39 protein-coding genes (1 of these 39 running past the window's edge) are annotated in these 57,671 nt (G+C 66.8%); 18 read left to right on the forward strand and 21 right to left on the reverse strand.

Annotated elements, in window-relative coordinates; translation table 11 throughout:
- Nucleotides 1–858: 858 nt before the first annotated feature.
- Nucleotides 859–1,383, forward strand: a complete 525-nt coding sequence (locus RYL44_RS01905) for an NADPH-dependent FMN reductase (RefSeq protein ID WP_314974901.1) — start codon at nucleotides 859–861, stop codon at nucleotides 1,381–1,383.
- A gap of 177 nt (nucleotides 1,384–1,560) precedes the next feature.
- On the opposite strand, the gene RYL44_RS01910 is transcribed toward RYL44_RS01905, so the two are convergent.
- The gene (locus tag RYL44_RS01910) at nucleotides 1,561–3,384 is read right to left on the reverse strand and encodes a dolichyl-phosphate-mannose--protein mannosyltransferase (protein ID WP_314974935.1); all 1,824 of its coding nucleotides are present in this window, start codon (nucleotides 3,382–3,384) and stop codon (nucleotides 1,561–1,563) included.
- 154 nt (nucleotides 3,385–3,538) lie between these two features.
- Here RYL44_RS01910 and RYL44_RS01915 point away from each other — a divergent pair, with 154 nt between their 5' ends.
- From RYL44_RS01915 to RYL44_RS01945, 7 genes are all read left to right on the forward strand, one after another.
- Nucleotides 3,539–4,678 carry a metal ABC transporter substrate-binding protein gene (locus RYL44_RS01915; protein WP_314974902.1) on the forward strand — a complete coding sequence of 380 codons (1,140 nt, stop codon included), beginning with the start codon at nucleotides 3,539–3,541 and terminating at the stop codon, nucleotides 4,676–4,678.
- On the forward strand, nucleotides 4,678–5,394 hold the full coding sequence (locus RYL44_RS01920; protein ID WP_314974903.1) for a metal ABC transporter ATP-binding protein: 717 nt from the start codon (nucleotides 4,678–4,680) through the stop codon (nucleotides 5,392–5,394). The genes RYL44_RS01915 and RYL44_RS01920 overlap by 1 nt, the downstream gene beginning before the upstream one ends.
- Complete coding sequence (locus RYL44_RS01925; RefSeq protein ID WP_314974904.1) at nucleotides 5,391–6,398, forward strand: metal ABC transporter permease; 1,008 nt, start codon at nucleotides 5,391–5,393, stop codon at nucleotides 6,396–6,398. The genes RYL44_RS01920 and RYL44_RS01925 overlap by 4 nt, the downstream gene beginning before the upstream one ends.
- The gene (locus RYL44_RS01930) at nucleotides 6,395–7,258 is read left to right on the forward strand and encodes a metal ABC transporter permease (protein ID WP_314974905.1); all 864 of its coding nucleotides are present in this window, start codon (nucleotides 6,395–6,397) and stop codon (nucleotides 7,256–7,258) included. Before RYL44_RS01925 ends, RYL44_RS01930 begins: the two co-directional genes overlap by 4 nt.
- A 329-nt stretch (nucleotides 7,259–7,587) precedes the next feature.
- A complete protein-coding gene (locus RYL44_RS01935) occupies nucleotides 7,588–8,223 on the forward strand; it encodes a response regulator transcription factor (RefSeq protein ID WP_276738988.1) in 636 nt (211 codons plus the stop codon).
- A complete protein-coding gene (locus tag RYL44_RS01940) occupies nucleotides 8,223–10,610 on the forward strand; it encodes a sensor histidine kinase (RefSeq protein ID WP_314974936.1) in 2,388 nt (795 codons plus the stop codon). The genes RYL44_RS01935 and RYL44_RS01940 overlap by 1 nt, the downstream gene beginning before the upstream one ends.
- A 160-nt stretch (nucleotides 10,611–10,770) precedes the next feature.
- A complete protein-coding gene (locus RYL44_RS01945; protein WP_314974906.1) occupies nucleotides 10,771–11,052 on the forward strand; it encodes a hypothetical protein in 282 nt (93 codons plus the stop codon).
- A gap of 131 nt (nucleotides 11,053–11,183) precedes the next feature.
- Here the strand turns inward: RYL44_RS01945 and RYL44_RS01950 are convergent, their stop codons facing one another.
- The 16 genes from RYL44_RS01950 to RYL44_RS02025 all read right to left on the reverse strand — a co-directional run bounded on the left by RYL44_RS01950 (nucleotide 11,184) and on the right by RYL44_RS02025 (nucleotide 37,978).
- A complete protein-coding gene (locus RYL44_RS01950; protein ID WP_314974907.1) occupies nucleotides 11,184–12,032 on the reverse strand; it encodes a variant leucine-rich repeat-containing protein in 849 nt (282 codons plus the stop codon).
- Nucleotides 12,029–12,556 carry a hypothetical protein gene (locus RYL44_RS01955; RefSeq protein ID WP_314974908.1) on the reverse strand — a complete coding sequence of 176 codons (528 nt, stop codon included), beginning with the start codon at nucleotides 12,554–12,556 and terminating at the stop codon, nucleotides 12,029–12,031. Before RYL44_RS01955 ends, RYL44_RS01950 begins: the two co-directional genes overlap by 4 nt.
- A 154-nt stretch (nucleotides 12,557–12,710) precedes the next feature.
- Nucleotides 12,711–13,451 (reverse strand): hypothetical protein, encoded by a 741-nt coding sequence (locus RYL44_RS01960; RefSeq protein WP_073982858.1) that lies wholly within the window; start codon nucleotides 13,449–13,451, stop codon nucleotides 12,711–12,713.
- Between the two features lie 27 nt (nucleotides 13,452–13,478).
- Nucleotides 13,479–15,269: a Tle-like phospholipase domain-containing protein gene (locus tag RYL44_RS01965; RefSeq protein ID WP_314974909.1), complete on the reverse strand. Its 1,791-nt coding sequence runs from the start codon at nucleotides 15,267–15,269 to the stop codon at nucleotides 13,479–13,481.
- Nucleotides 15,269–15,556 carry a hypothetical protein gene (locus RYL44_RS01970; RefSeq protein WP_051267742.1) on the reverse strand — a complete coding sequence of 96 codons (288 nt, stop codon included), beginning with the start codon at nucleotides 15,554–15,556 and terminating at the stop codon, nucleotides 15,269–15,271. Before RYL44_RS01970 ends, RYL44_RS01965 begins: the two co-directional genes overlap by 1 nt.
- Before the next feature lie 66 nt (nucleotides 15,557–15,622).
- A complete protein-coding gene (locus RYL44_RS01975; RefSeq protein WP_009055458.1) occupies nucleotides 15,623–15,919 on the reverse strand; it encodes a WXG100 family type VII secretion target in 297 nt (98 codons plus the stop codon).
- Between the two features lie 158 nt (nucleotides 15,920–16,077).
- A complete protein-coding gene (locus RYL44_RS01980; RefSeq protein WP_314974910.1) occupies nucleotides 16,078–20,535 on the reverse strand; it encodes an FtsK/SpoIIIE domain-containing protein in 4,458 nt (1,485 codons plus the stop codon).
- Nucleotides 20,532–21,302 carry an FHA domain-containing protein gene (locus tag RYL44_RS01985; RefSeq protein WP_314974911.1) on the reverse strand — a complete coding sequence of 257 codons (771 nt, stop codon included), beginning with the start codon at nucleotides 21,300–21,302 and terminating at the stop codon, nucleotides 20,532–20,534. Before RYL44_RS01985 ends, RYL44_RS01980 begins: the two co-directional genes overlap by 4 nt.
- The gene (locus RYL44_RS01990; protein ID WP_314974912.1) at nucleotides 21,299–22,873 is read right to left on the reverse strand and encodes a serine/threonine-protein kinase; all 1,575 of its coding nucleotides are present in this window, start codon (nucleotides 22,871–22,873) and stop codon (nucleotides 21,299–21,301) included. Before RYL44_RS01990 ends, RYL44_RS01985 begins: the two co-directional genes overlap by 4 nt.
- Complete coding sequence (locus RYL44_RS01995; protein WP_314974913.1) at nucleotides 22,873–24,918, reverse strand: FHA domain-containing protein; 2,046 nt, start codon at nucleotides 24,916–24,918, stop codon at nucleotides 22,873–22,875. The genes RYL44_RS01990 and RYL44_RS01995 overlap by 1 nt, the downstream gene beginning before the upstream one ends.
- Nucleotides 24,911–25,819 carry a PP2C family protein-serine/threonine phosphatase gene (locus tag RYL44_RS02000; RefSeq protein WP_314974914.1) on the reverse strand — a complete coding sequence of 303 codons (909 nt, stop codon included), beginning with the start codon at nucleotides 25,817–25,819 and terminating at the stop codon, nucleotides 24,911–24,913. The genes RYL44_RS01995 and RYL44_RS02000 overlap by 8 nt, the downstream gene beginning before the upstream one ends.
- Nucleotides 25,812–27,146, reverse strand: coding sequence for an FHA domain-containing protein (locus tag RYL44_RS02005; protein ID WP_314974915.1), 1,335 nt, complete (start codon nucleotides 27,144–27,146; stop codon nucleotides 25,812–25,814). The genes RYL44_RS02000 and RYL44_RS02005 overlap by 8 nt, the downstream gene beginning before the upstream one ends.
- Complete coding sequence (locus tag RYL44_RS02010) at nucleotides 27,139–29,577, reverse strand: transglutaminase TgpA family protein (RefSeq protein ID WP_314974916.1); 2,439 nt, start codon at nucleotides 29,575–29,577, stop codon at nucleotides 27,139–27,141. Before RYL44_RS02010 ends, RYL44_RS02005 begins: the two co-directional genes overlap by 8 nt.
- Nucleotides 29,574–30,887 (reverse strand): DUF58 domain-containing protein, encoded by a 1,314-nt coding sequence (locus tag RYL44_RS02015; protein WP_314974917.1) that lies wholly within the window; start codon nucleotides 30,885–30,887, stop codon nucleotides 29,574–29,576. The genes RYL44_RS02010 and RYL44_RS02015 overlap by 4 nt, the downstream gene beginning before the upstream one ends.
- A 5-nt stretch (nucleotides 30,888–30,892) precedes the next feature.
- Nucleotides 30,893–31,858: an AAA family ATPase gene (locus RYL44_RS02020; RefSeq protein WP_314974918.1), complete on the reverse strand. Its 966-nt coding sequence runs from the start codon at nucleotides 31,856–31,858 to the stop codon at nucleotides 30,893–30,895.
- Nucleotides 31,859–31,912: 54 nt separating this feature from the next.
- Nucleotides 31,913–37,978 (reverse strand): Ig-like domain-containing protein, encoded by a 6,066-nt coding sequence (locus RYL44_RS02025; protein ID WP_314974919.1) that lies wholly within the window; start codon nucleotides 37,976–37,978, stop codon nucleotides 31,913–31,915.
- A 159-nt stretch (nucleotides 37,979–38,137) separates the two neighbouring features.
- Between RYL44_RS02025 and rsmI the strand changes: the two genes are divergently transcribed.
- Nucleotides 38,138–39,055 (forward strand): 16S rRNA (cytidine(1402)-2'-O)-methyltransferase, encoded by a 918-nt coding sequence (gene rsmI / locus RYL44_RS02030; RefSeq protein ID WP_314974920.1) that lies wholly within the window; start codon nucleotides 38,138–38,140, stop codon nucleotides 39,053–39,055.
- 46 nt (nucleotides 39,056–39,101) lie between these two features.
- On the opposite strand, the gene RYL44_RS02035 is transcribed toward rsmI, so the two are convergent.
- A complete protein-coding gene (locus RYL44_RS02035) occupies nucleotides 39,102–39,659 on the reverse strand; it encodes an isochorismatase family protein (protein ID WP_314974921.1) in 558 nt (185 codons plus the stop codon).
- Nucleotides 39,660–39,783: 124 nt separating this feature from the next.
- Here RYL44_RS02035 and metG point away from each other — a divergent pair, with 124 nt between their 5' ends.
- The 3 genes from metG to RYL44_RS02050 all read left to right on the forward strand — a co-directional run bounded on the left by metG (nucleotide 39,784) and on the right by RYL44_RS02050 (nucleotide 45,461).
- The gene (gene metG / locus RYL44_RS02040; RefSeq protein WP_314974922.1) at nucleotides 39,784–41,625 is read left to right on the forward strand and encodes a methionine--tRNA ligase; all 1,842 of its coding nucleotides are present in this window, start codon (nucleotides 39,784–39,786) and stop codon (nucleotides 41,623–41,625) included.
- Nucleotides 41,626–41,747: 122 nt separating this feature from the next.
- Nucleotides 41,748–43,214 carry a glycoside hydrolase family 32 protein gene (locus RYL44_RS02045; RefSeq protein WP_314974923.1) on the forward strand — a complete coding sequence of 489 codons (1,467 nt, stop codon included), beginning with the start codon at nucleotides 41,748–41,750 and terminating at the stop codon, nucleotides 43,212–43,214.
- Between the two features lie 210 nt (nucleotides 43,215–43,424).
- Complete coding sequence (locus RYL44_RS02050; protein ID WP_314974924.1) at nucleotides 43,425–45,461, forward strand: sucrose-specific PTS transporter subunit IIBC; 2,037 nt, start codon at nucleotides 43,425–43,427, stop codon at nucleotides 45,459–45,461.
- 530 nt (nucleotides 45,462–45,991) lie between these two features.
- Here the strand turns inward: RYL44_RS02050 and RYL44_RS02055 are convergent.
- Nucleotides 45,992–47,014, reverse strand: a complete 1,023-nt coding sequence (locus RYL44_RS02055; RefSeq protein ID WP_314974925.1) for a LacI family DNA-binding transcriptional regulator — start codon at nucleotides 47,012–47,014, stop codon at nucleotides 45,992–45,994.
- 302 nt (nucleotides 47,015–47,316) lie between these two features.
- On the opposite strand from RYL44_RS02055, the gene RYL44_RS02060 reads away from it, so the two are divergent.
- Together RYL44_RS02060 and ptsP are read left to right on the forward strand one after the other, a co-directional pair.
- Nucleotides 47,317–47,583 carry an HPr family phosphocarrier protein gene (locus tag RYL44_RS02060; RefSeq protein WP_073982843.1) on the forward strand — a complete coding sequence of 89 codons (267 nt, stop codon included), beginning with the start codon at nucleotides 47,317–47,319 and terminating at the stop codon, nucleotides 47,581–47,583.
- Nucleotides 47,584–47,587: 4 nt separating this feature from the next.
- Nucleotides 47,588–49,270, forward strand: a complete 1,683-nt coding sequence (gene ptsP, locus RYL44_RS02065) for a phosphoenolpyruvate--protein phosphotransferase (RefSeq protein WP_314770446.1) — start codon at nucleotides 47,588–47,590, stop codon at nucleotides 49,268–49,270.
- An 85-nt stretch (nucleotides 49,271–49,355) separates the two neighbouring features.
- On the opposite strand, the gene RYL44_RS02070 is transcribed toward ptsP, so the two are convergent.
- Nucleotides 49,356–49,988: a hypothetical protein gene (locus tag RYL44_RS02070; protein ID WP_314974926.1), complete on the reverse strand. Its 633-nt coding sequence runs from the start codon at nucleotides 49,986–49,988 to the stop codon at nucleotides 49,356–49,358.
- 15 nt (nucleotides 49,989–50,003) lie between these two features.
- Nucleotides 50,004–51,677, reverse strand: a complete 1,674-nt coding sequence (locus RYL44_RS02075) for a PspC domain-containing protein (RefSeq protein ID WP_314974927.1) — start codon at nucleotides 51,675–51,677, stop codon at nucleotides 50,004–50,006.
- A 258-nt stretch (nucleotides 51,678–51,935) separates the two neighbouring features.
- Here RYL44_RS02075 and RYL44_RS02080 point away from each other — a divergent pair, with 258 nt between their 5' ends.
- From RYL44_RS02080 to RYL44_RS02095, 4 genes are all read left to right on the forward strand, one after another.
- Nucleotides 51,936–53,126 (forward strand): ATP-binding protein, encoded by a 1,191-nt coding sequence (locus RYL44_RS02080; RefSeq protein ID WP_276739900.1) that lies wholly within the window; start codon nucleotides 51,936–51,938, stop codon nucleotides 53,124–53,126.
- Nucleotides 53,123–53,773 carry a LuxR C-terminal-related transcriptional regulator gene (locus tag RYL44_RS02085; RefSeq protein ID WP_073982840.1) on the forward strand — a complete coding sequence of 217 codons (651 nt, stop codon included), beginning with the start codon at nucleotides 53,123–53,125 and terminating at the stop codon, nucleotides 53,771–53,773. Before RYL44_RS02080 ends, RYL44_RS02085 begins: the two co-directional genes overlap by 4 nt.
- Before the next feature lie 131 nt (nucleotides 53,774–53,904).
- Nucleotides 53,905–55,395 carry a DUF1846 domain-containing protein gene (locus RYL44_RS02090; protein ID WP_314974928.1) on the forward strand — a complete coding sequence of 497 codons (1,491 nt, stop codon included), beginning with the start codon at nucleotides 53,905–53,907 and terminating at the stop codon, nucleotides 55,393–55,395.
- Nucleotides 55,396–55,483: 88 nt separating this feature from the next.
- Nucleotides 55,484–57,671, forward strand: the 5' portion of a protein-coding gene (locus tag RYL44_RS02095; RefSeq protein ID WP_314974929.1) for a UvrD-helicase domain-containing protein. It continues 692 nt past the right edge of the window; the window shows 2,188 of its 2,880 coding nt (coding positions 1–2,188); it begins with the start codon at nucleotides 55,484–55,486; its stop codon lies beyond the right edge, outside the window.

Genomic DNA, 57,671 nt, shown 5'->3' on the forward strand with positions numbered 1-57,671 from the left:
GAACCTGGCACGAAACCTACTAAACCGAAACCAACACGTTTTGGCCTATAAGCCTCGATCTACTTGCATGCGAAACTGCTCCGAGCGAGCGCACCCGCCCGCATGTGGGCCCGCTCAATTGCATGTCGGCGTGCTCTTGTGAGCCTGGGCAGCCCAGCCCACCCACGCGTGTGAGGGTTGGCGCGCCTGTCTGAGGGTTCACGTGCGCATCTCAGAGGCTCACGCGCGAGCGTGCCGTCGAGCTGTCCCGGGCGCTCGGCCTTCAGGCCCGAGGCGCGCCTCCTGCGCTTGGTATGGGGTAGACGCAGGGGTCGTGCGTCTCTTCGGCGCTGGGTGGCTAGGAACTGGCGGGGCCAACACGTTTCGTCCTCTCGCGCCTCTACTCAGTAATCTCGCACGTAATTCCCCTGAAGCTCCTTCAAACATTGAATTTACATCGTTGGAATTGCAACGTTTTCTCGCGGTCTCGAAAAATTACCGTCTTAAATTACGTGCGAAATTTGTCTGGGCCGGGCCTGCCATCGCCCCCGTCGTGGTGGCCAGGCCTGCCGCCGCCCTCGTCGTCGCGGCCAGGCCTGCCATCGCCCTCGTCGTCGCGGCCAGGCCTGCCGCCGCCCGCCGTCGTCGCGGCCAGGCGCTGCCACAACACCTGTGGCCTACCTCAGCAACACGAAATGTCCTATAACCCTCAACGTGCGCGCATAGACAACCCCTCGTTGGGCAAGAATCGGGGACGGCAGCGAGCCCTTTCAACAATTTGTGGGACCTGTGTCCTATTTGATAGCGGCTGGGGTTGTCCTGCAATGATGCAGGCTGTACAGTACTTGATGTTTCAATAAACCTGTGAAAGGAAATGTCATGGCCTCCTTTGCCGTTGTACTCGGTTCAATCCGCCCTGGTCGTGCCGGCGAACAGGTTGTCCGTTGGATCGAGGAGCAGTCGCTCCAGGTTGAGGGCGTCAACCTTGTCTTCATTGATCTCCGTGACTATAATCTTCCCCTCTTTGCGGAACAGGTGCCGCCGTCGATGCAGGCCCCGACCCTGCCCGAGGCCGTGCGCCTTCGCACCAGCATCGAGGCTGTCGACGCCGTTGTCTTCGTGACCCCCGAGTACAACCACTCGGTGCCTGCTGTGCTGAAGAACGCGATTGACTACCTGCCCCCGGCTACCTTGAAGGACAAGGCTACGGCCCTGGTTGGTTACTCCTACTACGGCGGCGTTACTCCGCGCGCCCACCTGCGTGAGGTCCTCTCCACCTTCGGCGCTGACGTCCGCGATCAGGAGATTGGTATTAACCTCGGTTCCGACTTCGCCGATGGAGCTTTCGTGCCGTCCGACGAACTCAATGCCCAGCTCCGCGAGCTTCTCGCCTCTCTGGCCTGAGAGGGGTAGTTCGAGGGAGGTGCGGCTTGCGCGCGGCATGTGCGAACCTTGAGAGACCTTCGATGATAGGCGGGTGGCCCGGCAGTAACTGCCGGGCCACCTGTTTGGCGTCCTCGTGCCTCGTCGGTTCGTGGGGTTACATCCACGGTTGGTGGTCGCGTGTGGGCGCGGGTTTGGCTAGATCCAGGATGACAGCCACATGTGGGCGCGCCAATAGGTGTAGTCGATGACGTCCGCGCGCCACAGTGGCATGAATGAGATCGCGCATCCCAGGATGGCGATGATCAGCGCGGCGGCCATGACTCGTCCCATGATCACTGTCGTTCGTGGAACGGGCGCGGCGAGTGCAGCGGGTGTGTCCGGCGGGGTGCCGTCGGGAGTTACGATTCCGGCGAGGAGGCTTACCATCCATGCGACCGCCAGGGCGACGAACGGTGCGAAAGCTACCGTGTAGAAGGTGAAGATCGTGCGGTGCGCGTATGCGAGCCATGGGACGTATAGGGCGAGGTATCCGGTGAGGATGACTCCCGCACGCCAGTTTCGTACGTAGAGCGTGCCGCAGATGACGATTAGGAGGGCGCCTATGCCCAGCCACCAGAGAATCGGGTTTCCTAGGGCGACGACGTCGGTGGCGCAGTTGCCGGAGGGGCAGCCGGTGATCGAGTCGTCGTTCTTCCAGTAGAAGGAGGTGGGGCGGACTTGGATGAGCCATGTGAGGGGGTTGGATTGGTACCGGTGGGGGGTTTCGAGTCCGTTGTGGAAGGTCCACATGCCCTTGTGATAGATCCATAGGTCGACCAGGGCTCCGCCGAATCCGGATATGCCTGAGCGTCCGTGACCGTATGCCTGTGGGTGCGTGAACCAGCTGAACCAGGAGGCGATGTAGGTCAGGATCGCGGTGGGTACCATGAGGATGAATGCCCACCACACGTCTGCGAGGAGGGCGCCGATGATGGGTGAGGGGTGTCCGGCGCGCCAGCGGCAGGTGATTTCGCGGAGGGCGACGAATAGTCCGAGGCATGCCAGGACGTAGATGCCGGACCACTTGACTGAGCATGCGAGGCCGGAGAGGATGCCGGCGGCCAGCAGCCAGGGGCGGTTACCTGCGTTTGGGCCAATGGCGATGCCTCGCCAGTCGCGTAGGGTCAGGTATCTGCCGAAGGCGCGCCAGCCTGCCCGTGGTGCGCCGATGCGTTCCCAGGAGCGGAGCTTGCGTTCCAGGGTGGGCTGTGACATCTGTTGGTCTTTGACGAAGCAGAGGAAGGCGGCCAGGGAGAACATGGTGAGGAAGCCGTCGAGGATGGACGTGCGGCTCATGACGATCGCCATGCCGTCTGTGGCGAGGAATAGTCCGGCGATGAGTGTGAGGGCTGGGGATTGGAAGAGGTTGTGGGCGAGCCTGCATAGGAGGAGGACGGTGATGATGCCGCAGATGGCGGTCGTGATGCGCCAGCCGACTGGGTTTGCTTGTCCGAATATCTGCATGCCGAGGGCGATGAGCCACTTGCCGGTGGGTGGGTGGACAGCGTACGAGGCTGTTGTGGATAGTCCGGAGAGTTGTCCTGCTGCGAAGGACGGGTCGTAGTTTTGGGGCCACGTGCCTTCGTAGCCGAGGGTGAGGAGGGACCACGCGTCCTTGACGTAGTAGGTCTCGTCGAAGATGAGCGTGCGGACGTTGTCCAGGCCGGGCAGTCGGATGAGGGCTGCGATCAGTGTAGCGATTGCGGTGGCCGCCCATCCGGCCGCGGGGGTGCTCAGGAGGGTGTCCCATTGGCGGGGTTTACTCGGGGACGAGGCCGGGGTGGCCGACTCGGGTTCCGTGGCCGCGGGTGGCGGGTCCTGGGCGTCTCGTGACGGGGGCGTTGTTGCCTCGCAGTAGGCGGGCGCCGAAGCGCTGGCGGGCGCCGAGGTGTCGACGTGTTCCTCGGGGGAGACCATGTCGTCGTGCGTCTGCGTCTGGGCGCCTCGAGGGGTGTTGTGGTTCGTGTTCGTCGTGTCCATCACCTAGCGAGTGTAGCGGGCGGCGTCGCGTGGGCAAATAGAGGCTGCACATCTGGCGAGGTGCGGTGGGAAGATGTGCACTCCGATGGAGTTGAGAAGCGTTCTCGAATTACCCTATAATTTTCGGGTACCCGAAAAGTTTGTAGGAGCGAAGATGATCCACTCACCAACACGCCGCGCGAGCCTCGCCCTCCTCGGCCTCGCCCTCGCGCCGCTGGCGGCGTGCGCCCCCGCCTCCTCGGCCCACGGCCTGACGATCGTCGCCACGACCACGCAGATCTGCGACTACGTCACGCAGATCGCGGCGGCCTCCAGCGACCTCTCCCTCGACAAGACCGACGCCTCCGGCACACAGACCCACGTCGGGGCCACCCCCGAGGGCGCCGCGCTCACAATGAGCCTGACGTGCCTCCTCGCCCCCAACGCATCGGCCCACGAGCATGAGATGACCCCCTCCCAGACCGCCGCCCTGGCCGACGCCGACGTCATGGCCGTCTCCGGCGTCGACCTCGAGCACTTCCTCGACGACGCGGTCGCCTCCTCCGGATTCCACGGGCGCATGGTCGTCACCTCCGGCGTCCTGACGGCATCGGACGTCGACAACCCCGGCGCGCCCGACCCGCAGACCCCCTACGCGATCGACCGCGGGACCGAGCGCGTCGAGGTCTCCCCCTGGCCCTTCCCGCCCGAAAATGCGGGCGAGGCACCCGAGTTCCGCTTCGATCCGCACGTGTGGACCTCGCCCAAGCGGGCCCGCATCCAGGTCGCCAACCTGGGGGCCGGACTGGCCGCCGCCGCGCCCGACGCCGCCTCCTCGATTAACGCGGCCACGGCCTCGTACCTGGAGGACCTGGACGCCCTCGACGCCTGGGCGGGGGAGGCGATCGAAACCGTCCCCGAGACCCAGCGCGTCCTGTTCACCTCCCACGACGCGTTCGGCTACTTCTCGGCCGACTACGGGATTCGCTTCATCGGCGCCGCCCTGTCTGACTTCAACGACCAGCAGGACGCGACCGCGGACCACATCGCCTCGGCCGTGCAGGCCGTGAAGGACTCAGGAGCCGTCGCCATCTTCGCCGAAAACTCCAACAACTCCAAGTCCATCGAGGCGATCGCGCGAGGCGCGGGCGTCACCCCCATCGTCGGGGACGATGCCCTCTACGGCGACTCGCTCGGCCCGGATGGCTCAGAGGGGGCGACCTACGTCGGTTCGATTATCCACAACACGCGCGCGGTGACCCAGGCCTGGGGCGGCACTGTCCCGGCCCTGCCCGAGCGACTGGCGGCCCGCTGATGGCGACTCTCGTGTCCTTCCGGGACGCGACACTGGGGTATGGGGGCACCCCGGCGCTGTCCGGCCTGACTCTCGACGTCGTCGGGGGAGGGGCCCTCGCCCTCGTCGGCCCCAACGGCGGCGGAAAGACCACGCTCATGCGCGCCGTCGTCGGCACCTGCTCGATCCTGTCTGGGCGCGTGGAGGTGAACGCCGCGCGTATTGGCCTGGTGCCCCAAAGCGCCGACCTCGACCTTACCTTCCCCGTCAGCGCCGCCGAGGTCGTCACCATGGGGCTCATCGGCGAGGCCGGCTGGGGCAGGCGCATCACCGCGGACATGCGGCGCCGGGTGAGCGCCGCCCTCGAGCGCGTCAACCTCGCCGACCGGGCGACCCGTCGCTTCGGCACGCTCAGCGGCGGCCAGCGCCAGCGCGTCCTTGTCGCGCGCGCACTTGTCGCCCGCCCCGAGCTGGTCATGATGGACGAACCCTTCAACGGCCTGGACGCCCCCAGCCGCGACATCATCACGCGCCTCATCGCCTCTCTCACCGAGGACGGGGTGGGCGTCGTCGTCTCCACACACGACCTCTCCCTCGCGCGCGACGTGTGCTCGCGTGCGTGCGTGCTCGCCTCGCGCCTCGTCGCCCTCGGGCCCACGAACGAGGCCCTGGCCCCCGAAATCCTCGCGCGCGCCTACGGGTCGAGCGCGGATGAAGCGATCGCGTCCCTGTCATGATCGCCCCCTATCTGCTGCGCCCGATCATCGTCTTGGGCCTGCTCGCGCTCGCGGCGGGCCCGGCCTCGACGCTCGTTAACCTGCGCCGAGCAGAGTTCGGCGCCGAGACCATGGTGCACGGCGTCTTCCCCGGCATCGTCGTGGGCATGGCCGTCGGCGGGCGGGGTGCCATCATTCCCGGCGGTGCCGTGTGCGCGGCCCTCATTGCGGCCGCCCTGACGGCCGCGTCGCGGCGCCCGCGCTCCAGTGAGGCGACGACCGCGGTCCTGCTCACCGCCTTCTTCTCCCTCGGCATCGTCATCTCGCTGCGCATCGGCGACATGTCCGGACAGCTCGAATCCCTCATGTTCGGCCGACTCCTGGACATCACGCCCTCCCGAATGTGGACGAGCGGAGCGGTTCTCGTGGCGGCCTTCCTGCTCCTGCTGGCGACCTGGCGCGCCCAGGTCGCCGTCGCCTTCGACCGAGAATCCGCCGCCGTGTCGGGGATTCCCCTCACCTGGATCGACGTCGCCTTCAACGCGGCCCTCGGCGCGATCGTCGTCGCCGCCTCGACGGCCGTGGGCGTGCTCCTCGTCGTCGGCTACCTCGTCGTGCCCGGGGCCTGCGGGCGCCTCCTCGCCGCCGGCACGCGCTCGATGGCGGTGTGGGCGGGTACCTGCGCGCTCGCGGGCGGCTGGCTCGGATTCGGGGCCGCCCTGGCGCGCACCTCCCGTCCCCTGTCCCCGCAGGCGTGCGTCGCCCTCGGCGTGCTCGCGTGCTTCGTGCTCGCGTGCGCGGCGCGGGCCCTGCGCGAGCGGCGCGCGGGGCACGACGAGGCCTCGGGCGGCCCTCGGGGCACCGTGGACCCGCGTGAAACAACGCGTGAAACAGGTGCTGTCGTGGGACCAGATCTGAACTCCGCGCGTGAAACGGCGCGTGAAACGGGGGAGAGTGCGGGCCGTGAGCGTGAAACAGCGCGTGAAACGCGGGCGGCGACGCTTGCGGCGGGGGAGGCATCGTGATCCTGAGCCTCCTCATCGTCCCCGCCCTGCACGTCACGCTCATCGGAGCGCTCGGCGGCCTCGTCGGCGCGTTCGCATACCTGGACCGGCGCATCTTCTTCGCCGAATCCGTCACCCACGGCACCTTCCCCGGCGCGGTCCTCGGCGTCGTCGTCGCCTCCGCCCTCGGCCTGGGACACTCGGGCATGTCGGCCGCTCTCTACGTCGGCGCCTTCCTCGGAACAATCCCACTGGTCGCACTCATGCGTCGCCTCGCCTCCATCCCCGGGATCTCCAGCCAGGGGGCCGCGGGCATCGTCCTCACCGCCGGCTTTGCCGCCGGCTACTTCCTGGCGACCTGGTTCAAGCCCCTTCCCCTCGCGGTCAGCTCCTTCCTGACCGGATCCGTCATGACCGTCTCCCCGGCCGACGTCGCGTGGGCGGGTGCAGTCCTGATCCTCGCCGTCGTCGTTGTCGCCGCTGGGCACCGCCAGCTCCTGGCCCACTGCTTCGATCCCGCCGACCCCGCGGCGGCGCGCGGCGCCTCGCGCGACGAACGCATCATCCTTGGCCTCATCCTCGCAGCCGTCACCGTCGCGATCCCGGCCGTCGGCACGATTCTGTCGATCGCCCTCATCGCCGCCCCCGCCGCCGCGCTCGCGCCCCTCGTGCGAAGCTCGCGCGCCTTCCTCATCGGATGCCCGCTGCTCGGCGCGGCGCTAGGAATCGCCGGCCTTGCGATCGCGGTCCCCGCACGGCTCAGCGCCGGCGGCACCATCGCGCTGGTGAGCGCGGGCGCTGTCCTCGCCTCGCGCGTGCCCGCACGGATTCGCTCGCGAGGCATCGGCACCGCACGCGGGGCAGGGGCGGGGAACCGCTGAAGAAACCCGGGCCTTGGGTCGCCACGAAACGGACACCCGACGGCGCTGTGCGCGCGAAGGCTGCCCCTGCCTCGTCCCTGAGCGCGGAGTATGACAACAGTCAGCCATCGCCCCTCCAAAAACCCGAACAATCACTATTCTCGCGCGCACAGTGCGTGTCGATGTGTCCTCCACCCACCATGCTGCTCACAAGAAGATCCGCGCTGTTGTCGCGACTTGAAAAGCCACCTGACCAGCGGTGTTGGAAAAAGCGTTCCTGGACAATTAGACTGAGAAAAAATACGTCTAAGCCCGGTCAATGAGACCCAGAAGCGCGGGGAGGTACGAAGATGAAAAACAGTGCGCAGATCGTCGTTATTGACGACCACCGCGTCGTCGGCCTCGGCGTCAAGGCCGCATTCGAGAACCGAGGAGTCGACGCCTCAATCAGCTGGGTTCCGACCGCTCGCGAAGCGCGGTGGAAGCGCGGGCAGGTCGCCGTCCTCGACCTGCGCCTCGCCGACGGCTCCGCCCCCGACACGAACATCGCCTACATCAACGGATACGGGGTCCCCGTCGTCGTCTACACCTCCGGCGACGACCCGTACCTGGTGCGCCGAGCGATCGCCGGGGGAGCGCTGTCCATCATCCGCAAGTCAGCGCCACCCGACGACCTCGTCGAGGCCGTCCTCGCCGCCGCCGACGGCGTCACCTTTCCGACCCCGGATTGGGCCGCCGCGCTCGACGCCGACGAAGACTTCGTCGCCGACCACCTGTCTGACCTCGAGGCGCGAATCCTCACCCACTATGCCTCCGGCGAGAGCTCTGCTTGCGTCGCGCGCACCCTGAGCGTCTCAAAGAACACCGTCAATACCTACATCGCTCGAATCCGCGACAAATACAGGGAAGCGGGACGCCACGCCGATTCCCGCGTCGACCTTTTCCGACGCGCAGCTGAAGACGGCCTCGTTAGTTACTTCGAGTGATGCACCCGCGCACGCTCGGCCCCTACGCGCTGCAGATGCAGCGCCTCATCATCCTGACCTGCGTCCTCGCAGCCATCTTCATCACCATCATCAGCGGACCCCAACTGGTTCCGTTGGGGCTTTCGCGCGCTGAGCTCGCGCAGTGGGTCGTCTACTCGCCGAACCTGATCCTCCCGCTCTGCGCCGGAGCGTGCGCTCTCGCCGCGATGCTCAAAGCGGTGACCACACGCAAGCATACGTACATGTGGACCGATACCGGCTGGTTTATCCTCACGCGCCTCTACCTCGCGTTTTACCTTGCGCTCATCGTCGCGTGCGCGTTCCTGCCAGCCATAAACCTCGGATCCCCGGTGCCCCCGGTGTATTTCCACGCCATCGCCTCCGACACGAACCCGATCCTGGCACTCTACCCACTCGCTGCGATCAGCTGCATCGCCGTCCTGCGCGGACGCTACACGGCCGCCTACCTCAGCGCCATCGCTCCGCTGCAGATCCTCGTCATGATGAGCGCCAACCCCGACAACAAACTACTCGAAACATCGGTCGGCCCCCTCTTCTTCCTGCTCACCGCCATGGCCAACGCGGGAATGCTTGAATGGGCCCTCATGATCGTGCGCGGCCTCGACCAAACCCGCGCCAACGCCCGCGACGCGGAGCGCGCGCTCGCGGGAGAACGCGCCCAGGGGCGCGCACGGGCACGTAGCAACGGTCTCATCCACGACTACGTGCTCTCGGCCCTGATTCTCGCCTTCAAGCGAGGTATCGATGACATCGAGGTGCGCGCGGCGGCCCACTCTGCGCTGTGCGCCCTCGTCCCCGCCCCACCCTCCAACGGGTTCATGGACGCTGCGCAGATACGGGGAGCCTTCGAGGCCCTCGTGCGATCCCGGCACGCGCACTGGAAGGTCGCATGTCACCTTCCCGCAAAAGGCTGGCAGATCCCCGCCCAGGTGGGCGCCGAGGTCGTCGCCGCGACCCACGAGGCACTCAACAACGTTCGCCTCCACGCAGGATCCGACACCTCCGACCCGAGCCAGCCCGCGCGCTGCCACGTCGTTGTCTCAGCCGGGGCGGACTCCATGCGTGTGACGATCACCGACACGGGACAGGGCTTCGACCTCGAGCGCCTCGCCGAGGGACGACACGGCGTCCGGGGTTCCATCGTGAAGCGGATGGAGTCGGTCGGTGGCCACGCAACCCTGGCCTCGAAGTCCGGCGGAGGCACGCTCGTGACCCTGGAATGGCACGACCCCCAGAGTCGACGCTTCAAACCGCGGGAGGCGATTCGCTCCGCGTTCGCGTGGCGGCCCCGCGCGGGCACACGCGACAAAGACCCGTCGCGCACCGCGTGGGATTCGCAGGTCCGCGCGGTCGCAGAATCGCGCGGCGCGCGGCTGCTTGTTCTCGCCGGCGTTGTGTTTCATAGCTATACGGTGGCGATCGAATTCAGCCACGGGGCCTACTCACACAGGGGCCCCGTCATCCTCTCCCTCGCGATCATGGCGGTCGCAGGAACCCTGTTGGTGGCACCGTGGCCCGACCGCGTGCCCCCGAAACTCGTGACGTGGGGGAGTGCCGCTGTGATCGGTGTGTCCAACCTGCTTGCGCTCACCCCGATTCGGGTAGCGTCCGCATGGCCGGGCTGGTCCGGGTGGAGCGCGGGCGCGTCGATGTTCCTCGCTGTGCTGCTCCTCCTGCGTCAGCGCACGGCCGAGGCCGTCGTTGGTTGCGTCGGCTTTGTGGTCGCAGTCGGCGCCTGGGTTGCACTCTCAGGTAGGCCGCCCGGCCTCGTCTTTACCTTCACGATCGGTCACATCATCACGTTCTTCTTCTGGTTCGCCCTCGTGTCGTGGTCGGGCACTGCGACCTCCGCGATCGAACGATCCCTCAAAGCTGAGGAACAGGCGCGCCTGGAGAGGGAACTGCAGGTGAGCATTAATTCGGCCATGGCAGTCAAGCTCGCCGACGTGTCCGTTCGCGTGCGCGGGACCCTCGAGGCGCTCCGAGACGAGGAAGTGACACCTGAGATCGCCATGGAGGCGCGCCTGCTCGAGGCGGAGCTGCGCGACGAGATCCGCGCGCCTTACTTCACGGGGACCGAGGTCGTGGCGGCTGCGAGGCGCGCGCGGAGCCGAGGCGTCGAGGTTGTGCTGTTCGACGACCGCGGTGATGCTACCCGCGGTGGGAGTACGGAATACGAGGAGCGTTTACGCACGCGCATCGTCGAGCGTGCCGTCGCTGCTCTCGACGAGGCCGGGGCTGGGCGAGTGGTTGTGCGCGCCTGTCCTGCGGGCAGGCAGTGGGCGGCGACGATCCTCACCGATGCGGGGCTGGCTGTCGTGGAGGCGAAGGAGGGCGCCGTCGAGGTGGGGGAGGAGGGCGACTAGCATCCGGGGCCGCGGGCGCTGTTGGGAGTACATGAAGTAATACATGGTTACCATGTATTACTTGTGATATTTGTGACAGTCTGGGGTGTGGGTGGGTGCATACTGGAGAGGGCCGAAGGGTCTTTCTATCAATCCACGACATAGACATCAGGAGTCTGACATGACACGATGGAGCAAGACGGTCGGCGCAGTCGCCGCCGTCATGGTTGCGGTTTCACTGACGGGTTGCTCTGGGGCGACGACGACCAAGGGCGGCGACACGACCTGCAAGGAGTACATGGCGATGTCCTCCGACGATCAACGCGACGCAGTCAAAGCCCTTTTGTCAGAGAAGGGAAAAAAACCGTCAAACGCTGAGATTACGCTTGCGAGGAGCTCAGCGAAACTCTTCTGCGTGACGGTGGGTAACGATCAGTCCAAGATTCGTGAAATCAACGGATAAACGTCGCCTACCTTCGCGCATGTGGGCCCCTCGCCCACGACGGAGTGCGGGTAAGGACGCGAACGTGAGTGTGGGGGCCGCCCAAATGGGCGGCCCCCACACTCGTCGGGCCTCGCGCGTTGGCCACAGACCTACTCGTTGGTGATATGGCGATCGAGCCAGGCCCTGAGATCCGGGTACAGGGAGGGGTTCTTCGACAGGGTCGCCCACAGGTCCGGCCTCGTGCGGGCGATCTCCGCCTGAACGTCCCACGGGGTTTCCGGGTCGATGGCGTCGGCAATCGTGAACCTGCTGGCGGAGGAGGGCGTCGCTCGCGTCATGTCCGGGTCGTTATCCTCCGGCGCGGTCGCCCCGTCGGCTGGCGACGGGGGTTGCGACTCCTGTGAGGGAGGCTGCGGGGCCGGGGGTTCCGTTGCCTGTTGTGGGGTGGACGCAGCGTCGGACGCGGAGGTGGCGAGTGGGCCGATTGAGATCGGCTGGTTCACCGGTGCGGCGTCAGTGGATGATGGAAGCGGGCCGATCGAGACGGGGCGGTTGGCCTCTTCGAAGGCGCCCTGCTGCGGGGCGGACGGTTGCATCCCAGCTGGCGCGGAAGGGGGCGTGGACGCCTGGGGTGCCCCGGCCTCGTACATGCGAGCCTGCGCCCCACCCATCGGTGGGTTCGGCGCCATCATGGGCGCGGTCGGCATCCCCGGCGGGCGTTGCGTGGCGGCGTAGGCCTGCTCAACCCACGCCCGGTATGCCTGCGCCTCCGCAGCGTTGGTGGCCGGCACGGTCCTCCACGGCTCGGGGTCGACGGCAGCGAGCGGGTCGGGCAGCAACGCGGGACCGAAGTACGGGTACAGGTACGCCAGGCCGGCTCCCACGAGTACGAGGATCAGGGGGAGTATTTTCGTCGCATCGTCATCTGCGGTGAAGAACCAGATGGCGCCGATGGCAATCAAACCGACGCCGGCGAAAATCGGAATGTTATGTTTCATTGACGCTTCCATTGTGTCTTACTTTCTTCGCTCGTCACGACGCAGTAGGGATCGCGCAACCGCAGTGCCCTGATGACTCGTCGCTCCAAATTGGCCAGACTTTTTGCTTCGGGTACCAGACCGTTGAGTTGTCTCGATTGGGGGACGCTCCACGACAGTGATCCGTCGTCTTCGAGAGACAGCATCGCGATCCAGTCGGGGGAGCCGAACTTCCATCTCAAGGTAAAGAAGATCGTGCTCTGGTCGTCGCTTCGCACCTTGAAAATGGTGGCCGCCCACCAGCTGAGCGACTCTGTGCCTTCCGGAACGTCGATCGCCGCCCACGCGGCGTCGAGGAGTTCCTGCGGCGACGCCGACCGTGGCGTCACGCGATGTGAGCGCGCCACGGCGCCTTCGCCCTCACGGTGGCGTTTCCGGAAGATGAGCTGACGGGCCTTCGCCTCGGCTTCCTGTCGCAGCCGGAGCCACCCGTAATAGAGGAAACCGAGCGCGACGAGAATGAGGATAGCTATCGCAAGTTCCATGAAGTGTTCTCCTATGAATCAGACAATGGTACGAAAGAGTGGTGAGGAGTCAGCAAAGCCGACCTTTGTTTCCTCACAACGTGCGGGACTGGGCGTCGTTATTGTCCGCGCCCGCCGACGACTAGCGTCACAGCGGTCCCCGGCCTCGTGGCTCTCAACTGGAGGATTCCTCAACAGCCGCGTTCTCGGCGTCGGTTACGGTCCCTGCGTCGTCCTGGTCGGTCGAATCCGTGACGAAACGAGACGCCGCGATGAACAGGTCGAAGAGTTCGAGCATGAGGTGCTTGATCATGGCCATCTGCGTCACGAAAGAGACGATCACGATCTGCTTCGTGTCAGGCACGTGCGCCCAATAATCGACGCGCATCCGTTCGAATTGAAGCTTCTCCGCCTCGGCGCGCAAGGCCGCCTCCTCCGGCGTCTCGTCCTCGGGGGCCTCGACGTGGAATGAATCATCCTTCTCGATGAGCACGCGGCGCAGCGCCCGGAAGTTCGCGCCCTCAACTTCCACGAACTCGTCGTCCGCGTCCTCGAAGCCCATTCGGAGGATGCTAAACACCTCCTCGCTCTCGGTGCCAATCGCGGGGCTCATGCGCAGCCCCGGCGGCTGATAAACCGTGATGTTCACAGGGAAAGGCGCATCCTTTTCCAGCTCCTTGCCGAAGTACATCGCGACGGCGCCGCCTTCCATGGCCTCGGCGCACGCATCGACCACCTGATCGTGCATCTGGCGACGCAGCACGGCCGCGTCGTCCGCCGGGCCGACAATGCCCTGGACCATGCGCTCGACGTCCTGCTCCGAGGCCCCCTCATCCGTGATCGCCACGGGGTACCAGGTGCCCGGAAGCGTGAAGATCAGGCGAGGTTCATCGCGGGTATTGTTATCGCTTGTCATCGTTGATTCTGCTTTCTCGCATGGAGGTCAGATGTCGGTTGGGACGGTGACCGGAACCCACGGCGGACGCTCGGGCTCCGGTAGGAGGATAGGGGCATCCCACCGCTGCTCCTTTTTCTGCGGATGGTCGTACAAAAACCAGTTCTGCGCGTCGTACTGTCGCTTCATCGCGTCAAGCCCATGTCCCCGATTGGGGTCGTAGAAATTGTTCAGATCCTCCACGGATGCCTGGACTTCGATCTGCTTCCCATATGCCTCCGGCAGGGTGCTCCGCCTCTGCAGTAAGGTCAGTGGATCGGTGGTGAAGTGGTAGTTTTCGACGCGGGCACGCGCATCAACGTCGGAGGTGAAGAAACCGTTTTGTATTGCCGACTCTCGAGCGAGCGTCATGCTCGTGTAACTCAATCCCGCAGCGTTGAAGGTCGTCGCCCTCGACCCCGTCGCGATCGAACCAGCCGACGCAAGCTCCCCGCCCAAGGAATGGCCGGCCAGGGAGAAGTTGCCCGCGGTGACGCCGTTGGCCATTAGGCGCTGTTTGACGCTTGTCGCGGCGACAATTGCCTGACGGACTTGCGGCGAAGTGTCCGCTGCTCCCAACACATCGCTGGTCACGTCGCCTTTCGGATCGCCGAAATAGGTTCCGTCGTAGGACAGGACGTAGCGCCCGTTGTCGTCGCGGAAGAGCGTCGCGTGGAAGCCGGTTCTCTTGTCCTCGAGGATCGTCGGATCGATACCCAGTTTCCGCAGCTCCGCCGGCCTCACCTCGTGCCAGCCGGGAGGCTCCTTCCAGTCTCCGCGTGGGTGGGGCCTGCCTGCGAGGTCCATCTTGTCCCGGATGAGGCCCTCCTTGCCCGGGCGCGTGTTGATGGTGTCCGTCGTCTCCCCGTTGTCACCGTAACCGACGCCAGACGGCCCATGTTTGCGCTCGGCTTCGTCGAGCTGGGCGTTATGTGCCTGCATGAGTAACTTTTGACGGCATCCCAGCAGGGCAGCAGCTCCTAATGTGAGAAACAGATGGAGGTAGGCGCCGAACTCTGAGTGTTGTAGGGCGTTGAGCCCTGAGCCCCCTAGTATGGAAACAACAACGATTCCGAGGGAGACGACCCCCAGAACGATAATCGTACCAAGAACTACGCTGGCCGCTTTGCCAACTATTTTGAGAGCTTCAACTATCTTGTCTATAAACTCCTTGAGAAATTTTTTCCACTCGCTGAACTCTGCGAGTGCCTTGCCGACATTTGCGATGAACTGATTAATTTTGTCGATCAGGTTGTCGTTGGTGCTGGATATCGCCGTGTCGATCTTGGAGATGGTTGCGTTTGCAACAGCATCCACGATCATTTGTTCTTTTTTGATATCCGACGCAGCCCCGGTCATAGCACCGGCAGCACGCTTTTCGTCGGCGCACGCCTGTTTATAGGCGTTTTGCGCGTTTGTGACGTTGGTAGAGGGGGCGTGCGAATCTCTCAGTGCCTCAAGCTGACGCTTGGTCTTTTTCACGGACTCCTGGGCGGCGCTGTGCTGTCGCTTGGCGGTCTCTCCTCGGGCCGCCGCTGCGTCGGCTCGCTTGTGGCAGTCGGCGAGCACCGTCTGGTACTCGCGCAGCGCCAGGCCCGTATTCAGGTAGCGACCGTGCGCTGCCTCCAAGTTTTTCTTGGCGTTCTTCACCTGCCCGTATGTTGCTGCGACAGCGAGCGAATTCGAGGTCGTCACAAACTTGCTGAGGCCATCGATCGCGGACTGGATGCTGTTCGCGGAGGTGATCAGCCCCTCGACCTTCGTTTTCAGGGCGGTGGGGTTCCCCGGAAGAGTACTCATTACTTCTTTCTCCTCAGCGCGTTCTCGAGGTCTCTGTCCAGATCCTCGAAGGTTTCGGCGATGGCGTCGAAGGTCTTCGCCAGTGCCTCCAGGTGCTCGCGGAAACGCCCCCGGGTGGTGTCCCAGTTATTGCCGAACTCCCTGACCTTTCCCGCGAGTTTGTCGTGGCCGACAACAGAGGCAACGTCCAAGGCGTCGATCCTCGCATCGTCCAACAGCGATGCCGTCGCGCGCAGGGACTTCGACCGGTTGCGCAACTCGGTCGTGTCGAGTGACAGGTTCACCATGGCGTTTCCTTTCTGCATCGAGCCTGGGGCGCGGGCGCTCGCCCCGCGCCCCAGGAGACGATGACCTTACTTGCCGATGGACTGCGCCAGCTGTTCGTCGGTCTGCTGAAGTGCCTGAGCGGCCTTGTTCAGGTAATCGGCCATGCCGTCGATCCCCTGGATCGTGCGGGTCGCGCCCTGGGTGAACTCCTGGTAGGCGGTGTCGAAGGCGCCCGAGGCGCGCGACGTCGTAAAGCCGTTCTGAACCAGCTGCTGGACCAGCGAGCGCAGCTCGTTGAGCTTGGTCTGCAGATCGTTCTGACCGTTGCGCAGACGAGTCGCCGCGGACTGCATCTGGTCGTAGGTGACATTCAGGTTTGCCATTGTGTTCCTCCGTTGAGAATGGGATACCCGGGGTGGGTATCGGGGTCTGGTGTGTTCGGGCCGACGGTTCCCACGTCGGATAGGGTGATTAGCCCGTAACCTCAAACTATCATTCGGTCTTGTCATGGGCGATGGGGACTAGTCCCCATCGGGTCTTGTCATACTCGGGGCACCTGCACTTTCCACTGCTTACCGGACTGGACAAAGTACCCGCGGCCCGGCACGGCCTCGCGCCCATAGACGCCGGGCACGGCGACGCCGACAGCGTTCTCGCCCTCACCGGGCGAGGGACACAGGACGATCCCGGTTCGCCCGCTCCGCACGCCCGATGCCAGCGAGCCGCCGAACGACCAACCCGACACGTCGGCCTCGGCAACGACCAGATGACCGTTGGCCTTCGACGAGGCGATGGCGTCCTGCAGCTGCTGATCGCACGCGGAGAAGGAGAACTCTCCGATGCCCTCGACGAAGAGAACGACTCCCGGTGTGTTGTCGGGTGCCTCCTCCTCGAACAGGTGAGCGTGCTTCATCAGCATGGACGCGATCTTGTCCGCCCCCTGCGCCGTCTCCGTCCACAGCGGTTCCCTCGCCACCAGGGAGCGGCGTGCGCTCGCGTGCAGCATGACCGCGTTCGGGAATGCGCGGTGGACGCTGCGGGCCAGCCACCGGACCGTGTTGGTCCTGCCCGACTGGGCGGGGCCGGTGATGGCGACAGTGCCCGCAGGGCGCAGCGGCATCGGGGCGAGCGAACCAGCCTCGACGCCGATGACCGGGCGTCCATCGACAGTGAGGTCGACCTCGCGCGCCGGTATATCGAGCGGCAGGGAACGGATCGGCGCCGGCCGCGTGCGTTGACGCATGTACCTGGTCCCGGCGAGCGACTCGATTTCCCTGGCCTGCGCGAAGTCTGTGACGTTCGTACCCAGGATCGGCAGCTGCAAGAGGTTCGGGTTGCCCACCTGCATCGCGCGACCGGGCGCACTCGACGCGCTCAGGACATCGCGTGGAAGATTGAAATAGAGATAGGCGTCCTCGTCGGTCAGTCGCAGGACAACTTTTCGTTGGAAAGACGCGGCGATCGAGTTCGGAATGGCCTGCGGTCGATCGGCCGATACCGCGAAGTGAACGCCGACTTCGCGCCCATCTGACAGGACCTGCTGGAAGCGGCTCCAGATCGCCGCGTAGCGTCCAGTGAGCTGGTACGTCTCGGCGAACGCCGCGATCCCGTCGATGAGCACCAGGTATCGGGGTTCGTCCTTCTGTCCCGACAGCTCGCGGTAGGAGGTCAAGTGGTTGGCGTTGATCGCTTTGTAGGAGACTGAGCGCTCCTCGACGATGTCGCCGAGCATGGTGATGAGCTTCGCGATTCGCTCTTCGTCGTCGCCGACGATGACGTCGCCGACGTTGGGGAGCTTCTTGAGCATGTCGAGGCCGCCGCCCGCGAAGTCGAGGGCGTAGACGTTGACGGGACCGGAGCGAGGCGTGATGCTTGCTGCGATCGCGAGTGAGCGCAGCGCTGTCGTCTTTCCGGAACCCGACGCCCCGTAGTAGGCGATATGTCCGTCCTGATCGGGGCGGAAATACTCGACTTCCTGCGTCTGTTCCTCAGGATCGTCCAAGACTCCGAGCACGATCTTATCGTCGGAGCGTTGGGGCAAATGCGCGAGGTTGTAGGTCTGCGCGAGTTCGGGCAGCCACGGTTTGCGAGGCGGGCGAATCTGCGCTTTTTCGGCGGCCGCGCGAATCGTGCCAACGACGCGGGAAATGTCAGTGGGGACATCGTCGCGAGGCTTGGGGGGTTCGGGCGTCTTCCACTGCTGAGGCATGCCGAAGCACAGTGCTTCGATGTCAACCTGCGTGGTCTTGAGACCCTCGGTCGTGCGCGCGCCGGGGTAGGCCGACTGGAATACCGAAATCCTGCCGGGTCCCGTTTTCGCAGCGGCACGACCGGGCGTGTTCTGCGGGAAGTGGGCGGCCATGTGGTCGCCGAGCACGTCCTGAGAATCATCGGTGTCGGCCATGCGCAGGGCGACGCGCAGGTTCGTGTTCGCACGGAGGTTGTCCTTGATGACACCAGCAGGGCGCTGCGTCGCAAGGATAAGGTGGAGGCCGAGGGACCGTCCCCGCTGCGCAACGTCGACGACGCCGTCGATGAACTCCGGCACCTCGTTCACGAGCGCCGCGAACTCGTCGACAACGATGACGAGCGAGGGGGGACAGTCGGGATCCCCGGACTTCTCCAGGGTGACGAGGTCCTTCGCCCGTTTCTCGCTCAGCAGCCGCTCGCGGTAGCGCAGCTCTGCGCGCAGTGAGGTCAGAGCGCGGCGCACCAGGTAGGGCGACAGGTCGGTGACCAAGCCGACGGTGTGCGGCAACTCCGTACACTGCTCGAAGGCGGAACCGCCCTTGTAATCGACGAACAGGAAAGTCAGCCTGTCAGGCGAGACTGATTGGGCCATGCCGAGGACCCACGCCTGCAAGAACTCGGATTTGCCGGCGCCAGTGGTGCCGCCGACCAGCGCGTGCGGGCCATGTAAGCGCAGGTCCAGCTGCATGGGTTCGCTCGCGCCCTGTCCAACGATCGCGGCCAGAGGAACGGCGGGGATCTTCTTGTGTGGGCGCCCGGGAGAGCGGTCGATGATCGAGTGCGAGGCCCTCCATCGTTCGATGAGCGCGTTGGGATCGTCCGCCAGTTCCTGGCCCGTCAGGTCCACGTAGGAGATCGAGCCGGGCAGGTCCGAGTCATCGTCGACGGGGACGCCCGCGTCAAAGAGAGGCGAGAGTGCCCTGCCCAGGCAAGCCAACTCCTCGTCGGACACGCGGTCCACGGACACGTCCTGGAGCGCGCGCGAGGCCCGGACATCGCCGATGGACGCCTGAGCGCCATTGAAGGCGATGAACGAGCGGCACGCCGCTGGCAGCTCGGCGAACGTTGGGGCCATCCACACGACATAGATTCCCCTGTCGGGGCCGAGCTCAGCAATGCGGTTCAGACGCGCTCGGTCCACCAGCACGTCGTCGACGAAGACGACCACCGCGGGAATGGGATTCGGATACTCCTTCGTTGAATCCTCGCCCGAGGCATCCTCCTTCGGTGCGGAAGAAACGTCGGGGCCTCGGTCGCAGACCTCGCTGGGATCTCCCTTACTGCGTGCCTCGAGGAGTCCCTCAAGCTGCGAGAGCACAACCTTGCCCGAGGCTGAGTCGGAGGCGAGGTGGATGCCGGAGCCGAAGGGGGAGTGCGGGGAGGAGGAATGGGGAAGCCACTTCATCCACTCCCAGCCATCCACCCGTTCGGCGGAGGTCAGGCACGTGACGATGACCTCTGCGGGGGAGTATTGCGCCGCCAACTGCGCCGCAATCGCGCCGCGCGCCTGCCTGAGAATATCAGCCGGGCCGCACAGGCCCAAGCCGCCGGAGGCCCGAAGATCCGCAACGAGGGGAACGTGTGCGACCCGGGAATACTCGTCAGCGAGCGCACGCACCCTGGCGATGGCCTCCGGAAGCCCAGAGCGCTGATCCGCCCCTTCGATGGTGACCCTCGCGACGTCCGTACCCTGACCGAGCCGAAACTTGAGGAACTCCGGGTGTTCCGGCCGCCGCATCCACAACGAACCGTCGCGACGCAGAGCCCCCGCAATGACCTGGTCGATCGGAGGATACTGCGCGTGGCGTGATTCCACGTCCTCGCGCCGACTCTCCTCCAGGTCCTGGTGCGTGATGCGCAGGGCATCCTCGAAGCGTCCCATGGCCTCGGCGAACTCGGTTTTCGCCTGTCTGCGCTGGTCCCACCACGAGCCCAGCATGATGACCGGGCTGAGGACCACGAACAACAGGCTCGTCAGCTGTCGGGTCATGAGGAACATGCTCACGCCCATAATCAGCGGCGCGATGAGGCCGATGATCGGGAAACGCGACGGTTTGGGGCGCGTGGGCGCCTCGGGGAGCTTGACGGTTCGAGCGCTCGTGTGAGGGATGACCTGGGGCGACCTGATGAACCCGATGTCGGTCGATTCCCCCGTCGACTCGGGCATCTTCGTCTGAACCAGCTGGATTTGCGTGTCCCCGAGGAGAATCACGTCTCCGGGGGTCACCGTGGCATGCTGGACGCGATGGTTGCCGACGAGAACGCCGTTGGCGGAATTAAGGTCATGAATCTCGATACAGGAGCCGACGGTGATACGCGCGTGAGTCTTTGACACTCGACGATCGTTGAGCATCACCGTACAGGAGGGCGCGCGGCCCACGGTGGTGCCGCCGAAGTACAAGGGCACGCACATGCCCCTGTCGTTGCCATCCACGACGCGCAGCTCGCCGGCGACGCCGCCCGCTGTGATCGCGTCCTTCGTCGACACGATGTCGACGAGAGACCCCGATTGAAGTCCCGTCTCGGTGACGAAAGCAGACGAGGGGAGAACCGAAGCGATGCGCCCGTCCGCAGGATCCAGAACACGAAGGGTCAGAGAATCCGGAGAAGCGAGCGTTCCCGCGCTCTTCGACGGACCCGAGGATGCGAGGGCAGCCGCGACATCGCCGACAGTCGCAGTCGAGTCGGTGGTGACCAGCAGGTCGTTGTCACTGTGCCCGCGCCCGCGCAGCGTCAGTTTGATTTTCATCTCCGGTCCTTCCCGGTGGGCGCTTGAGGGGCGCGGTTACGTTGTTTCTCCTCGTCGAGAAGATGCAGGTCGGCGCTGGAGACCAGCCGCGCGGCGACCGCGTATTCGACCAGTCGGACGCGCCGGTGTGTCGCCAAGGACCCGGGCCGGCCTCGCATGCCGGGAACGCCCATCCGATCGAGCTTGTCAGCGACGTTGTCGAGTTTTCGGTTGAAACGGGTGATCGGCCACCCCAGCCTGGCCGCCGCCTCGACGTTACGCGGAATGTCGGTGGGACCCGACCCGGCCTGCGTCAGCCAGGGCTCGCACAGCGCCAGAATCAGCAGGTATTGTGACGGCGTGAAACGTGCTTCCCCGACGGTGACTTCGCCGGAGTCGACGGCCGGGGCGCTGTAGCTGCGGAACGTCGTCCCCTTCACGGTGATGGAGAACTCGTAGGTCGTGGGTCCGGCCGCGAACACGACGACGACCGAGTCGAACACAAGCGGGATACGGGCCCCGGGGCCGACCCGCGCCTGCATGGACCCGGATTCGTCGGCGACGGTGACCGCGATGCGCGACCCGACGTTATCCAGCCACCACATGCCGTCGTGACAGCTGATGCGCACGAGGCGCCGATGCAGGAACGGATTGTCGTCGATACACAGGTCGGCTTCGCGTCCGATCAGGAATTCCTGATCCGCGCGGATCGGGTAGATCTCGCCGCAGTAGTCGACAACCGCCGACTCCTCCACGATCGCCTCTTGCGCGTTGCCCGCGGCGCTCATGGTGTCTCCACGCATTCAATGGCCTCGTTGGACGAGCGCCCGTCCGAGTTACGCACGGCGACGGACAGGCACGTGCGCCCAGGCACGGCGGGCACGGTGACCGAGGTTTCCTTCGTCTGGCGTACCGCGTGCTCTTCCTTCGGGTCTTCGACGTGGTACAGGTACGTGGTTCCCGCCCCCGCCGAGTCCCACGTGAAGGTCACGCCGTCGGGGGTGAGCGTCCCCGACAGGCCGGTGATCGACGCGTTCGTGTTGGCCGAAGGGAGCCCGTCAAGCGGAGGAGCGTCGGCCGCGGACTGCGTGGGGGCCTTCGTGGTTCCCTCACCGCGTAGCACCGTCCACACGCCGAAGGCGATGCCGCCGAGGAGCAGAGCCACGAGCAAGAACCCCGCCACGACCGCGCCGAAGCCCTTGGATGAGCGTTCCTGCGCCTCGGCCCCTTCCGTGTCCCCCGACGCGGAGGCGGGTGCGCTCGCGGGTGCGTGCGCAGAGGCGGGAGCGTGCGCAGAGGCGGGGGCGTGCGCCGCGGCTGGCGCGGGTACGCTCGCGGGCGCCGGGGCGGGGTCCACCTTCGTCAAGACGGTGACGGTTCGGTCGTCCTCGTCCGCGATGGACGAGGCCGGGGTCGGGGCATGCGAGGAGAAAACTGCGATCGGCGCGGCGCTGGTTTCATCCCCCTCATCGTCCTCGTAGGTGGCGGTGGGCCCCTCCACGCCCATGGCCTCGAAGGGAGTGGGGGTCAGGCGCAGCGAGGACTGGACGTGCTGCAGGGCGAGGGCGAATTCGCGCGCCGACTGGTAGCGCCGCTTGTGGTCTTTCGACATGGCGATCGCGAGGATACGCTCAAGTTCCGCGGGCACATCGCTTCGACCGATGGCGGGAACAGGGGAGCGCAGCACCCGGTTGAGCACTGAGAGTTCGCGGTTGTCTCCTCCGGGAACCTCGAAGGGCGAGTGGCCCGTCAGGATGCCATGCACGGTGGCAGCCAGAGAATAGACGTCGATCGTGGGCCCGAAGGGGCCTGTCCCGTCCTGCTGTTCGGGGGGCGCCCACGCGACGGAGAACCCGCCGGCTGTTTCCTCGTCCGTTCCTGTCTGCGCGGCGATGCCGAAGTCAGTGAGGACGGGGTGCCCGAACTGTGTGAACAGGATATTCATGGGCTTCACGTCGCGGTGAATGATCCCGCGCTGGTGAAGCGTCTCGACCGCTCCGGCGATGCGCACGCCGATGTCGAGCGCTTGCGACACGGGGATCCGGTGCTCTTTGGAGCGCTGGCCCAGGTGCGGGGGAGGACAGTATTCCATGACCAGGTAGTGGCGGCCGTCGTCCGTGATTCCCGCCGTGTAAAAGGACACGATGGACGGGTGGTTGGAGACGCGGGCCATCAGGTTGACTTCCGCGTCGAAGGCAGCCGAGGCCTGGGCATTGGAGTCCGGTCGCAGGACCTTGACTGCCACGTCACGCTGGGGCATCAGCTGGCGGAACAGGTAGACGTCGGCGAAGCCGCCCGAACCGAGGTGCCGGACGAACGTCGCGTTGGGAATCGCTGGGGGGTCAAGTGGCCGTCGCATTACTCCTCCATCCGGAACGAGATTTCTTCACCCAGTTCGACGACGTCTCCCGGTTTGAGCACCGTGGGAACGTTCTCGTCCAGGCGCACGGGGGCCTGCCCGGGGCGCGTCAGGTACGTTCCGTTATTGGAGCCCAGGTCGTGCAGGCGCACGTCCCAGTCGTCGATCCGTAGCTCGCAGTGGCTGCGTGAAATCTGCTTGCGGGGGCTTGGGACGATGACCAGGCGCGCGGGTTGCCGGTCGGCCCCTGCACTCGATCGCGGGCGGCGCCCGATGATGATGTCCTGGTCCAGTGCCACTTCTTCCCCTGTTGACAAGATGATCCGGCCCAGGCTGGGGCGCGGGACGGTCACGGCGGTGCTGCCCAGCGGAGATGAGCAGATTCGGCACGACGAGGCATGGGTTGCGTTCGGGTGGCCTTTTTCGCACAAGACGGCCAGGACCTGCGGCCCGATCGCGGCGGGGGAGGAGTGTGCGGCGGGAGAGGCCTGCGCGGCGGGAGAGGCCTGCGCGGACGCAGCCTGCGATGACTCGTCGGGGTCAGAGTTGACGTGGCGGGCATAGTCGCGTAGCTCGCGGGCGCGCTGAGGGAGCGTCGTCATCCCATCGTGGTCGCCGTCCGCCGTGGCCTTCATGAAGCGGCGGTAGGCCGCGCTCGGCGTCGCCGTGGGGGTCGAGCGCGCGTCCGAGGAGAACCCGGGGACGGAGTCGATGAAGAAGCCGCCTGGGGGCACGTCGATTGGAGGCTCGGGTTGCGTGGGCGTGACCGTGAGCGGAACGCTCGAAATAGGCAGGGACGAGGAGAGAGCGGGCGTGGGTTCTTGCTCAGCCTCCTGTTCGGTACCGGTGAAGGGGCCGTGGGGTGGGGGAACGGGGACGGGGTCGTCGTCGATGACATCGGAGTTTCGAACGTGGCGAACGGCCGCGTCTTCGACGGTTCCCGCACGGGTCACGTCGTCGTAGAGGTACTCGTAGGGGGAGACGCGATCCTCGCTGCCCTGCTCCCCGGGCGCGTACCCCGGCTCCGCGTCGATGGCGGGGGATAATGCCTGTTCCTCTTCGGGTTCGGGGTCCGGTTGCGCGTCACCGGAGGAGACGCGGTCGTCACCTGGCGAGGATTCCTCCGTTTCTTCCTCGCGATCGTACCAGGGGATTTGCGTTTCCTCCCCCGTGCTCTCGACCTGGGCCAACGCTTCGGCTGCGGGAGCCTCGCAGTCGTGGAGGGGCGCCGACGGGTGCGCGTCGGGTTCGTCAGATTCGTCGTCCGCGAGGGGGGCGGGCACGTCAGAGCCAAGGGGCGCCTCCTCGAAGAATGGGACCGCAGCCGCCGCGAAAAAGGCCGCGGCGGGGGAATCGTCATCCTCGACCACTACGAGCGTCTCTCCGGCGGGCTCGCCCTGCGAAGACGACGGCGATGAGAGGGCGAGGGGTCGTTCGTCCTCCTCTTTCTCCGGTGAGTGCACGGGCTCACTCGTGGCGGGGCCGGCCTCGTCGATGGGCGCAGCGGAGAGCGCAGGGACGGCGGCCTCGTCGAGGCCCGGGCGAGCCTCGGACTCGAGACGCGACACGACCGGGGAGGCGCCGACGGACCCGACCTCGCCGACCGTGCCCGACGCGAGCGTGGACACGGGCAGAACCGCGCTGAGCGCCTGCCACGGCGTTTCTTCCGGCGCGAGGCCGTCCACCGGCGTGGCGATCCGCCACCCCGAGTGCGTGCGGAAACGATACTCGGACCACGTGATGACGTTACCTCCGGCCACGGACGTCGGCCCCTCGGGTCCATCAACGACGACCTCAAAAGCGCCGCGCACCGCGATATGCGCGCCACCGGCCTCGTCAATGATTGCAACAAAACCGGGCAGCGACGCCAGGTTGGCGGCAAACGCGGACGTCAGTTCCTGCAACAGGACAGACAGGTCTGCGCCATCCAACATGAGTACCCAGAATCGCTGGGCGAGCGCCTCATGACCCGGCTCAAGGACGAAAATCCCGCGCTCGGTCACAGCGGCAGGGTAGCCGCCGGGCGTCCACGTGCGTCTACGCATGGTATTCCTCCACTCCGTGTGCGTGCGGTCCCTCCTGCGCCGACACCGCTGGCAGGCCAGCGTGAGTCGGGCCGCTGAGAGTCGCGTCGTTATCGACCGTCTCATCGCCGCTGCTCGGCTGCCCCCACTCGGGCGCGGCCTCCACAACATCCACGATGATGACGGTGACGTTGTCTTTACCTCCGGCGCCCAGCGCCTGAGCGATGAGCTCGTCGGTCGCCTGCTCGCGATCCGTCACGTGTCGCACGATCATCTCGATGAGCGCGTCCGTCACCTCCCCCGACAGCCCGTCGGAGCAGATCACCCACCGGTCGCCGCAGTGGACGGGAACCATGAAAATGTCCGCGGCGACATCGCCGGACATTCCTGCCCCCAACGCGCGTGTGATGACGTTGCGCCGGGGAAGCGCCCGGGCCTCGACGTCGGTGACGCACCCCGCGTCAATGAGTTCTTGCACCTCGGAGTGATCCACGGAGATCTGCTCGAAGCTGCCCTCAGAGAGCAAATAGGTACGGGAATCACCGATGTTGAACACGGCCGCGCAGGGCTTGCCGCGGTACTCCTGGAAGGCAACACCCGTCAGCGTCGACCCCGGGGCCCGGCATCCGGTGCCCAGCGCGCACACCGAGGCCGCGGCGCGGGAAACCGCCTCCGACAGCAGGGTTGGCGTCGCGAACTCGCCGAGTTCCAACGAGCCACACACAGCATCGACCACGGCCCTCGACGCGACGTCGCCCGCGTCGTTGCCGCCCATCCCATCCGCAACGAAGTAGGCGGGGAAGGACGCGCCCCACGAGTCTTCGTTGCGGACGCGCCGACGCCCCACGTCCGTGCGGGCCGCGTGCGCAATGACGAGCCGTGCGCCCCCCGGGCCGACCGCCTCGGCGATTGCGCTATCCATCGATGACCACGCTCCGCTGCCCGTAGCGGACGGTGTCTCCGGCTCGCGCTTGGACGGGAGCGCCGGGCAGGACCGGCGTTTCTTCGCCGTCGGCGCGAACGACGACCGTTCCCCCGGTGGAGTGCAGGTCCTCGACGAGGACCCCCTCGCGAGTCGCCGTCAGCGCGACGTGTGTTTTCGACACGCTCCGCTGCGGGTCGTCAACGGGGACGGGGGACGCCGTCGGGTGCGAGGCCGGGGCGAGCGGGTTGCGCCCGAGCACGATCGTTCCCCCGAAGGGGTACGTCACCCCCGTGTCGAAGGTGACGCGAGCCGTGTCGTAGCGCACCCCGAGCTGCGTGCGGTCGTCAGCGTCGTCCTGGGACAGGGAGGAATCAGACGCCTGCGCGTTCGTCGAATAGGAGGACGAATGCGGCGAGAAAGACAGCGGCTGCTCGGTCGCCGCGGGTTCGCTGGCAGACGCATCGGAGTCCGAGTTCGACCATGGGGTCGAGCCAATGTAGTCCGAGGACGGTGCCGTGGCCGCCGACACGGACGCCTGCGCGGAGACCTGCGTGGGCGGCGTCGGCACCGGGTCGGAGGCGGCGCTTGCCCACGGTACTTGCGTCGCTTCTGGCTCCGGGGCGGGAGGCGCGGGCGGCGCGGACAACGGCACAGCCGGCGGCGCGGACAACGGCATGGACGGCGGTGCGGACGGCGCAAACGGAACAGACGGCACGGATGGCACAGGAGGAAGGAAGGCGGCGGCCGAGGCAGTCGCGTTCCACGGATAGACCACCGGCTGCAGTGGCGCCTGGGACTGCGGGATGACGGGGGTCTTGTACGTGTCGCGCCCGGCGTTCGTGTTAATCGAGACGATGCCCAGCGCGCGGTCGAACCACGTCCGATTCATGTGATCCATGCTGGCGAAGCAGATGATGATGGAACCGACACCGAAGGTCAGCGTACCGATGAAGGCCTGCAGGAGGAGCTTTCCCGGGCCCGCCCACCCCGCGGGGGCACCCGTGTCAACGCGCACCCAGCGCACGCCGGTCAGGCTCATGAGAGGAGTCGCGCCCGTTTGTACGAGCCTGATGATCACGAAGCCAAGCCACGCGAAGGACAGCACACCACTGACAACGTTCACAGTGTTGAACTCGTCCATCGACATCCCGAGCACGACTAGCAAGTAGAAGGGAACGAAGGGTATAACAACCATGAGTATGGTGCAGATGATGGTGGCGATGACACGCCACGCCAGTCGGAGCCCGATGCTGACCGCAACCGTCCCCGCCAGGTGCGGAGGAACCTGAACGGGAAACTTGCCCGGAACGATCATTTCATACATTGTCCGTACCTTTCAGGGGTGTGGCCTCGTCGGTGGCCGCCGGTGTCGTCTTCTTCTGGCGCCGCTGGGCGAGCAGCTCCGTGAGGCGTTCGAGGCGCACGCGCAGGGGAACCCGGCGCATCCACAGCGACCTCACCGACAGGTGCGCCCAGTAGCGCCGATACCAGGGCGTCTTCCCCGAAATCGCGGCCACGACCTCGTCCCTGATCTCCCAGGAACGCTCCGGTGCGCGCCCCCGGGCGCCCGCGTCGGAGAACACGACCGCGTCCATCGAACGGGCCATGAACACCAGGGCGGTGCACTGCTCGTCCCACCGGTGAAAGCCGGTGTCGTCGGGAATGTCGGCGCGACGGTCGATCAGCCTCGCGTCGATGGCGCGCGCCTGCGTGAGCCGGGTCGCCCGAAGTGGGACGCGCAGGCCCGTGTCCGTCGCGTAGTCGACCACGTCGTCCCACGCGCCCGCGCTGCGTTCCTCGTCAGTGCCGACCGTGCGCCTGCGTCGCCGACGCAGCGCCTTGAACAGGAGCAGACCCCAGATCGGGGAGAGCACCAGGACGCCCACGGCGCCCCAGCCCAGGATCGCGAGGAGAACACGGATCCACGCGGGCCAGCCGTCTTCGTCGTCGTCCGAATCGTCGAAGGTGTCCGGAGGCAGTTCCGCGGGGTCCTGCGGCGGGTCTGGCGGCTGGAGCACCTGCGGCTTCGGGTCAGGCTTCGGCTTGGGGACCTCCGTCTGGGGGACGTGGTCGCGCGGGGGCGTCGGGTCGAAGGGCACCCAGCCCGCGCCCTCGAAGGGGACCTCGACCCACAGGTGCGTGTCCTTGCCCGTCAGCGTCACCTGTCCCGAGGCCGGGGTCTCCGGGTGGAAACCCATGACGATCCGGGCGGGGATCTGGCGCGAGCGCAACATGAGGAGCATCGCGACCGCGTACTGGTCGTCATCGCCGATGAGCTGATCGGCGCTCAGGAAATCCTCGATGCGCGATGTGCGGTGGCCCGGCAAAGACAGCTGATCGGAGCCGTCGGAGTAGAAGCCCTGATCGTGGAGCGTGCGCTGGATGGCGCGGACCTGGGCGATGCCGGGCGCGGCGTCCCCGATCATCTCGTTGGCCGCGTCGGACACGTCGGAGGGAACACCCTCATCGGAGGGAGGCGTCATTGATGAGAAGGCGCGGCCTTCGAGTTCCTCGTCGCTCCACTGATGGGTCACGATGCCGCTCACACGGTAGGTGTCCCCCTGCGCGAGGCGCACCGTGGACAGCGCCGTCTCTAAATGGTCGTCGAAGTAGAGCGCGTCCGCGAGCTGCCCCGCGCGATCGGACGTGTACTCCAGCGACCGGACGCCGTCCACCGTGGGCACCCAGTTCCCCGAATAGCCGTCGATGCGCACGCTCACGTTCGAGGCCTCGGCGCCGGCGGGCAGCGGTGTCTCGTAGAACGAGGAGCCAACGTGGCGGAAACCCGACCCGTTAGCGTTCGGGGCGATCTGGATGACGGTCCCGTCGTAGTAGTCCAGGGTCGCCAGGCGGAGCCTGCCGCCCTCGGGCAGCCCGTCCACCGTCAGCAGATCGGTGTCCTTATCGGTCGTGTTGAGGAAGCGGAACTGGGTGGCAGGGGAGTGATACTCCTGGAGGTTGAGCGGCGGCTCGACGTAGTCGCGTGCGACCACTCGGTGCGAATCCGTGACGACGATGCGCGTGAGGGGAACGGCGATCGCGAGGGCCAGGATGATCAGCGTGACCGCGCCGATGCCTCGGCGGGCCGTGGGCGTGACCGTAGAATCGTTGAACTCGACGATCCCGCGGCTGCCTTCGCGGCGGGCGCGACCGGTGACGTACGCGGACCAGACGATGCCCACGACCACGCTGAACAGGCCGATCGGCAGGGCGAAGGGCGCCAGCTGAGAACTCCAGATGATGCCCAGGAGCGCCAGGATCCCGACGGGTGCCAGCGCCCACAGCGGTCGCTTGGTGCGCAACACGATGGTGAGCGCGACGAAGGCGGTGACCAGGGCGCTCAGGAACGGCATGATCGCGGGGCCCACGAAGATGCTGGCGGGCGGCTGAACCGTCAGCAGATCCTTCCACGAGGTGATCAGGCCGACGACGAGCATCTGGATGGTTCGCCGCGTGGGCACCACGTGGAAGAGAGTCGTCGTCGGGAGGGCCAGCGCCCCGCCGGTCAGTAGATAGGCGGCGGCGAGCGCCAGCGTCGACCCGATGGCGCGCACGCGCGCCGCGGCCGTGAGCGCGGCGACCAGGAGGCCCACGACCAGGCCCCCCAGGGCCGCGACGTAGCCTGCGTGTCCGCCGAAGACCGGACCGTGAATGAGGGCCGCCGCGACGAGCAGCGAGACGACTGCGAGGGCGTCGACGCCGCGGCGCAGGGCCGGCGAGGTCGCGCGGGACGTGGGGGAGGGGTGGGACGTCATCCGAGGGCCTTCCACATTCCGATGGCGAAGTCATCCAGGGTCGGGGCGACGACGACCGGCGTGTTGCCGAGGGTGCGCAGCTCGAAGTCCGAGTCCGTGTCGATGCGCACGCCGGTGATCACCATGTCGAGGGGAAGCCGCGTGAGCGCCGCATGCAGGTCGGCCAGGTGCGTGCGCGATCCCGAGATGACGACCGCGGTCGAGGCCTGGGAGGCCTCGGTCCCGGCGCGCTGAGTGAGCGCGCTGATGCGTTCAGCGCCCAGGACGCGCTCCACGCCGGACAGGGAATCCATCGCGTGCATCGGGGTGGGGGTTTTCAGGTGGCCCGCCTGGGTGTGGACCGACACTTCTTTCGCGTCGACCAGGGCGGCACGCGCCATGGAGGCAGCGGCGGAGACGCCGATCTCGAATTCGTCGTCGCTGGCCCACGCATCGGTGTCGAGGTCGAGGACGATCAGCAGGTGGGAGCGGCGCGTTTCCTCAAACTGGCGGACCATGAGCTTGCCGATGCGCGCCGTGGAGCGCCAGTGGATGGCGCGCCGGTCGTCGCCGGGGACGTACTCGCGCAGGGCGTGGAAGGACACGTCCGCGGAGGACAGGTCCTGCGTGGTCGCACCCTCGATGTCGCGGATAAAACCGACCGTCGAGGCGTTCATGGCGACCGTGCGCGGGTGAATGAAGAGTTCGGTCGCGTCGGACCACGTCTGGACGCGGCGGACCAGGCCCAGGCTGTCGCCGCGGATCGTGGAGGCGGGGCCGACGGCCACAATGCCGCGCCTTGTCGTCGCGATCGCGAAGACCTCCTCGTGGCTCTCACCGCGGCCCAGGGGAGGGCACAGGAACGAGTTCGCGCCCGCGCCGACGCACAGCTCGACCATGGTGGCGCGCAGGCGGCGAGACGTGGGGTTGGTGACCGTCAGGGCGCCGAGCGCTTTCTCACCGACCGTCACGCGCGTGTTGGCCAGGCGCAGCGCGACGGTGTGCCCGGCCCTGCCCAGCGACCACAGGAGGGACAGGGCCACCAGGGACAGGCACGTGAAGCCCAGGACCGCGGCCTCGACCCACGAGAACAGGACGCCCGCCAGGGAGGCTCCCGCCCCGATGATCGCCGTTCCCCAGCCGAGCGGGGTCAGGGACGAGGCGAGCCGCATGAGCGCGCCCACGCCTCGGACGCGGCGCAGCGCGTCGATGACGCGCCGCCAGGAGGAGGCGACCGCCGCCGAGGCGCGCGCGAGCCCGACGCGCGCACGTGTGACGGCGTCGAGGCGGTCGCGCAGGTGGCGCTTGTCGGCGACGGAACGCGGTGCCACAGTCCTCAGCCCTTCATGACCGGGGCGGCGACCGCTCCCAGCGCACGCTCGATGACGCCCTCGCGCGTGGCCCCGCCGAACTCGGCGTCGGGGTCCAGGACCAGCCTGTGAGCCCACACGCGCGCGGCCAGGGCCTGCACGTCGTCGGGGATCACGAAGTTACGGCCCTGGGCGATCGCCCACACGCGGGCCGCACGCATCATCGCGATCGCGCCTCGCGTGGACACGCCGATACGGACCTCGGAGTCGGCGCGCGTCGCCTCGCACAGGTCTTGGACGTAGGCGGCGATCGAACGGTCGACGTAGTTGTTGGCCGCCAGGTCCGCCATGTCTGCGACCGCCTTCGTGGAGATGACGGGGGCCAGGGCGCGCGTGCGGTCGGGAGCGGCCGAGCCGAGGATGACGTCGATGCCGGCCTCGCGGCCCGGATAGCCGATCGACGTCTTCATGAGGAAGCGGTCCAGCTGAGCCTCGGGCAGGCGGTAGGTGCCGGCCTGCTCGACGGGGTTCTGCGTGGCGATCACCATGAAGGGGCGTCCCGTCTCGCGGCGCACGCCATCAACCGTGACCTGGGCTTCCTCCATGACCTCCAGCAGAGCCGACTGGGTCTTGGGCGAGGCGCGGTTGATCTCGTCGGCCAGGACGATCGAGGCGAAGATGGGGCCCTTGTGGAAGTCCCACGAGCCCGTGCGCTGGTCGTAGATGGTCACACCCGTGATGTCGGAGGGCAGCAGGTCGGGCGTGAACTGGATGCGCGAATGCGTCCCGTGCACGGTCGCGGCGATGGCGCGCGCCAGCGCCGTCTTGCCGGTTCCCGGCGCGTCCTCCAAGAGCAGGTGCCCCTCGGCGAACATGCAGGTCAGCGCCAGTCGGATGACGTCTTCCTTACCCAGGAGGGCCTTGCCGACGTTGTCCGTGATCCTCGTGAAAGAGTCCGCGAACCAGTGAGCGTTGTCTTCGGTGACTTCCATTGTTGTCCTTTGTTGTGCTGTGTGAAAGGGGCTTGTTTGTTGTGGTTGCGCGTGCTACTGCTGAGTGCAGGTGAACCAGCCGTTGAAATCGCCATTAGCTGATCCGACCAGGTATCCGGTATAGACTCCGCCCCGGGTCCACCCACGGATATTATCCGTCCCGGGGATCCCCCTCCAGTTTCCGTTGCCGTCAACCTGCAGGACCACCCAGGTATCTTGGTCGGCGTAGGTTCCGGAGCACTTGACAGCTACGTTTGGAGGCCATCCGGACAGGTCCAGCCCCACCTTGTCGAAAGGACCGCTTCCACACGGGCCGGACACGCATATGCCCGAGCCGCCCCTGAATCCTCTGGCGCTACGGGCGTAGCTGGGGGCCGTGGCGCTGGCGCACTGTGGACTGGACTCGCGTGTTCCCTTTTCACTCGAGGTCTGGACGGCCTTGATGCACAGCTGCGCGCTGCCGCCTTCGCCGGGTTTGAACTCGCGGTGTCCCTCACGGGTCAGCTCAATGGTCTTATTCTCAGCTCCCGTGAGGACCAGGCTTGCGCTCCTGCCACCGCTGTCTGCATTACTCCAGGAACAATTAACCCACTCGGGTCCGCCGGGCCGACACGATACGGTTGGTGCCGTGGGGGGGCCGAAGGAACTCACGGTGCCGCCGGTGGCCACCGCTTCGGATGTTTTATCGGTGCCGCTCTTGCGGACGGCCACCTTGACTTGGAGCGTTGCGTCGACACCATCCGTGAGCGCCGGGCTGGTGACGGTGTGAACGCCATCCCTGGTCAGGGAGTCTCGGTGGGCCCAGTTGTCGGTCGTCCACTGGTAGTCGACGACGTCGCTCTTGCTCCAGCCGTTGCCCGGCTGGAACTCGATTTTGAACGCGATCTCCTTCGAGTTACCCGTGGCCTCCAGTGACGTGATCGTGGGGGCGTTGACTTCGTCGACGGCCCACACGGTGGTCGTCGCTGCGGGCGAGGTGTGCGCGCCGGGATCCTTTGTGTCGTTCACGGCGACCACGCTGATGGAGACCTGCTGCTCGGAGTGCTTGAGCTTAAATGATGTGGAGGTGGACGGAGCATCGACCTTAACCGGGTCGGCGCCGTCCGCGCTGACCGTGTAGCTCTCGATGTTACGACCGTTCGTGTTGGACGGTGCGTTCCACTTGACCTCCGCGGTGCCATTCGAGAAGGTGGCGCTGACGCCCGTCGGGGCTCCCGGCGCGCCGTAGGGCGTCACGTTCTGGGAGAAGGACGACCACTCGGACGTGTAGTTCCTATTGCGGGCCCTGATCCGAACCCTGTACGCCTTGCCATTGTCCAGGTCGGAGATCGTCAGGGACGTCTGGTCTGCGCGGGCCGGTTGCACACCGCCCGGCGAGAGCTCCACGTCGTAGCCCTCAAGGTCGGAACCGGTGTTCACCGGAGGGGTCCACGACACGGTGATGGACCTGTCGCCGGGCTTCACGGTGGGCTCGCCGGGTGTTTCGGGCTTGGCGTCGATGAGGACGCTCGTCTTGTTGGACGGGTCGGATTCCCCGACCTCGTTCGTCGCGGTGACCGAGAAGGTGTGCTCGGTGCCGTTCGTGCGCCCGCTCACGAGGCACTCGGTGACAGCGCTGCAGGACTTGGAGTCGCCCTGCGTGTGGTCGGTGACGGTGTAGGAGGTGATGGGGGAGCCGCCCGTCGCCCCCGAGCTCCACGACACCAGGGCTGTGCCCGCGCTGTTCGATACCGCGCTCGCCCTCGTGGGCGCGCCGGGCTTATCCAGGACGGTCGCCTGAATCGTTCCCTGGACCTCGCGATCAATGTCCTTGGTGGCGTCCTGCACGCGGTAGGTCACGGTGAAGGAGCCGTTGAAGCCAGCGTCGGCCTGGATGGTCATGGTCGACCCCGAGGCCGTGGCGCTGCCGCCCGCGGAGGTGACCGGGTCGCCCATGATGGTGAGGGGCCCCTGGTCGGCCAGCGGGTTGGTCGCGTACTCGGAGACGTCGACGGTCTTGGATTCCCCGGCCTTGAGGGTTATCTGGCCCGGGCTGGTCTGCACGAGCGGCTTGGAGGACGTGATGACGTTGACGGGCACGCTCGCGCTCGCCGAGGCGCCCTGCTGGTCGGTGACCTCGATGGTCAGCTGCCCGGCCTGGCCCTTGGGCGCCTCGGCGTCGGCGGACACCGACAGCGTGGAGCCGGAGGCGGAGGCGCTGACGCCATCCACCTGCTTATCTGTGATCGTGTAGGTCATGCCCGCCGGGTCGTCGCCGTCGGGGTCGCTGACCCACTGGTCCATCGCGATCTGGGAGGCGTCCTCGCCGGCGGCGACGTCGACGCGGGTCGGCACGATGCGCGGCGGGCGATTGTGGGCGGATTCGACCAGGACGGGCAGGGCCAGCGTGGACACGATGCCCGTCGCGTCGGAGGGGTCAGAGCCGTCCGTGACCTCCACGATGATGGAGGTTGGGCCTGAGAAGTCCTCCAGCGCAGTGTAGGTGAGCGTGCGCGTGTCCTTGACCAGTGTGGAGCCGTCCCAGCCGAGGCCCGCGCTGGCCTTGGACTCGCCGGTCAGCTGAACGGAGCGCCCGGACCTGGTCAGAATGTAGTCGTTGAGCGCGATCTCCTTGGTGACGCCGGACGTGACCTTGATCGGCAGGGCGCGGGTGTCCAGCGTTGGGCGGGTGATCTCGGTTCCGGGCACGCGCACAACCGCCGACGCGGACAGTCCGTCGTGGTCGGTCACCGTGTAGATGACGGTCTGCGGCTTCGGGGACAGGGGAATCGTGAGGGTGTCGCCGGAGGCGCCGATGCCCGAATCCGGGCTGGAGAGGGTGTCGTCCTGGATGTCGCCGTCGGGGTCCTCGTCGTTTCTCAGCACGTCGACTGAGACGGAGCCGGAGGCTGCCTGCACGTCGGCCAGGGACACCTCGTCGTCGCGGGCGATGGGAGCAAGCAGGGGCGCGGTGGGGGTGACCACGACGGAGCACACGCCCTCGGCGCGGCCGCCAGCCCCGTCCTCGATGGCGTAGGAGATCACGTGCGTGCCCTCCTGCTGGGGCGCCGTAAAGACGATGCGCCCGGAGCGCTCCGTCACGTCGATGCCCGCGGGCGCGGACACGGACCCCTGCGCGAGGGTCAGGGGATCGCCGTCGGGGTCAATGTCGTTGGCCAGAACGGCGACCGACACCTTGGTGCCCGGACGCACCCTCACGGAGTCCGGCATTGCGACGGGCGCCTGGTTGAGCGTGGGACGAGGCGCGACGCCGACGCGGATCCCGCCGATCGCCTGCTTCCCCAGTGCGTCCTCGACGACGTAGGTGAAGGAATCCGTTCCCTGGACGTCGTTGCCGGGCGTGTACTCGAAGTTCGACCCCACCTGGGTGACGGTCCCGAGGCGCGCCGACGAGGCCATGCCGACGAGCGTCACGGAGTCGCCCTCGGCGTCGATGCCCTCCAACGGAATGGGAATCGTGACCTTGTGCCCGGCGACGGTGCGGGCGACAACGTCCTTCGGGCGAGGCGCGGTGTTCGTGTCCTCGTCCATGGCGACGACGGTCAGGTTGACGACGGCCGAGGCGACGTTACCGGCCGTGTCGGAGACCGTGTAGACGATGCGCCCCGAGCCGGGCCGGGAGCCGCCGCGCACGCGCACGACGTTATTCGAGACGAAGACGCTGCCCAGGTCGGCGGGGATCTCGTGCTGGAGTTCGCTGGAGACCGTGAGCTTGAGCCCCGCGGGGGAGCGGTCGTTGTCAAGGACCGACACGGAGGCCACGTCCCCGACGCGCACGACCAGGGAATCGTCGTTCAGTTCGGGCGGCGCGGATTCGGTGTTGGCGGGGGCGGGCAGGATCGTCACCGTCGCCGAGGCCGTGGCAACCCCGTTGGACACCGTGTAGGTGAACGATGCGGGGTTTGAAAGCCCGGAGGGTGCGGTGACGCGCACCATCTGGCGGTTGACGAGTGCGACCGCCAGGGGAGAACCCGTGGGCACGTCAAGTTGCTGGACGGTGAGGACGCCGCCGGTGGGGTCTGAGTCGTTGGCCAGCAGGTCTACGAGCACTTGCCCGCCGTCGGGCAGGACCCCGAGGTCGTCCTCGGTGCTGGGCGGCAGGTCGGAACCGGTGGGGGCGACGTCCACGCGGATGATGCCGGTCGCCGTCGTGGGCCCGTCAGTGATCGTGTACGACAGGTAGTAGGTGCCGGCGGTGTTGCCGTCCACCGTGATTGTTCCCGCCGTCGAATCCATCACGGCGGTGATGCCGGCGGGCACGTCGTCCACGGAGACGAGCCTGAGCGTGTCAGAGTTGGGGTCGGTGTCGTTGGCCATCGGCGAGATCGACGCGGATGAGCCTTCGCGCACGACGAGGTGGTCGGCGTTTGCGACCGGCGGCTCATTGGCGCTTTCCTTGACGGTGACGGTGATCGAGCCGTCGCCCGCGTCGCGCCCGTCGGACACGCTGATCGCGACCGCGTCCTTGCCGGGCGCGTGCCCGGCATCGATGATTTCAACGTTGCCGTTTTCGTGGGAGTTCACCGTCATCCCCGTGGGGGCGGTCGCGCCAGCCAGGAAGAATGGGTCGCCGTCGGGGTCCATCCAGTTCGTCAGCCCGTTAGTGGTGACACGACCGCCCTGACCCAGGGAAATGGAGGGCACGATCTTCTGCACGGGTGCCTCGTTGACGTCGTCGCCGTGGACGGTCAGCGTCACGTGGGCCTGCGCGGTTCCGCCCCGCCCATCCGAGACCTCGTAATCGAAGGTCGACGTGCCCGACGCGTCCTTGTTGACGGCGATCTGCAGGGCCGCACCCTCTCGGGCGACACTGACCTGGCCGAGGGAGGGCTGCGTGAGCGCTGAGGCCGTCATGAAGTCGCCGTCGGCGTCGGAATCGTTCATGAGGACAGGAAGGATCACGGTCTTTCCTGCGCGCACCCCGAAGTCGTCGTCCACGGCCTCGGGCGGCGTGTTGTCCTGGTTGCGGTCGGGTGCGACCGTGTTGTCGATGTCGTCGACGGACTGGTCTTCGGTCTCTTTCTCAGACTCGAGTTTCGATTCCAGCTGATCCCAGTTGTCGACCAAGATCATGTCGGAGTCGGGCAACCACAGGCCGTCCTTCTCGATGTCGTTGAGCACGATGACGTCGCGATTGGTGCGGAAAATAGCCTTTTCGGCGCTCGCGAGGGAGTCGACGACCATCTCCCGGTCATCTGCGTCGGAGGGGCAATCCCTCACGAACGCGCCGGTTGCCGACCACGCCGCGTACGCGCACTTGTTGTGCGCGACCGGGCGGGTGGGGTTGCCTCCGGGGGCGGGAGCTGGCACGGTCGTGGGGCTTCCGCCGCCGATGGGAACCCTGATGAGGGCGTCGGGGGAGGAGAGCAGGACCTCGTTCGTTTTCGGCCCAGTGTCCTGGAGGACGACGCGCTCACCGTCGATGCGCTGTGTCTTGCCGCCCGGCAGGTAGAGCGTGGAAGTGTCCTGATCCCAGACGACCACGTCGGTTCCGACGGCCGCGATCTGCAGGTAGTCGGTGGCGCCGATACCCGTCAGGGGTGTGGTCTTGGTGTCCGTCAGCGCGCCGCGCTTCAGTAACGACGTCACGCGCCCAGCCTCGGCGGAGACAGCGTGGACGTTGCCCTCCGAATCCACGGTCGTGACCGCGCCGGGCACGTCAGAAATACTGGCGTCCGCTTCGTCCGTACTGATGGGCGCGGGGTGGTCAGCCTGCTGCGCCCATACCTTGCCGTTGGGCGCATCCGTGACCGCGATCGTGCCGCCGCGCACGTCCGTGGTCATTCCCCGGTAGTCCACTGCCGACGTCAAGGTGGCCGTCTTGACGTCAATGGGAGCCAGCGTGTTGGCCACCTGATCGGAGAGGTGGACCTGCTCGCCGTTCTGGAAGACATCAAAGGTTGAGGACGCCGCGTGCAGCCCGGCATCCATGAGGCGTGCAGGGACGTTCACGTGTGCGACGATGCCACGCTTCGCGTTGGTGACCCAGACGCCGCCGTCATTGAGCTCAACCTTGGTTTCTTCGACGCCGGGCGCGATGAATGCGAGGACGAGTGAACAGACACCAAGGGCGGCGACCGCGCCGGTGAGGGCCGATCGCCTGGGGTTCCGAATGCGCATGCGGGGCTCCAAGAACAACACGTTAATGGGTATCCATTTTATGCTACGTCAGTCCGTTACGGCGCCTTGCGCTCCTCGTGTACAACTTGTGGTACAGTCCTGCGCTCCCGAGCAAACCCGCACCGTGCGCTGCGTTCGCTGGGGTGAGACGATACCGGCATGGACGCCGCGACCGACCTGACCCGACCCGACGAATCCGCCCAGGCCTCGTCCGCCACAGTGAAGGACGGGTGTGCGCGAGACCCCTACCGGCAGGACCCCGGAACCATCCTCCTGGCCGCCACGCCGATCGGAGACGTGCGCGACGCGTCCCCGCGCGTCGTCGCCGCCCTGGAGGGAGCCGACATCGTCGCGGCCGAGGACACGCGCCGCGCGCTCGCCCTGGCCTCGCGCCTGGGCATCACGCTCGGCGGGCGCCTCATCGCCCTGCATGACCACAACGAGGCCGCCAAGGCCTCGGGCATCGTCGAGGCCGCCCGGGGCGGGGCGCGCGTCGTCTTCGTCTCCGACGCGGGCATGCCCACCGTCTCCGACCCCGGATTCCGCCTGGCGCGCGCCGCCATCGAAGCCGGCGTCCCCCTATCCGTCCTGCCCGGGCCCTCCGCCCCCCTCGTCGCGCTCGCCCTGTCCGGCCTGCCCTCCGACCGCTTCGCCTTCGAAGGCTTCCTGCCCCGCAAGGACGGGGAGGCCACGCGCTACCTGAAGGACCTGGCCACCGACCCGCACACGCTCATCTTCTTCGAATCACCCCGCCGCGCCGCCTCCACTCTCACGCGCATGGCCGAGGTCTTCGGGGCGGACCGTCCCGCCGCGCTGTGCCGCGAGCTCACCAAAGACTACGAGGAGGTGCGCCGCGGCACGCTGGGAGAGCTCGCGGCGGGCGCGGGCGACGTCCTCGGCGAAGTCACCATCGTCGTCGCAGGACACGAACACAGCGCGCGCGCCGAAGACCACGTCGGCGCGGTCCTCGCGCTTGCGGCCGAAGGCATGCGCCTGAAAGACGCCGCCGCCGAGGTGGCCGCGGCGACGGGCGCGCGCAAGAACGACCTCTACAAGGCCGCGCTCGCCGCGAAGTGACGAGGCCGGGGCGGCGACGAGGCCTGGGCGCCGTCAGGGAATTTGCTCAGACGAGCAGAACGCCCTCCGTCATCATCCACTCGCGAGCCACCGCGCCCAGCTCCTCGGAGACGGGGGCGGTCAGCTCACGCAGGACACGCGTCGGGAATCCGGCGTGGACAGCATCCACGGCCGTGCACGCGACGCAGTGCGACTCGGCCAACCCCACGACATCCACGTCCGTGATGCCGGCGGCGCGCAGCGCCTCCTCCAGCGTCTTCCCATCCTCGGTCGTCCCCTCGAACCCCGAGTAGGCGGCCTTGTACTGGCCCTTCTTGATCGTCACGTCCGCGTGCACGTTCGCGAGCGCCGGGTGCAGCTCGGCCTCCGCCGTGCCCGCCACGCCGTGCGGAGGCCACGTGTCCACGAAATCCGGCGTCTCCGAAAAATGCTCGCCCGGATCGATATGCCAATCCTGCGTGGTCACGATCAGCTGATACTCGTCGCGGTGGGCATCCACGTAGGCGGCCACGGCCTCGGCGACCGCGTTACCTCCCGTCACCGGCAGGGCACCGCCCTCACAGAACGTGGGCTGAACGTCGACGATAATGAGCGCGCGGGTCATGAATCCTCCATCAATATGGCGTTTTCGCCAGGATAACACCGTAGCCACGTGCCGCGACAGCGCGTATGTCGTCCCCAGGCGCCAATTCCCCCTTCGAGCCAGCCAAGCAGTATTGTTAGAGGCTATGAGTCGTATTCTGTCCGCCGTCGCATGGCCCTACGCCAACGGCCCCCGTCATATTGGCCACGTTGCGGGATTCGGTGTCCCCTCCGACGTTTTCTCCCGGTACATGCGAATGGCCGGCCACGACGTCCTCATGGTCTCCGGCACCGACGAACACGGCACCCCCATCCTGGTGGCCGCCGACGGCGCCGGCATGAGCGCCCGCGAACTTGCAGACCAGAACAACCGACTGATCGTCGAGGACCTCGTGGCGCTCGGCCTGTCCTACGACCTCTTCACCCGCACGACCGCCGGCAACCACTACCGCGTCGTCCAGGACATGTTCGCCACCGTGCGCGACAACGGCTACATGATCGAACAGGTCACGCGCGCCGCCATCTCCCCGTCCACCGGCCGCACCCTGCCCGACCGCTACATCGAGGGCACGTGTCCGATCTGCGGTGCCGAGGGAGCGCGCGGCGACCAGTGCGACAACTGCGGCAACCAGATGGACCCGACCGAGCTCATCAACCCGCACTCGCGCATCAACGGCGAGACCCCCAAGTTCGTGGAGTCCGTCCACTACTTCCTGGACCTGCCCGCCCTGGCCGACGCCCTGTCCGCCTGGCTCGACGAGCGCGAGCAGTCCGGCACGTGGCGCCCCAACGTCATCAAGTTCTCCAAGAACTTCCTGGAGGACATCCGCCCCCGCGCCATGACGCGCGACATCGACTGGGGTATCCCGGTGCCCGGCTGGGAGGACCAGCCCACCAAGCGCCTGTACGTGTGGTTCGACGCCGTCATCGGCTACCTGAGCGCCTCCATCGAGTGGGCACGCCGCACCGGCGACCCCGAGGCGTGGCGCCAGTGGTGGAACGACCCCGAGGCCCTGTCCTACTACTTCATGGGCAAGGACAACATCGTCTTCCACTCCCAGATCTGGCCCGCCGAGCTGCTCGCTTACAACGGCCAGGGTGCCAAGGGTGGGACCCCCGGCGACCTGGGTGTCCTCAACCTGCCCACCGAGGTCGTCTCCTCCGAGTTCCTCACCATGGAGGGCAAGAAGTTCTCCTCCTCGCACGGCATCGTCATCTACGTGCGTGACTTCCTCTCGCGCTACCAGGCCGACGCGCTGCGCTACTTCATCAGCGCGGCCGGCCCCGAGACCTCGGACTCCGACTTCACGTGGGCCGAGTTCGTGCGTCGCACCAACGGCGAGCTCGTCGCCGGCTGGGGCAACCTGGTCAACCGCACGGCCTCCATGATCGCCAAGAAGTTCGGCGAGATCCCCACCCCCGGTGAGCTGCAGGACATCGACCGCGCGCTCCTGGACGCCGTCGAGGCCGGTTTCGCCACCGTCGGCAACCTGATCCGCCACCACCGCCAGAAGGCGGCGCTGTCCGAGGCCATGCGCCTGGTCGGCGAGGCCAACAAGTACGTGACCGACACCGAGCCCTTCAAGCTCAAGGCGCCCGAGGAGCGTGAGCGCCTCGCGACCGTCCTGTGGACCCTCGCCCAGGCCGTCGCGGACCTCAACCTCATGCTCTCCCCGTTCCTGCCCCACGCGGCCAACGACGTTGACCGCGTCATGGGTGGTGCGGGCGAAATCGCGCCCATGCCTCGTATCGAGGAGGTCGCCGAGCTCGACCCGCAGGTCCTGCCCTCCGACTTCGAGGGACGAGGCGGCTACCCGATCATCACCGGTGACTACACGAACGTTCCCACCTGGGAGCGCCACCCGATCATGCCCGGCACCCCGATCGCCAAGCCCACGCCGGTCTTCGTCAAGCTTGACGAAGCGATCGTCGAGGAGGAGCTTGCCCGCTACGCGGACGTTCACCCCGATGACGTCACGGGGGCCTGAGCAGGGTTTTTCCTTGCAACGCCGCCCCTTGTGGCCGAGGGTGAGCGAGCGTGAATCCGCGCGGGCGGGACGGAAGCGTCCCGCCCGCGCGCTCGTCTATCCCGGGGTGTTACCGTGAGGTCATGGCCGAAGATTTTCTCGCGTCCGCCCTCGCTGCCGAGGCCTCGTCGCGCGCCCCTCACGATCCCGACTACCCGCTCTTTCACGTCGCACCCCCGGTGGGCCGACTGAACGACCCGAACGGCCTCATTGAGGTCGGCGGGACGTACCACGCGTTCTTCCAGTACACGCCCGAGCACCCGCGCCGCCTCGTCTACTGGGGCCACGCCACCTCGCGCGACCTGACCCGCTGGGACTATCACGCCCCCGCGATCCTGCCCGACACCCACCAGGACGCGAACGGCGCCTACTCGGGCACCGCCATCGAGGTCGGCGACCACGTCGAGCTGTGGTACACCGGCAACTACAAGGACGCCGAAACGGGGGAGCGCGAGGCCACCCAGTGCGTCGTGACCACGACGGATATGGTCCACTTCGACAAGCAGGTGCCCCCGATCATCGGCCACCAGCCGGACGGCTACACCGCGCACTTCCGTGACCCGCAGGTGTGGCGCGATGCGGACGGCTCCTACCGCATGCTGCTCGGCGTCCAGCGCGAGAACCTCACGGGCGCGGCCCTGCTCTACCGCTCCGCGGACCTGCGCGCGTGGGAGTGCGAGGGCGAGATGACCTTCCCCGACGCCGGAGGGGCCTTCGACGCGTTCGGCTACATGTGGGAGTGCCCCAACTTGGTGCGCCTCGTCGACGAAGAATCGGGTGAGGCGCGCGACGTCCTGATCTTCTGCCCGCAGGGTATCTCGCCTGATCGCGAGGGCTTCGAGAACGTCTTCCCGTGCGTCGCCGTCGTCGGCGAGCTCGTCGGGACCGAGCTGCGGGGCGCCGACGGCTCCTTCGAGGAGCTCGACCGCGGCACCGAGTTCTACGCGCCCCAGATCATGGCGCGCTCCGCCTCCACGCCGCCGGAAGCGCCGACCCTCCTCTTCGGTTGGGCGGGTAACGCTGGCGAGGACGATCAGCCCTCCATCGAGACGGGCGGCTGGGTGCACTGCTTCACCGCCCCGCGCGCCCTGGCCCTGCGCGGCGGCCGCGTCATCGCCCGCCCCTACCTGCCGGGCCTGCCCCTCGCTCCCGCCACCCTCGAGGGTGCTCCCGGGGACGAGGCCGGGGCGCGCGTGGTCGAGCTCGCCGGCTCGCGCTCGTGGCGCCTGGCCTTCGACGCCTCCTACGACGGGCCGCTGTCCGTGCGCATCGGCGAGGAGTCTGGCCTCGACGTCACGCTCGAGGAGGGGCGCCTCACCGTCGACCTGACGGGCACGCGCTACCCCCACGGCGGCCGCCGCGTCGTCACCCTGGACGCGGGGGAGGCCAGCCGCGTCGAGATCCTCCACGACCGCTCGATCACCGAGATCTACCTGGGCGACGGCTCGCGCGTCTTCACGACCCGCACCTTCCTGCACGGCGAGGGCGCCGGCGTGACCCTCACGGGCGCCGCCTCCGTGACGAACGTGAGCGCCGCGCGCGCCGACTGAGCGAACCGAGAACGAGGCCGTGGCTGCTTGAGTGGCTACGGCCTCGTCGTATGTGGGCGGTCTCTCAGCGGCTTGCGTGAGATTTTCCCTCATCACCTTGCCACAGTGAGGCCTGTCATCCTAATATGTCAATCGATTGCTACACAATGCCCAGCGCGCTGCGAACAATGACGTACTGCGTGGGTTTTTCAGAAAGGAATGTGGTCAGCGATGGATCACGCCAAGGTGGCAGGGGAGGTCGTCGAAGCGGTCGGCGGCGCCTCCAACATCAGCGCAGCGGCTCACTGCGCAACCCGTCTCCGTCTGGTGATCGCGGACGAATCCAAGATCAACCAGCAAGCCCTCGACGACAACGAAGACCTGAAGGGCACGTTCGCCGCCGGCGGCATGTTCCAGATCATCGTCGGCCCCGGCGACGTCGACCAGGTCTACGACCACATGGTCGCCGACCACGGCGTGCGCGAGGTCTCCAAGGACGAGGCCAAGGAAGAGGCCGAGGCCGGCGGCAACATCTTCTCCCGCTTCATCAAGATGATCGCCGACATCTTCGTCCCGGTCCTCCCCGCCCTGATCGCCGGCGGTCTGCTCATGGCCCTCCACTCGGTCCTGACGGCCGAGGGACTTTTCGGCGAGCAGTCCGTCATCCAGATGTTCCCGGCGCTGACCGACTATGACGCGCTCATCAACCTGGTGTCCTCCGCTGCCTTCGCGTTCCTGCCCGTGCTCGTCGGCTTCTCCGCCGCCAAGCGCTTCGGCGGCAACACCTACCTGGGCGCCGCGATGGGCGCCGCCATGGTGTCGCCCTCGCTGCTGTCCGCCTACTCCATGACGGACGCCGCGGCCGCCGCCAAGTTCTGGGCCTACACGGACCAGTCCTCCGTGTGGAACCTCTTCGGCCTCGAGGTCACCAAGGTCGGCTACCAGGCGATGGTCATCCCCACCCTGGTCGTCACCTGGATCATGTGCCTCATCGAGAAGAACCTGCACAAGGTCCTCAAGGGCACCGCAGACTTCCTGTTGACCCCGCTCATCACCCTGCTGATCACCGGCTTCCTGGCCTTCGTTATCGTCGGTCCCATCACCCGCGAGCTCTCCAACTACCTGACTTACGGCATCAACTGGGCGTACACGACCCTCGGCGTCTTCGGCGGCCTCATCTTCGGCTTCTTCTACAGCGCCATCGTGGTGACCGGTCTGCACCAGTCCTTCCCCGCCATCGAGATCCCGCTGCTGCAAGGCGACGGTGACTTCATCTTCCCGATCGCCTCCATGGCGAACGTTGCGCAGGGCGCGGCCGCTCTGGCCGTCTTCTTCAAGACCCGCGACGCCAAGCTCAAGGGCCTGGCCGGCGCCGGTGGCGTGTCCGCCGTCTTCGGTATCACGGAACCCGCGATCTTCGGTGTCAACCTGCGTCTGCGCTGGCCCTTCTACTGCGCGATGGTGTCCGCCGCCATCGGCTCGGCGGGCGTCGCCCTGCTGAACGTGCGCGGTCAGGCCCTGGGTGCCGCGGGCTTCGTCGGCTTCGTGTCGATCAAGCCCGAGTCGATTCCCGCGTACCTGGCCCTCGAGGTCCTCGTCTTCGTTATCTCCTTCGGTCTCACCTTCGCCTACGCCATGACGCGCGGCAAGGCCGACATGGAGGGCCGCGCGCCCGCCGCCAAGGCTGCCGCTCCCGTGGCCGCTGCGGCCGCTGCTCCTGCCGCCGCTGGTGCGCCTGCCGCTTCCGCCGCCGCCCCGGCTGCAGCCGCTGCCCCAGCCCCGTCCTTCTCAGAGGAAGCCAAGGCTGACCTCTCCGTCGCCTCGCCCCTCGCGGGCACCGCGATTCCGCTCGAGCAGGTCAAGGACGAGTCCTTCGCCAAGGGCATGCTCGGCCCCGGCATCGGCATCGAACCCGCTGACGGCCTCGTCGTCGCGCCGTTCGACGGCACCGTGACCGTCGCCTTCCCGACCGGTCACGCCTACGGCCTCAAGTCCGCCTCTGGCGTCCAGGTCCTCATTCATGTTGGTATGGACACCGTCAAGCTGGACGGCAAGGGCTTCACGCCTCACGTCTCCAAGGGCGACGTCGTGCGCCGCGGCGACGTGCTCGCCGAGGTCGACCTCGACGTGATCCGCGCAGCCGGCTACGAGACCATCACGCCCGTCGTCGTGACGAACAAGAAGAAGTTCGGCGCTGTCACGCCGCTCGCGAGCGGGCAGGTCCAGCGCGGCGACCAGCTGCTCGACGTGGCTCCTAAGGAGGCCTGAGCCTTCCGGGGGTTTTCCCCGACAATGCGGGTGGGCGGCACCAGCAGTGCTGGTGCCGCCCACCGTTTTTCTGCTCTCGTCTGGGTGTGGCCACAGCGAGTGGTTTCCTAACAATGTCGCATGCAATTTCCCTGTCAACCTTTCATGCATTGAAATATGGGTGTTGCAATTCCAACGTTTGCGGGCCTGTCGAAAAGTTCGGGTAGCCGAATTGCACGCGAAATGTGGGGGAAGCGGCCGACGGTGACGATCGGAGGGGATAGGTGACCTGCTCACACATCATGCCGAACGCGCAGACAGGCGACCTGCTCACAATCAGGTCGAACATGTCGAGAGGTGGCGAACATGCGGATAGGTTGTGCATACGCGGATAGGTTGTGACGATGCGGATAGCTTATTTACCTATCCGGATGTGGATAACCTATCCGGATGCGGATAACCTATCCGCGTGCGGACCTGTGGGCCCTCGCGGGGCAAGAAATAAACCGGGTCAGCGATGAGCGGTGACCATCTCGCAGCGCGTGAGGTGCTCAGGCGCTGATCGATCGCCCCCGGATCAGCGTGCCCGGGAACTCGATCGTGGGGGCGGGAGGCGCCCCGGCCTCGTCGATGGGACGCCTGGCCGCGCCCTCCATCTGCTCCAGGAGGATGTCGACGGCGGCGCGGGCGATTTGCTCGATCGGCTGGCGGATCGTCGCCAGGTGAGGCAGGGCGCGGCGCATGGATTCGGTGCCGTCGAAACCGATGACGGACAGGTCGCCGGGCACCGACAGGTCCCGGTTGCGCGCCCACTCCAGGACCTCCGCGGCGGCCAGGTCGTCCGTGGCGAAGATGCCGTCGATGGGGGCGTCGGTGCGCGCCTGGTCGAGGCTGCCCTGCACCATCGCAAAGCGCTGCGGGGTCGGCGTGTCGAAGGGGACGGTGATGACGCGCGCCTCCAGGCCGGCCCGCTCGACCTCGGCGCGGAAACCCGCTTCGCGCAGGTTACGTGGTCCCGAACGGGAGGTGAGCAACAGCAGGTGGCGGCACCCCGCGTCCAGGAGCGCGCGCGTGGCGATTGCGCCCGCCTCCCGGTTCGCGCAGCGAACGTTCGGGATCGAGGGGCTCAGCTCGCGGTCGATCGTGACCAGGGGCATGCGGATCGTGTCGTATTCCTCCAGCCCTTCGTTGTGTGCGCCGGAAATAATGCCGTCCACGCGGTTGCCCACGAGCAGGGACAGGTATTCGCGCTCGCGGTCGGCTCGACCCATCGAGTTGCAGATGAGGATGCGGTAGCCGGCGTCAGCGAGGGCGTTTTCGACCTCGACGGCGAGCTCGCCGAAGAAGGGGAGAGACACGGCGGGAACGATGAGGCCCACGGTCTGGGTGCTCTTGCCGTGGAGGGCGCGGGCCAGTGAGTTGGGGCGGTATCCCAGGGCATCGATGGCGTCCGCCACGGAGCGCTTGGTTTTTTCCGACAGGTAACCGCGGTTGTTGAGGACGCGCGACACGGTCGTTGGACTGACGCCGGCGAGCTGGGCGACGTCGGCCAGCGTCGGTTCGCGGGAGCTCATGCTCGCTTTCCTTTCGTCGGTACCTCTCTAGTGTAGTCGGTAGGTGGGTGGATGGTCGCGTGTCGCCGCGTCGAGGCTCAAACGAGGCCGTGGCTGGGTCGTTGTTTGTCTGGCGGTTGTTGGGATCGGTTGGGGGTTGGTTGGGAGCTGTCGGTATGGTTTGTTGGGATCGGTGAGGGTGATTCATCCCATTAGGCCGCGTGGTGGGATGGAGTTTTCAAATGAGTGCACTACGTCATAGTATGGGCGGTACGGGTCCACGTGTCTGACGATGGACATACCCGCATTCGAAAGGAACGACTATGATTTCCCGCACCGTTGCAATTGGTTCCTCCGTTGGTCTCCATGCGCGTCCCGCCTCCGTTCTCGCCGAGGCCGTCGATGACTCCGGCGTTGAGGTCACGATCGCGTTTGATGGCGAGGAGGCCGACGCTGCGTCGCTTCTCGAAATCATGACCCTTGGTGCCAAGCACGGCGATGTCGTCACCCTGTCGACCGAGGATGATTCCGCGGGCGAGGTGCTTGATTCGCTCGTCGCGCTGCTCTCGCGTGACCTTGATCAGGAGTGAGCTGATGGCGACGCACGACGTTCTGCATGGTATCGGCGTTTCTGCCGGTACCGCTGCTGCGCCCGCCGCGATCGTTCAGCCTGCGCCCGGCGTTGACACGTCGGAGCCGGGCAGCGTTGATGCTGCCGCTGACGGTGCGCGCGTTCGTGAGGCGCTCGCGGCTGTTTCTTCGCGCCTGACGGAACGCGCGGCGAAGGCGCCGGAAGAGACGAAGGCGATCCTGAAGGCAACCGCCCAGCTTGCGGGTGACCGCGGGTTGGCGAAGGCTGTCGACAAGAAGCTGAAGAAGGGCCTGGGCGTGACGCAGGCTGTCCATGACGCGGTTGAGGACTATGCGCAGATGCTGCGTAGCCTGGGCGGCTACATGGCGGAGCGCGCGACCGACCTGTACGACGTGCGTGATCGCGCGATCTGTCAGTTGCGTGGGCTTCCCGAGCCGGGTGTTCCCGCGTTTGAGGGGTCAGTTATTCTGGTGGCTCGCGACCTGGCTCCCGCTGAGACTGCGACGCTGAACCCGGATACAGTCCTCGGCATCATCACCGAGGTCGGTGGGCCCACGTCACACACCGCGATTCTTGCTGCTCAGCTGGGGATTCCCGCGATCGTCAAGGCCGAGGGAATCATGGCGGTCGAGGAGGGTACCATCCTGGCGCTCGACGGCGGTGTTGGTGAGGTGATCATCGCGCCGACCGATGATGAGGTGACGCTACTGAAGGAGCGTTCGCTGCGCCGTGCGCGTGCCCTGGCTGGTTCGACCGGTAAGGGAGCTACCTTCGATGGTTACCCGGTCAAGCTCCTGGCTAACATTGGAACGGTCGACGACGCGCTCAAGGCCTCGAAGGTGGACCTGGAAGGTTCGGGTCTGTTCCGCACGGAGTTCTTGTTCCTGGAGCGCTCGGATGCTCCGTCGTTGGAGGAGCAGACGGACACCTACACGAAGGTCCTGGAGGCTTTCGGTGAGCGCCGTGTTGTCGTGCGTACGCTCGATGCTGGCGCGGACAAGCCGCTGAGCTTCGCGGATCTGGGTGCCGAGGAGAATCCCGCCCTGGGCGTGCGTGGCCTACGCCTGTGCCAGAGGCGTGAGGACCTCATCGACACTCAGCTGAAGGCTCTCGCAGCCGCGTACAAGGCGACCGGCGCAGAACTGTGGGTCATGGCCCCGATGGTTGCCACCGCCAGCGAAGCGACCTGGTTCGCGGACAAGGCGCGAGGCTACGGCCTGCCCAAGGTCGGCATCATGATCGAGGTGCCCGCGGCCGCTCTGCGCGCCGAGCAGCTCCTGACGATCGTGGACTTTGCCTCCATCGGCACGAACGACCTGACGCAGTACACGATGGCCGCTGATCGCCTCGACGGTAACCTGGCGCCGCTTCTTAACCCGTGGCAGCCGGCTGTCCTGGAGATGATCCGTACCGCTTGCAATGGTGGTCGTGCGACCGGTAAACCCATCGGCGTGTGCGGCGAGGCCGGAGGGGATCCGCTGCTGGCGCTGGTTCTCACGGGCCTGGGCGTCGCATCCTTGTCGATGGCCCCGTCGAAGGTCAATGCGGTTCGTGCGGCCCTGCGCATGCACGACCTGGCGACTTGCCAGCAGATGGCTGCTTTCGCGGTGGATGCGCCCAACGCGAAGGAGGGGCGTGAAAACGTCCTGAAGCTGGTGGCTCCCGCCATGCTGGATCTGCTCTGATTCGGCAGCACTGACACGCATATTGACGGGGGGTGGGTCCGAACCAATGGTTCGGACCCACCCCCCGTGACGTTTACCTGCGACGTTAGTTGAAGCGGATCGCGTCTGCGGCGCTCGTCGTGTTCGTCGTCGAGTCCTTGTGTTCTTTGGGTCGTCCCGAGAAGATCGCGGTGACGATCAGGATGACGCCGAGAGCGCCGATGGCGCTGATGCCGAGGATCGGCAGGTTGAAGGTCGGGATGTATGCTTCGGCGATCAGGAACGCGCCGACCATGCACACCAGGATCGCCCAGGTGAAGGCGCCGACGCGCACGCCTCTGCTGGGTGCCTCGGGCAGGTCACGGATGCTGGCGGGCCAAGCGGGAGCGCTCCACGTCTGAGCTCCGGAAGCAGACGCGCCCGCCGGGCTCGCAGCCGCAGATGCGCCGCGCGAGCCAGCCTGAGCGCCCAGGCCAGCCCCGGCCTCGTCGGCGGGGGGAACGGACTCGCCCGTGGAGGCCGGATCGAAGGCCGTGCGCGCGCCCGCCCCGGTGAAACCGCCCGCCGGGGCAGGCTCGGAGGGCATCTGCGTGTTCGGCTCGTCGCGGAAGACCGCGAGGGGATCCGACGTGGGCATCTCAACCGTCGCGTCCGGGACAGCATCAGGGATCGTGGGCAGCGGCGTCGTTGCGTCGAATTCGGGTAGCTGCATGGTCTGGTCGTCGTTCGAGGTGGTCATTGTCGTGATCCTTCCTCAGTTACCCGACTGGGAGTCGGTGGGGGTGGGTGACGGGGCGGGGCTGGGTGTCGCGCTGGAGGTCGGCGCCGACGTGGAACCCCACGTGCCAGACGCGTCTGGGGCCTGGAGGATTGTCAGGTTATCCAGGTCGGCCTCGCTGGTGATGATGACCGTGATTCCGCCAAGCGAGGGGGTGCCCCACGAGGGGGATGCAACGCTCTGGTCCGAGCAGCGTTTCAGTGGGGCAGCCCAGCCGTCGCCCTCCATGTTGGTGGCCACTGAGTTGATGTCCGACTGGCACACGATCTGGACGGGTTGTCCTTCGGCGACTTTGATCGTCAGGTTCTGCCAGGCCTGCCAGTCGACCAGGATCGATTTGGTGGTGCCTGCGGGCGCCCCGGTCAAGTCGAGGGTGACGGTCCCGAGGGGGCCTGGGCCGTGTACGGCGTCCACGGTCCAGTCTACGGTTGTGGCGCTGGTGGAGTTCTGGACCGATGTGGAGATCGTGCGGATGGTCTGGTGGGTGGCCTCGGTGCCGAGGGCTGCCGTGGGTAGTGCTGCGATGATGCCGATGATGGACAAGGTGGTGAGCCAGCCGGCGCTGCGGTCGCGCAGGGCGGCAACCGCCAGGCAGGCACCGACGATGAGTAGGCACACGCCGCCGCCGATGACGATGATGCGGGCAACGGTTTGGTCGGTCGTTGCGCCCGTGATGAAGGGGATTGTGGGTCCTTTGTCTACCAGGTAGAGTCCGGCGAAGACCGCTGCGACGACGAGGACGAGCAGCCCGGTGACCGCCAGGTTGACACGCGAGGACACGGTGCGGGGCCGGTGGGTGGGTGCGGGACGCGGGGTCCACTGACGAGGCTTGGGCGGGCCCGCGGGAGTCCTCCAACCGGGGTGGGGCTGGGAGGGGCGAACAGATGCGGGGCGCGGCCCGGTTTGCGCGCCCGAGGCGGCGCTGGCGGCGGTGTTGTCGGGGACCCCGTAGAAGGGGTAGCCGTCGGGCGAGCTGCTGGAATGCTTGGATCCCGTGGGGTCCGAAGCGTTAGCGGCCCGTGTGGCCTCGCCAAAAGGGTTGGGATCACCCGCCGCTCGGTTGGCAGGCTGGGTGCCTGGGTAAGCGCCGTACTGGGGATTGCCGTACTGGGGATTTCCGTACTGGGGAGAAGCGTACCGGTTGGCCGCACCCGGGCTTCGTTTCTTGTTCGAGGCATTCGCAGCGTTCACCACGATGAGTACAACGCCGATCATGCCGGCGAGGACGACGAGCGCAGCGAACGAGCCGAAACCGATGCCGGTGCCGCCGAAGATGAAGCCCACGGAGGGGATGAGGGACGACAGGGAGAACAGGCCGAGGACAATGCCGCCGACCACTGCGATGTCGAAGCGACCCTCGAGGGCCTCCTCCAGGTGAATGCGACCGTCCTGGGCCTCGGGGAGCATCAGCCAGCCGAGGGCGTAGGCGAGCGGAACCATCGGAATGAAAAACGCGGCCAGGACAGTCAAGACGCGCACGAGCGACAGATCCCAACCGGTGCGGGCGGCCACGCCCGAGCACACGCCGCCAATCACGCGAGGATGCGCGCGGTACCAACCCGAATCGCGTATGGAATCAAAGAAACTGCCGCGGGGCGGGCGCTGCTGGTACCCATCACCGGGCTTAGACGGGCCATTGGGCCAACTCATGATGCACTTCCTCTCGAAAGGATCCACAGTGCGCGGATCGATACCACTACTCAATCAGACAGAGGCAGCGCCGCGATAGTAGGGGACCCCCTGAACGGTCCCTGATTGTGTCGGGGACACCCCCGGCCTCGTCTTCACGCGTGCCACAATGGACGCGTGAGCATACCCGTGAACGATCCGCGCCCCGGGTGGACGCCTCCCATTCCGGCACCACCAGCCAGACCGCCGCTTGTGCGCGCGAGCGCCGGGAGTCCCGACATGCCAGCCCCCTGGATGGGTGGCGTGTGCTCAGGTTTGGCCGTTCACTTGGGTATCCCGGTCATGCTGGTACGTGCAACGCTCATCGCGTTGACGGCTACCGGTGTGGGCGCCTTCGCTTACCTGTGGCTGTGGGTGACCGTCCCGGAGGACACGCTCGAGGCCTCGGCGTCGGGCAGGCTCAGCCCCGGCCTCGTGCGCCTTCGCGAGGAACGCGCCGCCCAGGTCGCGCGTAATCGCCTGATCGCCACGGGTGTCGGCCTGCTGGTCCTGGCCGTGGCTGGCGCCGTCTTGAACGCGACCAGCGCCCTGGACTGGCGTGACATGGGGTCCATCGTGTCGATCGTCGTCGGCATTACCCTGGTGTGGAGCCAGAGCCGCGACGTGCGCAACTGGCGGTCGCTGCGCTTTGTCAGTGCCGTGTTCGGCGGTATTGCGCTGCTCAGCGTCGGCGTCGTCATCATCGCCTCGCGCGACAACCCGCCGATCATCCTGCTGCGCGGCGGCCTCATTGGCGCGGCCCTGGTCGCCGGCGTCCTGTTCGCACTCGTACCGATGTGGCTGCGTACCACGAAAGACCTGTCCGACGCTCAAGCCCAGCGCGTGCGCGACGCCGAGCGCGCCGACATCGCCGCCCACCTGCACGACTCCGTTCTCCAGGCCCTGGCCCTCATCCGCGCCTCCGCCGAAGACCCCGCCCGCGTGAGGGCCATCGCCTTGACGGAGGAACGCGAGCTGCGCGCCTGGCTGTACACGGGCCACGCACAGGCCGCCGACTCTCTGGAGGCCGCTGTCACCGAGGCCGTAGGAGGGGTTGAAAGCCGCTACGGCGTCCCCATCAGCGTCGTCGTCGTCGGCGACATGCGGCCCGGCCCCGGCGAACTCGCGCTCGTCGCGGCCCTCGCTGAAGCCTGCCAAAATGCTGTGCGACACGGGGCCCCGCCCGTCTCCGTCTACGTTGAAGTCAGGCCACGCGCGGTCGAGGCCTTCATCAAGGATAACGGCGCCGGCTTCGACCCCTCCGCCATCGCCCCCGACCGCCACGGCGTGCGCGACTCCATCGTGGGGCGAATGCGCCGCGCGGGGGGAAACGCTACAATTCGTGCTCTCGCCCGCGGAACCGAAATCGCCCTGAGCGTGCCACGCTCCGATATTCTGAATCAAACAATCCCCACCGGGAGGACACAGTGACCATCCGTATCCTCGTCATCGACGATCACCCCATGGTTCGCGCCGGGGTTCGATACGAACTCCAGCACTGCGGAGCTGACCTCGACATCGTTGGGGACGCCGCCGACGTCGAAGGAGCCATCGCCGCGTGTCACGCCCTGACCCCCGACGTTGCCCTCCTCGACGTGCACTTGCCCGGTGGAAACGGTGGCGGCGGCGCTGAGGTCGCCAGTGCGTGCCGCGACATCGAAGGCCTGCATTTCCTGGCCCTGTCCGTTTCTGATTCCGCCGAGGACGTCGTTCAAGTTATTCGTGCGGGCGCTCGCGGATACGTGACGAAGTCGATCGCTACCGCGGACCTGGTCGAGGCCATTGAGCGCGTGGCCGCTGGCGACGCAGCCTTCAGTCCTCGTCTGGCGGGCTTTGTGCTGGATGCCTTCGGCACGGGAGAAGTGTCGACGACCGACAGTGAACTCGATCTGCTCTCGGCCCGCGAGCAGGAAGTCATGCGCCTCATTGCCCGCGGATACACCTACAAGGAGGTCGCCCACGACCTGTTTATTTCCATCAAGACGGTAGAGACTCATGTGAGCGCGGTCCTGCGTAAGCTCCAGCTCTCCAACCGTAATGAGCTGACGCGCTGGGCCATGCAGCGCCACATTGTGTGAGGTCACGCGGCTTTTGCGTGCCGAAGCATGCGCCCGCGCCCAGTGTACCTACAATGGAATTCCGAGGGCGCAAATGCGCCTGACCGCCCACGATGGGCGGCTCGTCTCATGTTTGCGACCTCGGAGGATGCATGCACCGCATCGGTTTTGACAGTGATCGTTACGTCGAGATGCAGTCTCGACACATTGCCCGCCGTCGCGGCGAGTTCGGCGGAAAGCTGTATTTGGAGTTCGGCGGAAAACTGATCGACGACATGCACGCTTCGCGTGTCCTGCCCGGTTTCACGCCCGACAACAAGGTGCGGATGCTGCGCGAACTGGCCGACGAGGTTGAAATCATTGTCGCGGTGAACGCCAAGGATTTTGCCCGCCGCAAGGTCCGCGCTGACGTGGGTACCACCTACGACGATGAGGTGCTTCGTCAGATCGACCAGCTGCATGAGCGTGGCCTGTTCGTCGGTTCCGTTGTCATCACCCAGTGGACTGACGACAATAGGTCCGCTGCTGAGGTCAAGGAACGTTTCGAGAAGCTCGGTATTCGCGTCTATCGTCACTTCCCGATTCCTGGCTACCCGTCTGACGTGGAGCGCATCGTGTCGGATCAGGGTTACGGCGCGAACGAGTACATTCAGACCAGCCGCAATCTTGTGGTCGTGACGGCGCCCGGCCCGGGTTCCGGCAAGATGGCGACCTGCCTGTCGCAGCTCTACCATGACCACAAGCGCGGTATCGAGTCGGGCTACGCGAAGTGGGAGACCTTCCCGATCTGGAACATTGCGCTGGATCACCCGGTGAACATCGCCTACGAGGCGGCCACCGCTGACCTGGACGACGTCAACATGATCGACCCCTTCCACTTGGAGGCGTACGGGGTTAAGACGGTTAACTACAACCGCGACGTCGAGATTTTCCCGGTGCTCAGCCGCCTGTTTGAGAAGATTCTCGGTTCTTCCCCGTATCAGAGTCCGACTGACATGGGCGTCAATATGGCGGGCCGCTGCATCGTCGACGACGAGGCCTGCAAGGAGGCTTCGCGCCAGGAGATCATCCGCCGCTACTACAAGGCCCTCGTGACAGAGAAGAAGGAGATGAGTGAGCCGGTTCAGTCCTCGCGCATCTCTTTGCTCATGAGCCGCGTGGGCGTGGGCCGCATGGACCGACCGGTTGTGCGCCCGGCCCTGGAACTCGCCGAAGCCACTGGCCAGCCTGCGGCCGCGATCGAGCTACCCGACGGCCAGATCGTCACGGGTAAGACGTCGGCGCTGCTGGGGTGCTCGTCGGCGATGCTGCTCAACGCATTGAAGAAACTCGCGGGCCTGCCCGACGAGGTCCAGCTCCTGGCCCCGCAGTCGATCGAGCCGATCCAGCGCTTGAAGACACACGACTTGGGGTCGCGTAACCCGCGCCTGCACACCGACGAGGTCCTCATCGCCCTGGCCGTGTCCGCCAACGGTGATGAAAACGCACGCCGCGCCCTCGACCAGCTGGGCGCCCTGCGTGGCTGCGACGTACACGAGTCCGTCATCCTGGGCCCCGTGGACGAGGGTATCTTCCGTTCCCTGGACATCCAGGTCACCACGGAGCCGGTGTACGCGACCAAGTCGCTGTACCGCAAGAAGTAATCACATCGACGAGGCCGGGGCGCCCGTGGCTCGCGCCACCCGGGGCGGGGGTCGCAGCTGAGGGTGGTGCGGTTTAGGCTTGGAGGCGATGAGTGACGCGACTTCTTTGCCTGACCTTGGTTTCCTGATCGGCCCCGATGGAGGCCGCCAGGACGACTACGTGCCGCCGGAGGTGCCCGCCTTCGACGTGGAGGATGCGCTGGGCGCCGACTACGACGGCGGCTGGCCCGATATTGCGGTCCCCGGTGGGGGCTCGGGGGAGGCCTCCGCGTGGGGGGCGGCCCCGGCCTCGTCCGCGCCCGCGTGGGGCGAACCCCGCCCCGGCGTGGACCCCGAGTCGCTCACGCGCGGCCTCAACGACCGCCAGCGCGAGGCCGTCACCCACGCGGGCTCGCCGCTGCTGATCCTGGCGGGCGCGGGCTCCGGCAAGACGCGCGTGCTCACGCACCGTATCGCCTACCTGCTGGCCACGGGACGCGCGCGGGCTGGGGAGATTCTGGCGATCACCTTCACGAACAAGGCGGCCGCCGAGATGCGCGAGCGCGCAGGCACCCTCGTGGGGGACGACGCGCGCCGCATGTGGGTGTCGACATTCCACTCGGCGTGCGTGCGCCTGCTGCGCTACGAGCACGAGGCGGCGGGCCTGTCCTCGTCGTTCACGATCTACGACGCGCAGGATTCCCAGCGTCTCATCCAGATGGTCCTCAAAGCCCAGGACGTGGACATTAAGCGCTTCACCCCGAAGATGGTGGCGGCGCGCATTTCGGACGCGAAGAACGAGCTGATCGGCCCGGCGCGGTACGCGGAGCTGGCGGGCAAGGATCCGGTCTCGCGTATCGTCGCGGACGCCTACGTCGAGTACGACAAACGCATGCGCGCCTCGAACGCGCTGGATTTCGACGACCTCATCATGCGCACGGTCGAGTTGTTGCGCGAGAATCCGCTGATCGCCGAGCATTACCACCGGCGCTTCCGCCACATCCTGGTCGACGAGTATCAGGACACGAACCACGCGCAGTACGTCCTCGTGCGCGCCCTCGTGGGGGACGGCTCCGATGGGGTGACGCCCGCGGAGCTGACGGTCGTCGGTGACTCCGACCAGTCGATCTATGCCTTCCGCGGCGCGACGATCCGCAATATCGAGGAGTTCGAGCGCGACTTCACGGGCGCTCGCACCATTTTGCTGGAGCAGAACTATCGTTCGACGCAGAACATCCTCTCAGCTGCGAACGCCGTCATCGCCCGCAACGCGGGGCGGCGCGCGAAAAACCTGTGGACGGCCTCGGGCGACGGCGCGCTCATCACCCTGGACGCCGCGGATTCCGAGCACGACGAGGCCCGCTTCGTCGTCGGCGAGATCGACCGCCTCGCGGACTTGGGCGTCGAGTGGGGCGACATCGCCATCTTCTACCGCACGAACGCGCAGTCACGCGCGCTCGAAGAGCTCCTCGTGCGCCAGGGCATCCCGTACCGCGTCGTCGGCGGCACCCGCTTCTACGAGCGCCGCGAAATCAAGGACGCGCTGGCCTACCTGCAGGTCATCTCCAACCCCGACGACACGGTCGCCGCCCGCCGCGTCCTCAACGTCCCCAAGCGCGGCATCGGCGCGAAGGCCGAGGAGGCCATCGCCGCGCACGCCGCCCACCACGGCATCTCGTTTGGCGCGGCCCTGCGTCACCTGTGGCTACGTGCCGGGCGTCCCGCCGGCGAGGGCGAGGGGATCGACGTCGACGCGCTGGCCCGTTCCGCTTCCTCAGACGAGGCCTCGGCTGATTCTTCCGTTTCCGTTTCCTCGGGCGGTGCGGCGGGGGAGAACCCGGGTGCTCGCGACGGTGCAGATGCGCGCGAGGCTGCGGATGCGCGCGACGGTGCAGATGCGCGCGAGGCTGCGGCCCCGGCCTCGTCCCCCGTCTCCTCCGAGAGCACGCCCGAGATGGCGCCCGAGGTCCTGGGCATCACCGCGCGCGCAGCGAAGTCCGCGGCCGCCTTCTGGGGGCTCATCGAGACGCTGCGAACCGCCGAGTCGCGCGGCGCATCCCAGGCCGACATCCTCGAAGAGGTCCTCGACCGCACCGGCTACCTGGCGGAGCTGCGCCGCAGCGAGGATCCGCAGGACGCCTCGCGCGTGGAAAACCTGGCGGAACTGCACTCGGTCGCCGGTGCCTTCGCGGCCGACGCGCCCGGCGCAACGCTCGCGGACTTCCTCGAACGCGTCGCCCTCGTCGCCGACTCGGACCAGGTGCCCGCGGAGGGTGAGCGCGGCGGGCAGGTCACCC

The sequence above is a fragment of the Actinomyces bouchesdurhonensis genome (assembly GCF_963540955.1).
Classification (GTDB): Bacteria; Actinomycetota; Actinomycetes; order Actinomycetales; family Actinomycetaceae; genus Pauljensenia; species Pauljensenia bouchesdurhonensis.

Coding starts and splice junctions, on each gene's coding strand:
- RYL44_RS01905 (WP_314974901.1), top strand. CDS start 859: ATGGCCTCCTTTGCCGTTGTACTCGGTTCAATCCGCCCTGGTCGTGCC.
- RYL44_RS01910 (WP_314974935.1), bottom strand. CDS start 3,384: ATGGACACGACGAACACGAACCACAACACCCCTCGAGGCGCCCAGACG.
- RYL44_RS01915 (WP_314974902.1), top strand. CDS start 3,539: ATGATCCACTCACCAACACGCCGCGCGAGCCTCGCCCTCCTCGGCCTC.
- RYL44_RS01920 (WP_314974903.1), top strand. CDS start 4,678: ATGGCGACTCTCGTGTCCTTCCGGGACGCGACACTGGGGTATGGGGGC.
- RYL44_RS01925 (WP_314974904.1), top strand. CDS start 5,391: ATGATCGCCCCCTATCTGCTGCGCCCGATCATCGTCTTGGGCCTGCTC.
- RYL44_RS01935 (WP_276738988.1), top strand. CDS start 7,588: ATGAAAAACAGTGCGCAGATCGTCGTTATTGACGACCACCGCGTCGTC.
- RYL44_RS01940 (WP_314974936.1), top strand. CDS start 8,223: ATGCACCCGCGCACGCTCGGCCCCTACGCGCTGCAGATGCAGCGCCTC.
- RYL44_RS01945 (WP_314974906.1), top strand. CDS start 10,771: ATGACACGATGGAGCAAGACGGTCGGCGCAGTCGCCGCCGTCATGGTT.
- RYL44_RS01950 (WP_314974907.1), bottom strand. CDS start 12,032: ATGAAACATAACATTCCGATTTTCGCCGGCGTCGGTTTGATTGCCATC.
- RYL44_RS01955 (WP_314974908.1), bottom strand. CDS start 12,556: ATGGAACTTGCGATAGCTATCCTCATTCTCGTCGCGCTCGGTTTCCTC.
- RYL44_RS01960 (WP_073982858.1), bottom strand. CDS start 13,451: ATGACAAGCGATAACAATACCCGCGATGAACCTCGCCTGATCTTCACG.
- RYL44_RS01965 (WP_314974909.1), bottom strand. CDS start 15,269: ATGAGTACTCTTCCGGGGAACCCCACCGCCCTGAAAACGAAGGTCGAG.
- RYL44_RS01970 (WP_051267742.1), bottom strand. CDS start 15,556: ATGGTGAACCTGTCACTCGACACGACCGAGTTGCGCAACCGGTCGAAG.
- RYL44_RS01975 (WP_009055458.1), bottom strand. CDS start 15,919: ATGGCAAACCTGAATGTCACCTACGACCAGATGCAGTCCGCGGCGACT.
- RYL44_RS01980 (WP_314974910.1), bottom strand. CDS start 20,535: ATGAAAATCAAACTGACGCTGCGCGGGCGCGGGCACAGTGACAACGAC.
- RYL44_RS01985 (WP_314974911.1), bottom strand. CDS start 21,302: ATGAGCGCCGCGGGCAACGCGCAAGAGGCGATCGTGGAGGAGTCGGCG.
- RYL44_RS01990 (WP_314974912.1), bottom strand. CDS start 22,873: ATGCGACGGCCACTTGACCCCCCAGCGATTCCCAACGCGACGTTCGTC.
- RYL44_RS01995 (WP_314974913.1), bottom strand. CDS start 24,918: ATGCGTAGACGCACGTGGACGCCCGGCGGCTACCCTGCCGCTGTGACC.
- RYL44_RS02000 (WP_314974914.1), bottom strand. CDS start 25,819: ATGGATAGCGCAATCGCCGAGGCGGTCGGCCCGGGGGGCGCACGGCTC.
- RYL44_RS02005 (WP_314974915.1), bottom strand. CDS start 27,146: ATGTATGAAATGATCGTTCCGGGCAAGTTTCCCGTTCAGGTTCCTCCG.
- RYL44_RS02010 (WP_314974916.1), bottom strand. CDS start 29,577: ATGACGTCCCACCCCTCCCCCACGTCCCGCGCGACCTCGCCGGCCCTG.
- RYL44_RS02020 (WP_314974918.1), bottom strand. CDS start 31,858: ATGGAAGTCACCGAAGACAACGCTCACTGGTTCGCGGACTCTTTCACG.
- RYL44_RS02025 (WP_314974919.1), bottom strand. CDS start 37,978: ATGCGCATTCGGAACCCCAGGCGATCGGCCCTCACCGGCGCGGTCGCC.
- rsmI (WP_314974920.1), top strand. CDS start 38,138: ATGGACGCCGCGACCGACCTGACCCGACCCGACGAATCCGCCCAGGCC.
- RYL44_RS02035 (WP_314974921.1), bottom strand. CDS start 39,659: ATGACCCGCGCGCTCATTATCGTCGACGTTCAGCCCACGTTCTGTGAG.
- metG (WP_314974922.1), top strand. CDS start 39,784: ATGAGTCGTATTCTGTCCGCCGTCGCATGGCCCTACGCCAACGGCCCC.
- RYL44_RS02045 (WP_314974923.1), top strand. CDS start 41,748: ATGGCCGAAGATTTTCTCGCGTCCGCCCTCGCTGCCGAGGCCTCGTCG.
- RYL44_RS02050 (WP_314974924.1), top strand. CDS start 43,425: ATGGATCACGCCAAGGTGGCAGGGGAGGTCGTCGAAGCGGTCGGCGGC.
- RYL44_RS02055 (WP_314974925.1), bottom strand. CDS start 47,014: ATGAGCTCCCGCGAACCGACGCTGGCCGACGTCGCCCAGCTCGCCGGC.
- RYL44_RS02060 (WP_073982843.1), top strand. CDS start 47,317: ATGATTTCCCGCACCGTTGCAATTGGTTCCTCCGTTGGTCTCCATGCG.
- ptsP (WP_314770446.1), top strand. CDS start 47,588: ATGGCGACGCACGACGTTCTGCATGGTATCGGCGTTTCTGCCGGTACC.
- RYL44_RS02070 (WP_314974926.1), bottom strand. CDS start 49,988: ATGACCACCTCGAACGACGACCAGACCATGCAGCTACCCGAATTCGAC.
- RYL44_RS02075 (WP_314974927.1), bottom strand. CDS start 51,677: ATGAGTTGGCCCAATGGCCCGTCTAAGCCCGGTGATGGGTACCAGCAG.
- RYL44_RS02080 (WP_276739900.1), top strand. CDS start 51,936: ATGCCAGCCCCCTGGATGGGTGGCGTGTGCTCAGGTTTGGCCGTTCAC.
- RYL44_RS02090 (WP_314974928.1), top strand. CDS start 53,905: ATGCACCGCATCGGTTTTGACAGTGATCGTTACGTCGAGATGCAGTCT.